The sequence below is a fragment of the Rhodococcus sp. F64268 genome (genome assembly GCF_023015605.1).
In the GTDB taxonomy this organism is placed as follows: Bacteria; Actinomycetota; Actinomycetes; order Mycobacteriales; family Mycobacteriaceae; genus Rhodococcus.
On the sequence record NZ_JALKAI010000006.1, the window covers coordinates 57,672 to 115,342 of the forward strand.

A 57,671-nucleotide genomic window follows, 5' to 3' on the forward strand; every position below is an offset into this window, starting at 1 on the left:
AAAAAGCCCCACCCCGGTATCGTTCCGGAGGTGGGGCTTTTCGCTGTGCGCCATCAGGGACTCGAACCCCGAACCCGCTGATTAAGAGTCAGCTGCTCTGCCAATTGAGCTAATGGCGCTTGGTGTTTCTGTCTCCGGGCCGTTGTCCCGGCGACGAAGAGAAGATTACACACCTCAGAAGATCGCGCCAAATCGCCTGGTCAGGGGCCTTTCGCGGCGCTGGCGCTGTAACGGACGGCGCGGTGGGGGCGATTCGGTATTCGAACGTTATCGACGTCGGGGGGCGTCGTAGAGCCTGCTCGAAATGTGGGCTGGCAAGATTGTTTTCACATGGGTTACCTGCAGTTTTGGTGTCTGTGGGGAGGCGGAGCGGAGAGTGGCAGTGCAACAAGAACAAGTGACGAGTCCGCGTCGGCGGCGGACCGGGGCGGTACTGGGGTTGATGGTCGTCGGGCTTATGGCCTTCGTCACTGCCTGCTCGCCTGGATCGGGTGGCGGGGCCGACGAAGTGCCGATCGACTCGAACCCACTCGCCGCACTCATCAAACCGACCGTGTCGGCCAGCGTGGAAGACGGCGGCGTCGGTTTCTCTCCGATCGACCCGGTCACGGTGTCGGTGGTCAACGGCAAGCTCGAATCGGTGACCCTCCTCACCCCGGAGGGAGAGCCGGTCTCCGGTGCGATCGAGGACGATGCGACCTGGGTGAACACCGAGCCGCTCGGGTACAACCGCCAGTACGTTCTCGAAGCCGTCGCTTACGGGCTCGGAGGTGCGACCACCTCGAGCCTGTCGTTCACGACATCGTCTCCGTCGAATCTCACCCAGCCGTACGTGATGCCCGGTGAAGGTTCTGTCGTCGGTATCGGTCAGCCGGTTGCGGTGCAGTTCGACGAGAACATCCCGAATCGCCTCGCTGCCGAGGAAGCGATCACCGTCACGACGAACCCGCCGGTGGAGGGTGCGTTCTACTGGGTCAACAACCGCGAAGTGCGGTGGCGGCCGGAGCACTACTGGACGCCGGGCACCACCGTTTCGGTCGATGTGAAGGCTTACGGCAAGGATCTGGGCGACGGCCTGTTCGGCCAGTCCGATGTCGCGACCTCGTTCACGATCGGCGACTCGGTGATCATCAGGGTCGACGACAACACCAAACAGGTGGTCGTCAACCGCAACGGTGCCGATGTGATCACGATGCCGACTTCGATGGGGAAGAACGACACACCCACCCCCAACGGCATCTACACGATCGGCGACCGGTTCGATCACATGATCATGGACTCGTCGACGTACGGAGTGGCCGTTGACTCGTCTGAGGGGTACCGCACACCGGTCGACTGGGCCACCCGCATGTCCTACAGCGGTATCTTCTTCCACTCGGCTCCATGGTCACTCGGCGACCAGGGGTACCGCAACACCAGCCACGGGTGCCTGAACCTGAGTCCCGCGAACGCCAAGTGGATCTTCGACAACACCAAACGCGGCGATATCGTCATCGTGAGCAACACCGTTGGTGGGGTGCTGTCCGGCACCGATGGGCTCGGCGACTGGAACATTCCGTGGGCCACCTGGAAAGCCGGCAACGCGAATGCATAGCCGGTGACCGGCATTCGAACGTGGCTCAGCGCTGTTGCGGCGCTGGGCCTCGTTGTTCCTCAGCTGATCGGGTCGCACATTGCGACCGCCGCACCCGCTGGGCCGGAACCCGGCGCACTCGTGTCGGTCGGATCGCTTCCGGCCGAACTTTCCCTTCCCGGCGTCGCCGTCGCCGAGAAGATCGAGTACCGCACCCAATGGCGTTCGGGTGAGCCCACCGTCGCCACGGGCGCGCTGTTCGTGCCGGAAGGCGACGCTCCCGACAGTGGCTGGCCTGTCGTCGCCTGGGCGCACGGGACCACCGGTGTCGGTGACGACTGTTCGCTGACGACCCGTACCCCCCGCTCCGATGTCGAGAAGATGTATCTCGGCCACTGGCTCGACCAGGGTTACGCGGTGGTGGCGGCCGACTATCCAGGGCTCGGTTCGGAGGGCCTCCACCGGTACCTCGATGGCAAGAGTGCCGCGAACAGTGTCGTCGACAGTGTTCGCGCCGCCCGCGCAGCCGATCCGTCCCTGTCCGACAGTTGGGTGGTGATCGGACATTCGCAGGGTGGTCACGCGGCCCTGCACACCGCCCACATCGCGACCTCCCGGGCGCCGGAACTCGACTTCCGGGGCACCGTGGCCACCGGGGCGCCTGCCAATCTCGAGTCGGCGTTCACCCTCGGAGTTCCCGGGTTCCCGGATCCTGGTCTGTGGGGGCTGGTGTCGTTCAGTGGGTACTTGTTCTCGGGAGTGCGCGACGCTTATCCCGATGTCGACATCGACAGCTACTTCACTCCGGCCGGTCAGGAAATCCTCGATCAGGCGGAGGTGCTCTGCTACGACGATCTGGACGCGGTCGCGCAATCGGTGAGCATCGGTGACCTGCCGGCGCGTCCGATGTTCGAAGGAGAGTTGCCCGCAGTCCTCGCCGACTATCTGGCGGTCCCCACCGACGGCTACGACCGCCCGATCTTCCTCGGCCACGGCATACACGATGTGATGGTGCCGATCCCGTTGTCGGCGAAACTGGCCTCGGACATGACGGCGTCGGGTACGGATGTGGATTATCGCGTCTATATGGCGGGGCACTTCACGGCCATCGAACGGTCGATGCCTGATACGACGCCGTTCGTCGCAGGACTCTTCGCGCAGTAGAAAAGAGGGCCGAAGGAAAGAACCCCGACCGGAATCCGGTCGGGGTTCTTCTTGAGGGGTGAGTGACGGGACTCGAACCCGCGACAGCCAGGATCACAACCTGGTGCTCTACCAACTGAACTACACTCACCATCGCAATCGCGAACGGTCTTCGACCGCGTGCGCTTGCGGTACAGATACTAGCGTGACTTTGCCGGAAACACCGAATCGCCTGGTCAGGCGGGTCCGAGATCCTTCACGACGGCGATGAGCTCTGCGGACGTCGGTCCGGGCTCAGGGACGAACGCGGTACGCCGGTAGTAGCGCAGTTCGCGGATCGATTCCTTGATGTCGGCCAGTGCGCGGTGCGAGAGCCCCTTCTCGGGCTGGCCGAAGTAGATCCGCGGGAACCAGCGTCGTGTCAGCTCCTTGATCGAGCTGACATCCACCATCCGGTAGTGGAGGAAGCCGTCCAACTCGGGCATGTCCCGTGCGATGAAGGTGCGATCGGTTCCGATCGAGTTACCTGCCAGCGGTGCGGTGCCCGGCTCCGCGACGTGCTCCCGGATGTAGTCGAGCACAAGTTTCTCTGCCTCGGCAAGACTGACCGTCGAGCGGCGCACCTCCTCCGTGAGTCCGGACTTCGCATGCATCTGCTGCACCACGTCCGGCATGGAGGCGAGCGCGTCGTCGTCGGCGTGGATGACGATGTCCACTCCGTCGCCCAGCACATTGAGGTCGCTATCGGTGACCAGCGCGGCAATCTCGATCAGCTTGTCGCTGCCGATCCGCAGCCCGGTCATCTCACAATCGATCCATACGAGTTTGTCCTGCACGACTCACAGAGTAGCGAGGCGGAGGAACGGCTAAGGTCGTCGGTGGGGTGCGCCGAGGTCTGTCACACATCGATAGGGGATATCGGATGGCCGAAACTTCGCGTCCGAGCACAACGATCGCCGATGGTTATGCCGTCATCGGAGAAGCACTGGAATTGGGTGCTGTAGTGCACGACGGTGCGGTCGATCCGGCAGCCCACGTGCGGATACCGTTGGCAACCTTGAATCGGCACGGTCTGGTTGCCGGCGCCACGGGCACCGGCAAGACGAAGACCCTGCAACTCATTGCCGAACAGCTCTCGTCTGCGGGTGTGCCTGTCGTGATTGCCGACGTCAAGGGCGACCTGTCGGGGCTGTCTGCGGCAGGGGAGACGAGTGATGTGCTCGCCGGCCGTGCGGTGGACACGGGCGACGACGGGTGGAACCCGACCGGTTTTCCGGTGCGGTTCTTTTCACTGGGAACCGAGGGTGTGGGGATCCCGGTTCGCGCGACCGTCACCGCGTTCGGTCCGATCTTGCTGAGCAAGGTGCTCGACCTGAACGCGACCCAGGAATCCACGCTCGGACTGATCTTCTATTGGGCAGACAAGAACGGTCTCGCTCTGCTCGACCTGAAGGATCTGCGCCAGACCATCGCACACCTGACGAGCGACGAGGGGAAGGCGGAACTTCAGGGGATCGGCGGGGTCTCCAAGGCGACTGCCGGCGTGATCCTGCGCGCGATAGTCAACCTGGAGGCTGCTGGCGGCGACACGTTCTTCGGGGAGCCCGAACTCGAAACCGAGGACCTGCTCGATGTCGTCGGTGGGCAGGGGGTACTCAATCTGATCGAGCTCGGTGATCAGGCGATGCGTCCGCGCTTGTTCTCCACTTTCCTGATGTGGCTGCTGGCAGATCTGTTCCAAGCACTGCCGGAAGTCGGCGACCTCGACAAACCGAAACTGGTATTCGTATTGGACGAGGCCCACCTGCTGTTCGCGGATGCCTCCGACGCGTTCCTCCAGCAGGTCGAGCAAACGGTGAAGCTGATCAGGTCGAAGGGTGTCGGCGTGATCTTCTGCACCCAGCTGCCCACCGATATTCCGAACGCGGTGCTCTCGCAACTCGGCGCGCGGGTGCAGCATGCGCTGCGCGCATTCACCCCCGATGACCAGAAAGCACTGGCGAAGACGGCCCGTACGTACCCGATGACGGAGTTCTACGACCTCGAGGAAGTGCTTACGACGTTGGGGACGGGTGAGGCTGTTGTCACGGTGCTGTCCGAGATGGGAGCCCCGACGCCCGTTGCGTGGACGCGTATCCGCCCGCCTCGATCGCTGATGGACACGGTCGGTGAGAACGCCATGCGGGCGGCGGCGCAGGCGAGCCCGATGTACGGGAAGTACGGCCGCACCATCGATCGCGAGTCGGCGTACGAGAAGCTCACCGCGACAGTGGCGGGCGCACCGAACAACGATCCGGATTTCGAGGCGCCACCTGTTCCGGACTACGCCGCAGAGCAGGCACCCGCCGCACCGCCCGACGAGGGACCGTCCATCGTCGAGCAGGTGCTCGGTAGCAGTGCGGTGAAGGGGTTTCTGCGGTCGGCAGCGTCGGCGGCGGGCCGGGAGATCTCACGGAGCATCTTCGGGACCGGCAGGCGCCGCCGACGCTAGACGCTAGACGTTCGCGGTGACGCGCGCCTCGGCAGAGCGGAGCGTGCCCGGGATGCGTAGACGCTCGGTTCGAGGGGCCACGACCTTGTCTTCGGGTTCGTCCTTTTTCTCGGCTTCGAAATCATTGCGCAGGAAGGATTCTCGGGAATCGTCGAGGATCTCCAGCCACGGTGCGGGGAGCGGCGGTGCGGTGGTTCCGGTGAGGGTGGACGTATAGCTACGGTTGCGGTAGCCCATGATGTCGGCCTTCTTGTCCTTCTTCCACTGCTTGAACACCTCACCCTGGCGCTCGACGTGGAACTCGGGATAGTCGGTCGCATCGACGAGATCCCGGATGTACGCGGCCTGGAAGTCGATGTCCTCGATCGGGTTGCTCAGAGCCTCTTCGCGGGTTCGCCACGACTCGATATCTGCGTCGCGACTGTCGAAGTCGGGCAACGCGATCCGGCCGAGCATCACGTCGCGGGCGTACCACGCCTGCGCGTCGAACATGTTGAACGTGAAGTACTGGTCCTGCATGCCGAGGTACATCAGGCGCGGGTTGTTCTGGAAGAAGATGCCCTTGTAGATGTTTCGCGGGTACAGCCGGTTGTTGGTACGCAGTCGCAGCTCGTCGGGCAGGAACGGGAAGTGGTGCTGGTAGCCGGTGCAGAGCACGATGGCGTCGACCTCGCGGGTGCTGCCGTCCTTGAAATGTGCTGTGCTGCCGTCGACATGCGTGAGCAGTGGCACTTCGGAGAACGCATCGGGCCAGTCATGTCCCATCGGCGCGGAGCGGTAACTGAAGGTGACCTGCTTTGCACCGTACTTGTAGCACTGCGTTCCGATGTCCTCGGCCGAGTAACTGCTGCCGACGAGAAGCAGTCGCTTGCCTGCGAACTCGGCGGCGTCACGGAAATCGTGCGCGTGCAGGACGCGCCCGGGGAACCGGTCGAGGCCCTCGAATTCGGGCACGTTCGGAGTGGAGAAGTGCCCGGTGGCGACGACCACGTAGTCGAATTCGTCGGATTCGAGTTCGCCCTTGTCGTGGTCCATCACGGTAACGGTGAACTTCTTGGTCTGTTCGGAGTAGTCGACCCACCGCACCGCTGTGTTGAACCGGACGTACTTGCGCACATCGCTTTTCTCTACCCGACCCATGATGTAGTCGAGGAGGACCGCGCGCGGCGGGTACGAAGGGATGGGTCGTCCGAAATGCTCCTCGAAGGAGTAGTCGGCGAACTCGAGGCATTCCTTGGGGCCGTTGGACCACAGGTACCGGTACATGCTCGCGTGAACCGGTTCGCCGTGTGCATCGAGGCCGGTGCGCCACGTGTAGTTCCACATTCCGCCCCAGTCTGCCTGCTTCTCGAAGCACACGATGTCGGGGACGTCGTCGAGACCGGCTTTCCGTGCTGCCTCGAAGGCGCGCAGCTGCGCGAGCCCACTCGGTCCTGCTCCAAGAATTGCGATCTTCGGCGACAAAGTACTACTCCTGTGTTTGTGAAAATTTTCCGTAACTACTTGTTAACACAGGTATCGATTTGTGGGAATTTGCGCGACTCATGCCAACTGCACCCTGGTCGACAGGGAAACAGCAGATGGGAGTAGGTGAGGCGAAGCGGAAAGAGCACCCTCGGGAAGTGAGGGGGATCACTGTAATGCGCCAGGACCGGCATCCGATGCGAGATGCGCCGGACGCCGGTCGGGGACATGTGCGAGGCGTCAGCCTCCGAGCTTCTTGTAGAACGCGCCGGCGATAGGGGCGGAGATGGACCGGGGAGCAAACTGTCCCGCGGCCGACATCGCCTTCGAGATCACGCCGGGAACGATGCGCATGCGGTTCTGTGCGAGTGCGTCCAACGACACCTTCGCGGTGTGTTCACTCGAAATCCACAGGAAGTCGGGAACGATCCGATCGACGATCGACGCCTCGGACGGATCCGGAACCTCGGTGCGCACAGGTCCGGGAGCCAGCAGCGTGACATGCACGCCGCTGCCCTTGAGTTCCCCGCGAAGCGATTCGGAGAAGGTGTTCACGAACGCCTTGGTCGCGGCGTAGGTCGCGTTGTTGGGGATTGCCATGTTGCCTGCCGCAGACCCGACCATCAGGATCGCGCCCGACTTGCGCTCCACCATCCCGGGAAGAACCGCGAGAGTCAGATCATGCACCGCAACCGCATTGAGTTCGACCTGCGCCCGCTCATAGGACGGATCCAGCTCGGCCACAGCACCGAACGTGGCGATACCCGCGTTGTTGCACAGAATGCTGATCCGTCGCGAGGACAACTCGTCGACGAGATCGGTACGGGCCTCGGGGGCGGACAGGTCGCATGCGCGCACGTCGACTTCGACGCCGTGTGCGGACCTGAGCTCGGTCGCGAGCTCCTCCATGACGTCGCCACGTCGCGCGACGAGGATCAGTGAATGCCCGCGCGCCGCGAGCTCGGTGGCCAGCGCCTCGCCGATACCGGAGGAGGCTCCGGTGACAACGGCACGGGCATCGGGGTGGGGGTTCGGCAGAGTCACGGCGTTCAGCCTAGCCGGGCAGCGGCACTCGTTCGAACGGCCGACCCCCGTGCCGGTCACGCGTTCTTCTTGTCTTTCTTGACCTGACGGCGCGCACCCGCGGCGATCGTCGATGCTTCGTATTTCTTGCGGCCGGACGAATCGCGGGTGGAATCGACGCGTGACTTTCCCTCCGATTTCACCTTGCCTTTGCCCTTGCCACCTGCGCCGTCCGACGACACCGGGGAATCACTCCGGGCGAGCGCCAGCCGCTCTTCTTTGAGCTGCTGGGCAGACTGGCGTGCCACCTTGGCCAGCCGACGGCTGACCCGCGCAAGGGCGTCCTCGAACAACTCGGCCTTACCGGCATTGCGCGTGTTCGCTGCGCGACCCGAGGCGCGGGACTTCTTCTCACCGACCTTGTCTGCGCCGCTTCTGCGGTAGAGCTTGACGTACTTGTTGCGCGCCCGGCGGGTCCGAGTGTGCAGGTCGATGAGGTCGTCTTCGGCGAGTTCGGCAATCTGCGACTTCTTCGTTTCCCGGATGAGGACGAATTCGTCCTCGGACAGCGTGTTCGGAAGCTTTGCCATCTTCGATTCCCATCGTCGCGATAATTCGCTGCTACGCAGCAGACTATCGGAATGGGCAGGTCGGCGACCGGTCTTCTGGTCCGAGAAAGCAGGTCTTGTCCGATCTCGGATTCCGGTCGAACGAGAACGGGGTCGGTCGCCCCCGACGTCGACCGACCCCGCACCCAGAGACCCGATCCGGAGTGACACCTATCCCGTTGCGTACTCGACGACGGGGTCGCCGGGGGTGTCGGTGGTGGTGTACGACGGCCCCATGTACTCCTGGATCCCGCCCCGGACCTGGTTGATACGCGCCCCGCCTGCCCCAGCGTGGTCATCGGCCGAGAAGCGGAACGGGACGAGGTTCGGTCCGTCGAACCCGTTCTCGGTGATCGCGGCGACGATCGATTCGCGGGTCGGGTTCTCACCGGCAGCTTCGAGCGCCTGCACGAACAGATGCGCCATCGACATTCCGTAGACGATGTTGCCGTCGAACTCGGCCCCGCCGTTGTACTTGTCGTTGATCTCCCGGAACAGGGTGGTCCACTCGTCGTCTTCACTGAAGTGCGACGGCAGATAGTTGGTGCTCAGCAGGCCTTCCGCGAGGGGAGCGGCCTCACCGAGCGTCTTGGACAATGTCACGAGGTCACCGCCGACCGACGCGGTGGTCCACTGCGGAGCGAACCCCAGACGACCCGCGGTGCCGATCGCCAGCGCGGTGAATCCGGGGATCGTGGCGAGCATGACCACCTCGCATCCCGCGGCCTGAAGGGCTCCGATCTGGGGTGCGACGTTGGTGTTGCTCGTGGAGTAGGTCTGGCGTTCGACGACGTTCTCGGCACCGACGATCTGCTCGACCCCGTCGAGGTAGTCGGCTCCGAAGTCGTCGTCCTGGCCGAACGTGCAGATCTTCTTGTCGGGAAGGTTCTTGTCGACGTAGTCGGTCATGACCTTCGCTTCGACCGTGTAGTCGGCGTTGTATCCGAAGGTCAGCGGGTACTTGTCGGGCTGGTTCCAGGTCCGCGACCCGGACGCGACGAAAAGGTCGGGCACGCCGTTGGTGTCGAGGAAATCGAGAACGCCCGAGTGTGTGGGTGTGCCCAGTCCGCCCAGGATCGCGAAGACCTGGTCCTGCAGCACCAGTTCGCGCACCACCTGCTGGGTGTTCGCCGGGTTGTAGCCGTCGTCGAGCACCTTGTATTCGATGGTGCGTCCGTGCACACCTCCCTGCTCGTTGACGTGGTCGAAGTACGCCTGGGTTGCGGCCGGGATCTTCGAGTAGCCGGCCGCAGCGGGCCCGGTCATCGGCATGTGGGTGCCGATGAGCACCGACGTGTCGGTGATACCGGTGGTGTCACCCTCGCCTGCGGAGCCGCCCGTCGCGCTGGTGCCGCTGCCGCATCCGGCTGCGGTGAGAGCCGCGGTCGCCGCGAGTGCGACGATCGGGATCAAGTGTCGCCGGGATCTGATCATCGGTGTGCCTCAGCTTTCGGTGTGGTGGAGACGGGAACGGGCGCGGGAACCGAACCCGATCGGTGGCGCGGGGCGCGCCCGCGCGGTGACACGGCGTGCACAGCGCGTGAGAGCAGACCCTGAAGGCCTGCGGGAGCTACGAGAACGACGGCGATCACGGCAAGGCCGAACAGTGCGATCGCGAGATTGCCGTCGAGGCGCTCGGCCAGCGCCGGCGACATGTGCAGAGAATCGGTGACTGCCGCAACGAGTGCGGGCAGCACGACGAGCAGCACCGCACCCCACACCGCGCCGAGCAGGGAACCGAGGCCGCCGATGACCACGCCCATCAGCAGGAACAGGGAGAACGTCACACCGAATGCACCGGGCGACGCGCTCTGCGTCACCATCGCCAGAACGCCGCCGCCGAGTCCCGCGGCTCCGGAGCTCGCCACGAAGGTGGCGATCTTGGTGCGGGTGACGTCGATTCCGGAGAGTCGGGCGGCGATCTCGTCGTCGCGCACAGCCTGCATCCGTCGCCCGAATTCGCCGGAGGTCAGGTTGGACAGCGCGAGGACGGTCACTGCCGCAGCGAGAACCGCGATGGTGGCATGCCACTGTTCGACGGTGAACAAGGCGGCGATCCCACTCGGTGGGCCTTCGACGTACGCCCACAGTCCCTGATCTCCGCCGAGCAGACCCGAGAACGTGGTGGTGATCGACGGGATCGCGACGACGAGGGCGAGGGTGAGACCAGCGAGATACGGGCCGTGCAACCGTGCGGCGGCCGCACCGACGATCACTCCCACGACCGAGGTGAGGACGACCGCGGCGGCCAGGGGGACGAGCAGTACGGCGATCCCGGTGGCGCCCGCATCGCCCATACTGTTGGCGGTGAGTGCGAATGTGTAAGCGCCGCATGCCATCAGCGCTCCGTGGCCGAGGGAGAGCTGACCGTTGCGCCCGATGAGTACCGTCAATCCCGCTGTGGCACACACGTACGCGGCGATCGTGGCCAGTTGGTAGTTGCGGAACGGCGGTAGGACGAAGACCGCGACGATCACCACTGCGGTCGCGCCGACGATCAATGCCGTGCGGGTCACGGATGTGGCGAGTTGTGTCGACGACATGTCAGACCTGCCTTGTCGCTGTGCCGGAGAAGATGCCCTGGGGTCGGATCAGGAGGACTCCGAGCAACGCCAGGAGCACGGCGAGGGGCGCGATGCTCCCGCTGAGGTATCCGCTGACGTAGCCGAGCAGCAGGCCGGTGACCAGGCCACCGATGACTGCGCCGACCGGGCTGTCGAGTCCGCCGATCACCGCTGCCGTGAACGCGAAGATGAACACGAGGTCGACGGCGTGTGGGTTGAGTCCGAGTTCGGTGGGGACGACCAGCAGAGCCGCCAGGGCTCCGACGGCGCCGGCCAGGGCCCAGCCGAGGGTGAGCATCGCCGAGACCTTCACACCCAGCAGCCGCGACACGTCCGGTGCGAACGCGGAGGCGCGCATCTTCAGGCCGGTGTCGGTCCGTGTGAACAGGTACGCCAACGCGAGGACCACGATGCCGACCGTGATGAACACGAACAGGTCGTAGGGGGAGAGCACGGCGACGTCGCCGAACCGGAACGGTTCGCGGCTGAACGGCAGTTGCATCGGACGGAAGTCGTTGCCGTAGATCATGCCGAGCACTGCATGCAGCACCATCACCACACCGAGCGCAACGATGACGGCGGCCAAGGGGCGGTTGGTGTCGAGGCGGCGCATGAGCACCCGTTCGACGAGCCCGCCGAGGACGAATCCGCCTGCGATGGCGGCGATGAGGCCGTACCAATACGACCCCGTCGCGGAGGTGACCGAGTATGCGATGTAGGTCGTGGCTGCTGCCATCGCACCCTGCGCAAAGTTGATCACCCGGGTCCCGCGCCAGATGAGGACGAGCGCGAGGGCGAACGCAGCGAAGACGGCTCCGCGGGCGAGACCATCGACGGTGAGAAACAGGAATCTGTCCATGGTGTCTCCTCAGAAACCCAGGTATGCGGTGCGGAACTCGGGGTCGTGCGCGAGTTCCGCGGCGGATGTGGCGACCGTGACGCGCCCCAGTGACAGCACGATCGCCTGATCGGCGACGGGGAGAGCGCTGTGGACGTTCTGCTCGACGAGTACGACCGTGAGTCCGGTGCGGTCGCGCAGGTCGCGCAGGGTGGTCATGATCAGGTCCACGATGCGCGGGGCGAGGCCGAGTGAGGGTTCGTCGAGCAGGAGCAACGTCGGTCGTGCGACGAGTGCGCGGCCGATCGCGAGCATCTGTCGTTCCCCGCCGGAGAGTTGGTGCCCCGAGCTGTCGCGGCGCCGGGAGAGCGGCTCGAACATCTCGTACATCTCGGCGACTGCGCGGGCGGCGTCGGCGCGGTCCTTTCGCCACAGGCCGCCGAGCCGGAGATTCTCGTCGACGGTGAGTTCGCCGATCACGCCGCGTCCTTCGGGTACGTGGGCTACACCGTGGTGCACGAGCTTCTCGGTGGGTACCCCGACCAGAGACGTGCCTGAGACACTGATCGTGCCTTGGATGGCAGGGAGTGACCCGGAGAGTGCGCGCAGCAGTGTCGTCTTGCCTGCGCCGTTGGGACCCACCACAGCAGCGATCGTGCCTGCGGGTACCTCGAAGCAGACGTCGTGGAGGACTGGCACGGGACCGTAACCTGCCGTGAGGTTTTCGACCTGGAGCAGTGGAGTGCTCATGAAGCCTCCCGGTCGCCGAGGTACGCCTGGGCAACCACGGGATCGGCTTTGATCTCGTCGGGTGTGCCTTGCGAGATCACCCGGCCGAAGTCGAGGACCGCTATGTGGTCGCACACCGACATGATCAGGTCGACGTTGTGCTCGACGAGCATGACGGAGACGACGCTGTCTGCGCGCTGCGGCAGAGCTCTGATGAGTTCACGCAGGTCGTCGATATCGGTCTGGTCGAGTCCGCCGGCGGGTTCGTCCAGAAGTAGGAGGGTGGGGTCGGAGATGAGTGCGCGCGCGATCGCGACCTTCTTTGCGACCGGATAGGGAAGCGCAGGCGGGAGGGTATGTGCGTAGCTGCCGATGCCGAGTTCGTCGAGCAGGTTCGAGGCGTCGGCGACGGCCTGTCGATTGCGGTGGGCTGCGGGGGGTAGTCCGAGCATGCCGGCGACGAACGGCGAACGATGTCGCCCGGAGGCGCCTGCGGCGACGTTCTCGACGGCGGTGAGTCCGGCGAACAGGCCGAGGCCCTGCAGGGTCCGGGAGACGCCTCGGGCGGCGAGTCGGTGTGGGACGGGAGTGAACGGCTTCCCGTCGAGCGACATGGTGCCGTCGCCGGGGCGGATGAACCCGCAGATGACGTTGAACAATGTGGTCTTGCCTGCGCCGTTCGGCCCCATGATCCCGACGACGGATCCGGCGGGGACCTGCAGGGAGACGTCGTCGAGGGCGACGATACCTCCGAAGCGAACTCCGATACCGGCCAGTTCGAGGCGCGCGGTATCGGCACTGTCGGTGCGAGAAAGAGTCTGTAGCTGCACTTGCGATGCACCTTCTGATTTGTGATCCGCGAATGATGGGTGCGAATCATGTTGAAGTTGAGATCGACATCACGTTAGCCGAAAGATTACAACACTGACAGTGTAGATTCCTACTGTCCGACGAAAGTTTGGTATTCAGCGTGGTCCAGCCAGGCGCGAAGTATGCGGCCGTGCGTCCGCTCCGCTGGCAGACTGTGTGGGATCCAGAGGTGTCACGAACGAAACGAGGAAGTGTGGGGATGAACGGCTCCGACGGCCGGACCGCCCGTGCCGAGCGCACCCGCCGGTTGGTCATCGAGGCGCACATCCGGCTCATCGAGGGTGGCGAACTGAAGCCGACCGGCGGTCAGATTGCCGAGGCTGCGGGGGTCTCACTTCGCGCACTGTGGGCCAACTTCAGCGATCTCGAAACATTGTTCGCTGCGACAGGAGAGGAGGTCTTGCGCCGTCAGGATTCCCAGTTCGTTCCGGTGGCTCCGGAGCTGCCTCTTCCTGACCGGATCGAGGCGTTCTGCGCTCAGCGGGCGCGGCTACTCGAATACGTTGCGCCGCAGGCGCGGGCCGCTGGGCTTCGTGAATCGGTCTCGCCACAGCTCCGTGCGAATCGACTGCTGCACATCAATCGTGTGACCGACGAGATCGAGGTCCTGTTTGCGCGCGAGCTCACCCTCTTGACTCGTCACCGCCGCACCCGGACAGTGCAGGCGCTCGGGATTGCCTCCACCTGGGCATCATGGTCGGTGCTGCGCGACGAATACGAGCTCACCGTGGACGAAGCGGTCGCGGTCATGCGCCAGTCGGTCTCCGCGCTCCTGGCAGCAGCTGTTCACGTCGCATTGGGATGATGCGGGTCCGGTCGGGCTCACGAGTTGCGCGGTCCGCCCGTGGTTCTCAGCTTCTTCTGGACACGACGGCCCTGTGCGACCATGAGTGGGACGGCTGCGAGGCCGAATCGGGGCAGCGCGTCGCCCAACCGGGCGACGACTCCACGCCAACGCGGAATCGTGGTGACGAGTCGAGGTTTGTCGAGCACGGAGCGCACCGCATCGACGACGTCGTCGACCCCCAGCAGCTTTCCTGAGAACGACAGCGCCGAGGCCGGATCGTCCAGCTTGTCGTGCAGCATCGGTGTCCAGATGCCGTCCGGGCAGACACAGGAGATGTCGATGTTCGTGATGCCGCGGGACCGGAGATCGGCCATGGTGCTCAGGCTGAATCCGAGAGCTGCGTGTTTGGACGCCGCGTACACCGCTTCGCCGGGCACGGCGGTCAGGCCGGCGAGCGAGACGATGTTGACCACGTGGCCACTGCCGGTGTCTCGCATGGCAGTAATGGCGGCAACGGTCCCGTTGATCGTGCCGAGTGCGTTGACCTCGAGCATCAGCCGGCGGTTCGCTTCGTCCTGTTCCCAGGCCGGGCCGGTGAGCAGGACTCCGGCGTTGTTCACCCACACATCGAGGCGTCCCGCGCGCTCGACGATCGCGTCGCGCGCGGCCTCGACCTGGGTGTGCTCACGGACGTCCACGGCAAGGGCCATGGTGCCGCCGCCGAGTTCGTCGGCCGTGTCCTGTGCAGTGGCAGGGTCGACGTCGGTGACCAGAACCTGGTAGCCGCACTCGACGAGGAGAGCGGCGATCTGCTTGCCCAGACCACGACCCGCACCCGTCACAACCGCGCCCGCATGAATGCGCCTCATCGCCGACCGTTCTCGAGGATCTGGAGCCAGCGTGGGTCTGCTGCGCAGGGGTCGGCCAAGGTCTTCTCCTTGATCGTCGAATCGTACTGATCGAGAGAATATTCCAGGGTGTTGGCATTGGGGCAGATCTCGCGGCTCGATGTAACCGGCGAATGTCACGAATTTCGCCGGGTCCACCCCGGTGAGTCCGCCGTTGACGTACCACGCCCACTGCAGGGGTGCAGCGACTGCAGTGTGGCGAGCTGCCCGATGGGTGGAAGGGGTGAGATCGAAGGCGTCGACCGCAAACTCTGAGCGCGCCGTTTACTACGCAATGTAGTAAAACGCTCTGCCGCGGGAATGGCGTCGGTTAGGTTGGTCGAATGGGAACACAGGGGAGGCCCGATCCGTCCACCGCCGCGGTGGAATCAGGAATACAGACCGACGATCGGACGAATGCGGAAGTGGCTTCGGCGCCGCCGAAGCCACGNNNCCACGACGCAGGCTACTTCGTGTGGTGCGCTGGACCTTCTTCGGGTTGGTCTCGGTAGTTGTTGTTGCCGTGGCTATTTCGACGACGGTTCACTGGTGGCAGACGCCGCGCGACAAGCACGCGATCGAGCAACTGATCGGCCCCGAACATCGGTACGTCGAGGTCGACGGACACCGGATGAGCGTCGCGGTCCAGGGCTCGGGACCACGGACCATCGTCCTGATGCCCGGCCTGGCCACGCCGGAACCGATCCTCGGGTTCGCTCCGCTGGCCGAGCGCCTTGCCGGGCAGAACACGGTCGTCACGGTCGAGCCTTTCGGGCTGGGCCTGAGCGGCGGCACCGACGCCCCACGAACCAGCGAGGCGATCGTCGACGAGACCCGGGCCGCGCTCCGCGAGCTAGGACTCGATGGTCCCTACGTCCTGATGCCCCATTCGATTTCGGGTCTATACGCGATGTGGTGGGTCACCCACCATCCGGACGAGGTCTCCGCAGTGGTGGGCCTGGACGACGAGCGTTTCACCGCCGACGGCGCCCAGAGCTCCCCGGACTGGCCGACTTGGATGGCCGGCGTCAACGCTGTCGGTGGCACCCGGGACCTGATCGCCCTGGACGAGAGCACCGACTACCTGGGACTGGTGGCCGACTACCGGGAGAGCCTCGGTGGCGCGGACGAGTACACCCCGGAGCAGCAGGACCTGTACCTGCGTGCGTACTCGTGGGTGCTGAACCCGACCGTGCTGGACGAGATGGCATGGAACGCGGAGAACGTCCAGGCAGCCGAGAGTTTCGTGTTCCCTCCGACGCTGCCTGCACTGTCGATCCTCGCCGCCTCCACACTCGAGGTGGAACCGGAATGGGAACCCGCGCATCGTGCGGCGGTCAGCAACCCGGCGATCCAGCCGGTCACGATCATGGGCGGCCACCACTACTTGTTCCACGCCCACGCCGCGGCGATTGCCGAGATGACACAGCAGTTCCTCGACGACCATGTCCTGACCCAATGACGATGGGGCAAGATCCAGTTCGAGTGAGTTTCATTCCGGGGGCATCGGCACCTGGTGCATCGGCGGACAGGCGACAGCGGCGGGTGCGGTATCTCGACCGAGTTCTTCGACCAGCGACGTGAAAGCACGGATCATCGGCACAAAAGACTAGTTCTGGAGCGCGCAGTCGCATCGGCGCCCGGTCACTCATAAGCTGCGAGACATGAACACAGACACGGACGTGAGACCCGGCAAGGGTGCTGACGCGACACGGCGGCAGGTCTTCGCGTGGGGCCTGTGGGACTGGGGCTCGGCAGCGTTCAACGCGGTGATCCTCACCTTCGTGTTCTCGGTGTACCTGACCGATGCCGTCGGGGACGATCTTCCCGGGTCGATCTCCGCGAGTACCTGGCTCGGTTGGGCGCTCGGCATCGCAGGGTTCGCCATCGCCGTACTCGCGCCCGTGTCGGGGCAGAAGTACGACGCGACCGGACGGCGGAAGCGCTCACTGGGGGTTCTGACCTTCGTGACGGTGGTGTTGATGGCCGGAATGTTCTTCGTTCGGGACGACCACCACTACCTGTGGCTCGGACTGGTACTCCTCGGTGCCGGCTCGGTGATCTTCGAACTCGCCAATGTTCCGTACAACGCGATGCTCAGCCAGGTCTCTACCAAGAACAACATCGGTCGGGTCTCCGGATTCGGCTGGTCCATGGGCTACTTCGGTGGGATCGTGCTGCTCCTGCTGTGCTATACGGGATTCATTGCAGGCGACGGCGACTCCCGAGGATTTCTGTCGATCACCACCGACGGCGGACTCAACATCCGGCTGGTGGCGTTGCTCGCTGCGGTGTGGTTCGCGGTGTTCGCCCTACCCGTGTTGTTCGCAGTCCCCGAAAAGCCGCATCAACGCGCCGACGACGAACGACGGGTCGGTTTCGCCGAGTCGTACCGTGTGCTGTGGAGCGACCTGAAGGAACTGTGGAACGAGGACCGGCGCACCGTGGGTTTTCTCGGCGCCTCGGCCTTGTTCCGTGACGGGCTCGCCGGGGTGTTCACGTTCGGCGCTGTCCTTGCTGTCACCGTGTACGAGATCAGCGCCGCCGACGTGTTGTTGTTCGGTGTGGCTGCGAACGTGGTGTCGGCGCTCGGTGCGCTCGCGGCAGGCCGCATCGACGATCGAGTCGGACCGAAGGCGGTCATCGTCGCCTCGTTGGTTTCGATGATCGCGGTGGGTGCGGTGCTGTTGGTGGTGTCCGGGCCGTTGATGTTCTGGATATTCGGACTTCTGTTGTGCTTGTTCGTCGGCCCCGCGCAGTCGTCGGCGCGTACGTTCCTCGTCCGCATCACCCCGGTCGGTCGAGAAGGGCAGTTGTTCGGCCTCTACGCCACTACGGGTCGCGCGGTGTCGTTCCTGGCGCCGACACTGTTCGGATTCTTCGCGTGGGCGTTCGGCGCGGACCGGGCGGGCATCGTGGGGCTTCTCCTCGTGCTGGCGTCGGGCCTGGTCGCGCTGCTCGCGGTGCGTGCACCGGAACGCTCAGTCGTTCGCTGAGAGTGCGCCGACCACCTGCTCCGCCGCATTGCGATGGCCCGCTGCATTGGGATGCAGTGGGATACCCGGAGATGTCGGAAGGATCCCTTCCATCCATCGCTGCTCGGGGGTGGCGCACGCGTCGTGCCCGATCGTCGATGTGCGAAGGTCGACGAATCGAGCTCCGGCGCCGACGACCTGCTCGGCCATCACCGTGTTGAGCCGGTCGATCTTGGACTGCAGATATGTGGCGTCCTGCGGCCACATCTGTTGTTCCGGAAAGCAGCCACCGTCACGGATCCCGGTCGGGTAGCCGACGAACAGGATGTCTGCGTGCGGCGACCGCGCCTGGATCTCTTCGACGATCGTGGTGTACGTGGGTGCGAAGGCATCGATCGCGACGTCGTACGAATCGGGCCGGTCGGGATCGCCTTTCGCGCAGGACCGACCTTGCGGGGGCGAGGCGAAGTTGATGCAGGAAATGGCCAGCTGTACGAGGCCGATGTCGTTCCCGCCGATCCCGACCGTCACCAGGTCGGTGTCGGGCCGCAATGCGTCGTATTGCGGTGCAATGTCGGCCCGGGTGATCGCGGCGACCTGAGTGCCCCGGAGATCTTCCGAGACGGCACCGCCGCACGACGCATCGACGAAGTCGCCGACGCCGATCGCTTCCGCAACCAGGCTCGGATAGTTGACGGCGGATCTGCCACACTCGGGGTCCGAGCCCTGCGGTGGGATACCCGGGCCGGCGACGAACGAATCACCCAAGGCGACATACGAATTGTAGGACGGCTGAGCCGACGCCGGTGCCGGCGCCACCGCACTCCCTGCAGTGGCTGCAACCACCGCGACGGTGGCCGCAGCCGCGCGACCCCACATCGATGATCGGCGCATGTGACCCCCTGTTGTCCGATCGTTCCATCATGACGGGGGGCGCCGGGGCTGTCAGGGATTCGTGCGTTATGCCTTGAAATACACCAGTTGGTGGGAGGTTGCGAGCAAGGTATCGTCCGAGCCCCACAGGTGCGCGGTCTGGTCGAAGTAGTTCTTCCCGAATCGATTGCTGCGGGCTGTGGCGAGGATCGGATGATCCGACTGGGCTTCGATCTCGGCGGCGTCCGCGTGGAAGTAGATCGTCAGCGTCACCGTGCCTGCGGGGAGCGCGTGGCCGCGGCGCAGGAACGCGCGGGGATAGAACACGTCGCACAGGGCGGTCAGAGAGGTGAAGTCGAGTGGGCGCGCGGGCTCGTCACGGACCCAGAGGGTGGAGGTGGAATCGGGGTGCGGGGCGGCGTCGGCGCCGGGAATCGGGCCCTCGACGAACCGCATCTCGTAGTTCTTGACCCATGCAACGAAATCGGGGAAGGGGGTGGCCGCCACCTCGTCCGCAGGTGGTGCGGTGGGCGCGGCGAGCTCGGTCGATGCCCAGGTGTCCTTACGATTGCCGAACACCGCGGTAGCGGTGGTCGTGACAGACCCGCCCTGGGTCAGCTCGACCACCCAGTGCTGGCTCGAGCGATTGGTGCGCACCGGCCGGGCGACAACCTCGAACTCCCCGTACGCGATCGCCGCGGCGAAGTTGACCGTCAGTGACAGCGGTGTCCCGAGAACCTCGGGATGAAGCCGGACGGCCTGCAGCATCGTGGCGGCCGTGACACCGCCGAAAGGGCCGACCATGTTCGCGTACGCGGGGTGGGTGTTTCCGGTATAACGACCCGCATCGATGGCGGTGAGCTCTACAGCGGCGTCGAAGACGTGGACGGCGTTCTCGGTTTCGGGCATGACGTCATGAAACCAGAGTCGGCGGTGCTCCTCGATTCCCGCCCGGGTAAGTGGGTCGGCAGGTGTGGCGCATTGGTCACTGCCACGGTGTGGCGCACAGTTCCTGACGTGCTTTGTTCCAGAAGGGGGTGAGCTCGACGGATCCGGCGTCCGGGTGCGTGCGCTGCCCCAGCTCGATGAACTCGAGGACCGTCATTCCCGCCGTGCGTGAGTACACGCATGCTTGCAGGGCCAGCTCGGCCGCGTCCGCGAAGGGCAAGGAGTTACCCCACGGCCCGAGGTCGGTCGAGTCCACGAAGGTGTCGAGATCCGTGCCCCGACGGTTGTATTCGAGCTGGGTTTCGTAATCACATGGCTTGCGGAACAGGGCGGCGCAGGTCGTGGACTGCCCGTCCAGGACGAACGCGCTGTTGTCGAGGGTGCGCAGAGGTGGGTCCTTCGGCCCGTCCCACGCAATGAAGAACGCTGCCACAGCAGCCGCGATCAACACAACCAGCAACAGCGCGCCCCGTTTCATGGTGATCTCCTCACCGGCAGTTCCTCATCGACCTTGTCTCCTCATCGACTTTGTCCCACCTGGTGGCCGATGGCGGCCGTGACGGCACCGGGAGCTTCGTCCGGGATCCAGTGCGATACGCCGTCGAGCACCTCGAACGTGTAGTCGGCGTCGACGTAGTGACCGCAGAGTTCCGCGGCGAACCGGCCGACCGCGGCATCATCGGTACTCCAGATGTAGGTGGTGGGGACCTTCACCGGAGGGAGCGCGCCGGTGTCGGGGGTCATCGCCCGATACCAGTTGAGGGTGGCGGTGAGCGCGCCCGGTCGCCGGAGCACGCGCACGTATTCGTCGACTGCGTCGGCTGCTACTCCTTCGCCGTAGAGGGCGCGCAACCGGTGCGCGTCGTCGGCGAGCAGGACGTGCTCGGCCTTGCCGGCTTCACGGAACAGGGAGAAGTACGTCGAGCGTGCTTTCTGGTCCTCGTCTTCGCGCAACGCCGCTCCGAACGCAGCCAGGTGCGGAATCGACAGTGCGGTCAGTGATCGCACCCGCGCGGGATGATGTGCCGCCACGTGCCATGCGACCGACGAACCCCAGTCGTGTCCGACGATGTGCGCGTCGTGGACATCGAATGCGTCGAGAATTCCGAGAACATCCGCGCGCAGGTGATCGATCCTGTAGTCCGTGACCGCGGTCGGGCGGGCGCCGGGGGAGTAGCCGCGCTGATCAGGTAGCAGTACCCGCATACCGTTGCGGACAAGTTCCTCGGCCACCGCGTTCCAGCACCGCGAGGTCTGGGGGAAACCGTGCAGCAGTACGATCGGTGGTCCGTCGTTCGGGCCCGCGGACCGGACGTCGAAGGTCAGGTCGCCGAGCGTGACGGCAGTCGACTCGAACCCTGCTGAATCGCACGCTACTGTTTCGGGCACCCTTCAACGGTACGTCCCGAAGTCAGTCGTGGAGCGGATTCCACGCGGCCATTCCGAGCATGATCAGGCGCATCTGCTTCTCTGCGCGCGTGAGGACCTCCGCTTCTGCGGCGCGTCCGGGGGAGACGGCGAGCAGGTCCAACACGACTTCGAACATGGAAGTGACGAGCAGGTCGGCGGCCATCTCGAGATCGTCGGATTCCCATCCGGCGAGTTGGGGGATACGGGCGAGGTCGACTGCGAGTTCGCGGGTGAGCAGGCGCAGTTCGACCGTGAAGGCCCGCGCCACTTCCGGGTGACCACCGTGACGTTCGCGCGCGAGAAATCGGAAGGCGAGTTCGTGGTCGCGCACCTGCCCGAGTAGTGCGGCCAGCGATGCTTGGGCGTTGGAAGGGCCCGGATTGCGACGCGCGTCGCGCAGGACGGAGCGCAGCAACCGCATGGTGTCGTCGGCGAGTGCGACGCCGAGCTCCTCCATCGACGCGAAATGGCGATAGAACGCCGTGGGCACGATGCCGACCGATCGGGCCACCTCGCGCAGGCTCACGCTCGCGAAACTGCGGTCCGAGGACAACTCGAGCGCGGCGTCGAGGATCGCCTGGCGGGTGCGCTCCTTGCGTTCGGCCCGGCTGGTCGGTTCAGGGGTGGAGGCTACGGGCACGGTCCCGAGTGTAGGCAGGCGGCGTGTTGCGCGGTCGTGTCGCCCCCTCGTGGGGTGTTACCGCTGTCACAGCAGGGTTGACAGCGTCCGGTCCGCTCCTGGCACACTGAGTTCAGTGTACGAATGTGCACTGAAATAGCGCCTCCGGATCAGGAAGGGTGGACACCATGACCTCGACCCAAGCGCCGAGCCGTGCCCCAATCAGAGGAAAAGCCAGAAAACTCCTGGTCGGAGCGCTTGGTGCACTGTCCTCACCGCACCATCTCGACCGCTACCTGGAACTTGCCGACCCGCTGCTCGCGACCGCGTCGAATCGGGCGAGGATCACCCATATCGATACAAGTGTGCACGGATCGACGACGCTGGCAGTACGGCCAGCACGGCCCTGCCGGTTCGTTCCGGGGCAACACGTCCATTTCGCCATGGTGATCGATGGAGTGCGGCACGTGCGTACGTTCTCACCTGCGATCATGCCTGGATCGCGCGAGATGGTGTTCACCGTCGGTACGCGGCACGGAGGGCTCGTATCGGGTCATCTCGCGGAACACGCGCGGGTCGGAGATATTGTCGAAGTCGGTGACGGCGCGGGGGACTTCGTGCTCCCGAAGTCGCGACCCTCGCGTCTGCTGATGATCAGCGGCGGGTCCGGTATCACTCCCGTGTTGTCGATGTTGGGATCGCTTGCTGAAAGCGGCGCGACCGCGGTCACGTTCGTGCACTACGCGCGTAGTCCGGGGCACGTCCCCCGCCGCGCAGAACTCGATGCACTGTCCTCGCTTCCCAACGTCGAGGTCGTGCTGGTCCATACCCGTGGCGAGGGTGGGCACCTGCGCGGTCGGTTCGAACGCGCGCACCTCGATGCGGTCGCACCGTGGTTCGCCGACACCCCTACCTATGTATGCGGGCCGTCCGGATTGGTCGGGAGAGTGCGCGAGCTGTATGCCGAGACCGGCTCCACGGAGCTGTTGCACACCGAAGAGTTCACGCCGCCCGCATACGTCGTCGACCCTGACGATGTGTCGGGGTCGGTGTCGTTCGCCGAATCCGGAATCGTCGCTGCGAACAGTGGCGCGACTGTTCTGGAGCAGGCCGAGAATGCGGGACTCACACCGGAACACGGCTGCCGCATGGGAATTTGTCACACCTGCACCGCGATCCGGTCGTCCGGATGCACGCGCGATATCAGGACGGGCGAGACCGACTCCGAACCGGGCGCGCGCATCCAGATCTGTGTTAGCGCGCCGATCGGCAACGTCACCGTCGAGCTCTGACGAAAACCACAGTCGAACACAGACGACAATTCATTTGAGAACCGAACACATTGGAGGACAGCATGTTCGGATTGACCATTCCGGCGATCCCGTTTCTGCCGTTCCTGTCGCGCAGCCGTGCGGAACCCGCCGTCGCGGAACCGATCGTGCTCGATCGCGATCAGATCGACGAGATCGGACGCGAACTGGACGCGCTGCGGGAGCGTACCGTTGCCTCGCTCGGCGCCGAGGATCGCGACTACATCTACCGGATCATCAAGGCCCAGAGGGGGTTCGAGGTGGCCGGTCGTGGACTGTTGTTCCTCGGCTTCTTCCCTCCGGCGTGGGTGGCCGGTGTCGCCGCGCTCAGTGTGTCGAAGATTCTCGACAACATGGAGATCGGCCACAACGTGATGCACGGCCAGTACGACTGGATGCGCGAGCCGTCGCTGAACTCTCGCACCTTCGAATGGGACACGGTCTGTCCGTCGGATCAGTGGCGGCACTCGCACAACTACATGCATCACACCTACACCAACATCGTGGGGAAGGATCGGGATATCGGATACGGGATCCTTCGGATGGACCCCGCGCAGAAGTGGCATCCGTACTACCTCGGAAACCCATTGTATGCAACAGCTTTGATGCTCTTGTTCGAATGGGGGGTGATGCTCCACGACGCGGAGGTGGAGCGATTGGTCTCGCGTGAACGGAACTGGCGCGACGTGATCCCACTGGCGAAGGGCTGGTGGCGCAAGGTGCGGCGTCAGGTGGTCAAGGACTACATCGCGTTCCCGTTGTTGAGCGGCCCGATGTTCGTTCCGACACTGGTCGGGAATGCGACCGCCAACCTGGTCCGCAACCTGTGGACCTTCTCGATCATCTTCTGCGGCCACTTCCCGTCGGGAGTGCAGTCCTTCTCGAAGGAAGAGACCGCGAACGAGACACGCGGCGAGTGGTACGTCCGTCAGATGCTGGGGAGCGCGAACATCACCGGCACCCCGTTGTTCCACATCATGTCGGGCAACCTGTCGCATCAGATCGAACACCACCTGTTCCCGGATCTGCCGGCGCACCGGTATCCGGAGCTGGCACCGCAGGTGCAAGCGCTGTGCGAGAAGCACGGATTGCCCTACAACACCGGCGGCCTGTTCGCGCAGGTCTCGTCCGTTTGGCGGAAGATCTTCCGGTTCGCTCTTCCGCCTTCGCTGGTGTCGCCGGAGCCGGAGACGACGGTGTTCCTCGATCGGGCGCCCAGTTCCGAGCGCGGAATCGAGACGGCGGGTACTCTCGCGCGGGACAACGCGTGAGGGGATCCGGCATGGTTGGAAGATTCGAGCGAAACAAGGACGTGATCCAGGAGGTCACCGAATCGACGGCGACACATGTCGGGGCCATCGCCAGCATCATCGCCGGCGCGGTCCGCGACGTGACCCGTGAAATAGGTGACCTGATCACCGAAGGAATCGAGATGCGCGAAGCCTCACGGAAGGCGCGCAGTGATCATCGCAGTGACGAGGTTTTCGGCAAGGACGAGAACCGCGACGAGCAGTAAGCCCCGCAGCCCTGGTGGACGACCACCAGGGCTGCGGGGCTCCACAGCAGGTCTGCGACCTTCGTCAGATGACGCCGAGCGCGAACATCGCGTCGGCCACCTTCACGAAGCCGGCGATGTTGGCGCCGTGCACGTAGTCACCCGGCTTGCCGTACTCGGCGGCGGTCTCGATGCAACGACCGTGGATGTCGGCCATGATGCCTGCGAGACGCTCATCGGTGTAGTCGAAGTGCCACGAATCGCGCGAGGCGTTCTGCTGCATCTCCAGCGCGGAGGTGGCGACGCCGCCTGCGTTGGCTGCCTTGCCGGGAGCGAAACGGACACCCGCCTCACGGAACACAGAGATACCGCCCGGGGTGGTCGGCATGTTCGCGCCCTCGGCGACGACCTTGACGCCATTCTTGACGAGGGTCTTGGCGGCATCCTCGTCGAGTTCGTTCTGGGTGGCGCAGGGGAGTGCGACGTCGCACGGCACGGTCCAGATGTTGCCTTCGGCGAAGAACTCGGCGTCGGTGCGCTCGTCTGCGTACTCGCAGATGCGGCCGCGACGGACTTCCTTGATCTCCCTCAGCAGCGCACAGTCGATGCCGTTCTTGTCGTAGATGTAACCCGACGAGTCCGAGCACGCGACGACCTTGCCGCCGAGCTGATGGATCTTCTCGATCGCGTAGATCGCGACGTTGCCGGAGCCCGACACCACAGCGGTCGATCCCTCGAGCGAGTAGCCACGTGCCTTGGCCATCTCGGCCACGAAGTACGCGACGCCGTAGCCGGTGGCTTCCTTGCGGACCTGCGATCCGCCCCAGGTGAGGCCCTTGCCGGTGAGGACACCCGACTCGTACGAGTTCGTCAGACGCTTGTACTGACCGAACAGGTAGCCGATCTCGCGGCCGCCAACGCCGATGTCGCCTGCGGGAACGTCGGTGTACTCACCGATGTGGCGGTGCAGCTCGGTCATGAACGACTGGCAGAAGCGCATGATCTCCTGCTCGGAGCGACCCTTGGGATCGAAGTCCGAGCCGCCCTTGCCGCCGCCGATGGGCAGGCCGGTGAGCGCGTTCTTGAAGATCTGCTCGAAGCCGAGGAACTTGACGATGCCGAGGTTGACGCTCGGGTGGAAGCGCAGTCCGCCTTTGTAGGGACCGAGCACGCTGTTGTACTGCACGCGGAAGCCGCGGTTGACGTGCACCTGCCCGTTGTCGTCGATCCACGGCACGCGGAAGATGATCTGCCGCTCAGGCTCGCAGAGACGCTCGATGAGCCCGGAATCGAAGTAGGACGGGTGCCGTTCCAGTACGACGTGCAGAGACTCGAACACCTCGGCCGCAGCCTGATGGAACTCGGGTTCACCCGCGTTGCGGGCCTTGACCTGTTCGTAGATCTCTTCGATGCGGTCCGAGGTCGACACGCCCACCTACCTGACTGTGAGAAGACTGTTACACCGTATTTACGTCGTGAACTATAGGGGCCGACCAATACTGTCTGGTAATCCGGTCCGCTTGTGCGAGAAGGAACACAGCTGTCGAGGAACGTGGAAATGAGAGTCTGTGAGGCGCACGGGACGCATGTTCTCGATCGCGTCGGGTGCTCGAGCAGCACGTACGAGTCTACCGGCGCGCGCGAATGAACGTCTCGATACTTCGAAGTGATGCATGGCTGTGACCAGTGCGTACGGTGCGATGCAGGGCGTCTTGCCCGTTCGAGCGAGTCCGGTCTGGTGAGGTTCTTGGGATGTGGGTGCCCCCGGCAGGACTCGAACCTGCGACCTAGAGATTAGAAGGCTCTTGCTCTATCCAGCTGAGCTACGGGGGCGCGGCCAGAATCTTAACGGGACCGCGGTGTCGGGTGCAGGCAGGGTCGACTACAGGGCGCGGGTGGGTCCCGGTTCTCCGGAATCCCCGACGTCGCCGGTCTCGGTGGCGTCGCGAATCGACACGTCGTCGCTCGCATCTGCCTTGTCGCTCTGCAACCTTTGCATCACGTGGTCGACCCCGATGCCCAGCAGTACCGCGACGCAGATCGAGACCACCGCACCGAGTAGCGGTTGCTCGTGGAAGAACCCGCCCACGAGACGCCCCATCATCGACGAGTACACCGCCCAGGTGATCCCTCCGATGATGGTCAGCGGCACGAACTTCTTGCGCGGGTAGCGTGTCGCCCCCGCGGTCATGTTCACCGCGATCCGGCCGATCGGGATGTACCGGGCCGTGATGATGATCGCGGCTCCGCGCTTGTCGAGTCCCCTGCGAGCCCAGGCGAACGCTGCTCGGGCTTTGGGTTTGCGCATCCACGCGAACCGCTCGGTACCGACCTTCTGTCCGATCGTGTAAGCGATGTTGTCGCCGACGATTGCGCCCAGTGCTGCGAGGGGAATGACCGCCCACAGATACGGCTTGCCCGTGGAACCCGAGAGTGACCCGAGGGTGACCAGGATGGTCTCGCTCGGTACCGGAGGGAAGAAACCGTCGAGGATGCAGACGAAGAACAAGAGTGGATAGACCCACAGGGCTGCTGCCTGGCCGATGATGAATTCGTTGATCACGTCCATTGAGGCGGTGATGCTCCTGTCGGGTCACGAGGTTGCTGCTTCCACGGTATTCGTAGTCAAGGGTGAACACATCAGGGTGACCCCCGATCTCGGTCTCTGGTGCAGCCCTCGATCGCACATTGAGATGTGATCATCAGCACTCTCGTCGGGTATCGGAACGAGGTTGGTCGCAAAAGTCCGATTTCGGCGCGGAGCTCGGAGATCGGCACTACCCTGGGCGGCACGGGATATGGGGATGCATCGGCGCGACCGGTGTGGCTTGATTCACCTAGGTCGGGAGTGGGACATGCAGGTTCCGGGCCCTTTCGAATACGAGCGTGCTACCGGCGTGGAGCACGCCATAGCGTTGCTGGACCGCTTGGGGGAGGAAGCCCGAGTCGTTGCCGGCGGGCACAGTCTCCTGCCCATGATGAAGCTCCGGCTCGCCAATCCTGAGTATCTGATCGACATCAACGATCTGGACGAACTCGCGTATCTCGAGATCGAGCCGGAGTCGGTCCGAATCGGAGCGCTCACCCGTCACCGTGTACTGCTCGAATCCGACGACCTCGCCGCCGTGTTCCCGATCTTCCGGGACGCAGAGGAAGTGATCGCGGATCCGGTGGTGCGCAATCGTGGCACGATCGGCGGCTCGCTGTGTCAGGCCGACCCGGCCGAGGATCTCTCGACGGTGTGCTCGGTACTCGACGCCGTATGTGTCGTTCGCGGTCCGTCGGGGGTGCGTGAGCTGCCGTTCGCAGAGTTCCATCTCGGCCCGTATGAAACAGCGGTGGCTCCGAACGAGCTTCTCGTCGAGATCCGCTTGCCACGCAAGGGGCCCTGCTCGAGCGCCTACGCGAAGGTGGAGCGTCGCGCAGGCGACTGGGCCGTCGCTGCGGTAGGCGCCGCGGTGTGGATTGCCGACGGCGTGTTCTCCGACGCCCGCATCGGACTCACGGCAGTCCGCGCCGATGACGATGCCCTCGCTGCGATCGGAGATCTGCTTCACGGCAGCGCCCCGACGGAAGAGCTCTTCCGCGACGCCGGAGCACTTGCATCGGCTGCCTGCTCGCCGGAATCAGACCAGCGTGGCACCGCCGAATACAAGCGTCACCTCGCGTCGGAACTGACCGTACGGACACTGCGCCGCGCGGCCGAACGACTCGACTTGCTCGAAGGGAATCGACATCGATGAGAATCTCGATGACCGTCAATGGTCAAGACGTCGAGGCCGACGTCGAACCACGCACGCTGCTCGTACATTTCCTCCGTGACCACCTGGGGCTGACCGGAACCCACTGGGGGTGCGACACCAGTAACTGCGGAACGTGCGTCGTCGCGATCGACGGCGAACCCGTCAAGTCCTGCACGACACTCGCTGCGATGACCGCAGGCCACGATGTGCGGACCGTCGAGGGCCTCGAGCAGGACGGCGTCCTCGACCCGGTGCAGGAGGGATTCATGCAGTGTCACGGACTCCAATGCGGCTTCTGCACGCCAGGCATGATGATCACGGCCCGTGCGCTGCTCGACCGCGACCCCGACCCGGACGAAGCCACGATCCGCAAGGCGATCTCCGGACAGATATGCCGGTGCACCGGCTACACCACGATCGTCCGCTCGGTGCGCTGGGCGGCCGAGAACGCACATTCGGAGCGGAACGCGGAGGCCACGTCATGACCGCTGTCGACTCGGACTCCGGAGTCCAAGAAACCGAGAATCCGGCAACTGCGGACAACGACCACAAGCCCTGCGGTCACGGTCGCATGCTCCGCAAGGAGGACCCCCGGTTCATCCGGGGCCAGGGACACTACGTCGACGATGTCCAGCTGCCGGGCATGCTGCATCTCGCGGTGCTGCGCTCCCCGGTCGCGCATGCTCGGATCAACGGCATCGACACCTCCGCGGCATTGGCGCACCCGTTGGTCAAGGCCGTCATCACCGGCGCCGATCTCGCAGAGAAGGGCCTGGCGTGGATGCCGACCCTGTCGAACGACGTGCAGGCAGTACTCGCCACCGACAAGGTGCGGTTCCACGGACAGGAAGTCGCGTTCGTCGTCGCGGAGGACCGCTACTCTGCCCGCGATGCGCTCGAACTCATCGATGTCGACTACGACATCCTCGATCCGGTCGTCGATGTCCGCACTGCCCTGTCGCCCGATGTGCCCGTCATCCGGGACGACCTCGACGGCAAGACCGACAACCACTGCTTCGACTGGGAAGCCGGCGATGCCGCCGCGACCGATGCGGTGTTCGCGCGAGCCGACGTCATCACCCGTCAGGAGATCGTCTATCCCCGAGTACACCCAGCACCGATGGAGACGTGCGGTGCCGTAGCCGACTACAACCGGGTCACCGGAAAGCTGACGCTCTGGTCGACATCCCAGGCACCGCACGCCCATCGCACGCTGTATGCGCTGGTCGCCGGCCTGCCCGAACACAAGATCCAAGTGATCTCACCCGACATCGGCGGTGGATTCGGCAACAAGGTGCCGATCTACCCCGGTTACGTGGGTGCGATCGTTGCATCGCTCATTCTGGGCAAGCCGGTCAAATGGATGGAGGATCGCAGCGAGAACCTGATGAGCACAGGTTTCGCGCGTGACTACATCATGGTCGGCGAGATCGCAGCGACCGAGGACGGCAGGATCCTTGCGATCCGATCGCGGGTCCTTGCTGATCACGGCGCCTTCAATGCCACCGCCGCGCCCGTGAAGTATCCGGCCGGGTTCTTCGGCGTGTTCACCGGAAGCTACGACATCGACGCGGCCTACTGTCACATGACGGCCGTCTACACGAACAAGGCGCCCGGCGGCGTCGCGTACGCGTGTTCGTTCCGGATCACCGAGGCCGTGTACTTCGTCGAACGACTCGTCGACTGCCTCGCATTCGACCTCGGGATGGATCCGGCGGAGCTACGGCTGAAGAACCTGCTGCGGCCCGACCAGTTCCCCTACACCAGCAAGACCGGCTGGAAGTACGACTCGGGCGACTACGAGACAACGATGCGCAAGGCCATGGACATGATCGGCTACCAGGACCTGCGCCGCGAACAGGCAGAGCGGCGTTCCCGCGGCGATCTCATGGGTATCGGCATGGCGTTCTTCACCGAAGCAGTCGGCGCCGGCCCCCGCAAGGACATGGACATCCTCGGACTCGGCATGGCCGACGGCTGCGAACTGCGTGTCCACCCCACCGGTAAGGCAGTGGTGCGGCTGTCGGTGCAGAGCCAGGGGCAGGGACACGAGACCACCTTCGCGCAGATCGTCGCTGAGGAGATCGGCATCCCTCCCGAGGACATCGATGTCGTGCACGGCGACACCGACAACACCCCGTTCGGTCTCGGCACCTACGGAAGCCGATCCACCCCGGTATCGGGTGCGGCCGCCGCCCTCGTCGCCCGCAAGGTACGAGACAAGGCGAAGATCATCGCATCGGGCATGCTCGAGGTTTCCGTCGCCGACCTGGAGTGGGAGAAAGGGTCGTTCCACGTCAAGGGCGACCCGTCCGCGGCCGTGACGATCCAGGACATCGCGATGCGTGCGCACGGCGCAGGCGATCTCCCCGAAGGGCTCGAAGGTGGTCTCGAAGCCCAGATCTGTTACAACCCGGAAAATCTCACTTATCCATACGGTGCATACTTCTGCGTCGTCGACATCGACCCCGGCACCGCCGAGGTGACGGTCCGCCGATTCCTCGCCGTCGACGACTGCGGCACCCGCATCAACCCGATGATCATCGAGGGGCAGGTCCACGGCGGAATCGTCGACGGAATCGGCATGGCCCTCATGGAGATGATCGCGTTCGACGAGAACGGCACCTGCCTCGGTGGCTCGTTCATGGACTATCTGATCCCCACCGCGCTCGAGGTCCCGACACTGGAGACCGGACACACCGTCACCCCGTCGCCGCACCATCCGATCGGGGCGAAGGGAATCGGTGAATCCGCGACGGTCGGTTCGCCGCCCGCGATCGTCAATGCAGTCCTGGATGCGTTGAAGCCGCTCGGGGTGAAGCACGCGGACATGCCGCTGACCCCGACACGGGTGTGGGAAGCGATGCAGGGGCGGGCGACACCCCCGATCTGACGAACGTCCGGGCGCGAGAGGAGACGCGGGAATGGATCTGAGCATCCGTGAGACACAGTTGCACGAGAAACGGCTCCCGTTCGTTCGGGCGACCGTGGTGCGCGCGCAGCCACCGACCTCGGCGCACTCCGGTGATTGCGCGCTCGTTCTCGTAGACGGCACGATCGAAGGGTTCGTGGGCGGGCAGTGCACCGAGTCGTCGGTGCGTGCCGCCGCTCAGCAGGTGCTCGACCGAGGCGAAAGCCTGCTTCTGCGGGTAGTGCCCGCCGATTCGAAAGGATTCCCCGAGACGCCGGGTGCGACCATTGCGGTCAACCCCTGCATGTCGGGCGGGGCGATGGAGATCTTCCTCGAGCCGCAGCTGCCGCCCACGCTGGTCGCCGTGTCCGGCACATCTCCGGTAGCGCAGGCGGTCGAGGATTTCGCCCGCCGGGTCGGGTACACGGTCGAAGCGGTACACCGATCCTCCGTTCCGTCGGGCGCGTCGGTCGTGATCCTTGCGATGCACGGCGGCGACGAAGCAGGTGTGATCCGCAGCGCGCTCGATGCCGGCGCCGGGTACATCGGACTCGTCGCAAGCCGGACACGCGGTGCCGCCGTCCTCGACGAACTCGAGCTGACCTCCGATGAACGCGCCCGGATCCATACCCCCGCGGGACTCGATGTCGGGGCGCGGACCGCGGCGGAGATAGGGCTGTCGATCGTCACCGACATCGTGCGGGTGGTGCGTAGCGGCGAACTCGCCCGAGCGCCGCGAACGGTCCGTTCGGCGACACGGACCGCAGTCGACCCGGTGTGCGGGATGACGGTGACGGTGACGGACTCGACGCCACACCTCGTCGTCGCAGACACCGACGTGTGGTTCTGCTGTCCCGGTTGCCGACGCGCCTACCAGAAGGAACACGCAGCGTGACCGACCCTGCTCGACCGTGGGCCTTCGATGACGTCGACGATGTCGTCGCACGGTTCGATGCCCGAGACCATCTCCTCGACGAGGGCACTGCGAGCGCAATGTATCTGGCGGTCGAACTGGGCCGGCCGCTGCTTCTCGAGGGGGAACCCGGTGTCGGCAAGACCACGGCGGCGAAGGTGCTCGCAGAGATCTTGGGGAGTCCACTGATCCGATTGCAGTGCTACGAGGGACTGTCGATCTCGGAAGCGTTGTACGACTGGAACTATCGACGTCAACTACTTGCGATTCGGCTTGCCGAAGCGCACGGGACCACGCCGACGGAAGACGACCTGTACACCGAGGAATACCTGCTCGAGCGTCCGATCCTGCAGTGCGTCAGACATCGGGGTGACGCTCCGGCTGTTCTACTGGTAGACGAGATCGACCGCGCCGACGACGAATTCGAGGCTCTCCTGCTCGAGTTCCTCGGTGAATTCACCGTCACCGTACCGGAACTGGGAACACTCACTGCTGCACAGCGACCGGTGGTCGTGCTGACGTCCAACCGCAGTCGCGATCTGCACGACGCGTTGCGGAGGCGCTGCCTGTATCACTGGATCGACTATCCGGACCGTGAGCGTGCCGTCGCGATTCTGCGGCGCACAGTCCCGGAGGCCAGTGCAGCGCTGATCGAGCGGGCCACCGATTTCGTTGCGACCGTGCGCGCACTCGACCTGGACAAGGCACCCGGCATCGCGGAGACCATCGACTGGGTGTCCGCGCTCTCGGCTCTCGGTGTCTCGGATCTGGCGCGTCCCGGCGCCGGTGTGTCGTTGGCGGCGCTCGCCAAGACCCCCGACGATCGCGACGTCGTGGGGGAGGCGTTCAGCGAGTTCTTGGTGGCCGGCGCACCGTGACCGCTTTTCTCCTCCCGGGTATCGATCTGGCGGCATTCGCGGTGGGGCTCGCAGATCGGCTTCGCCGATCCGGCATTCCCGTCACGGTCGATGGTGCCGCGACTCTCATGCGTGCGCTGCGTCTGCAACCTCCGCGTACTCGTGCGCAGCTGTACTGGACCGCGCGGCTCACTCTCGTCGACCGACGCGAGAACCTCGAGAAGTTCGACGCCGTGTTCTCAGCGGTGTTCGACCACGGTGCGGTGCCGATGGATCCGCATGCTCGCCGCACCGGACCCCATGACGGCGGGCACACTCGGCCCTCGACGAACCCGGCGAATGTGAGCCGCCGTCGAGCCGGGAGGAAGTCCGACGTGCCATGGGTGACCCGCACCGTCACCGGTACGTTCAGCGACGACCGATCCCCGCCTGCGACACGACCCGGCGACCGGATTCCCAGCGCCCTCGAGGCGGTCGCCGATCAGCGGTTCTCCGACCTCGATCCCGCTCGTCTGGCAGAGATCGCCTCATGGCTCGAGCACGCTGCGGTGACGTGGCCGACCCGGGTCGGCCGCCGCCGCGCACCGCATCACAGCGGACACCTCGATCTGCGCGCGAGCATCGCGGCGTCGCGGTACACAGGCTACGAGCCGGCACGACTCGTCCACACCCGCCCTGAGCGGCGTCGCCGGCGACTCGTGTTGTTCTGCGACGTGAGCCGCTCGATGCGTGCCTACGTCGACATCTATCTACACCTGATGCGCGCTGTCGTGCGCACCGGAGATGCCGAGGTCTTCGCATTCTCGACCACGGCGACCCGCCTGACACCGACGTTGAAGAGCAGGTCCGTCGAGCAGGCGATCGACGCCGTCAACGACCACGTCGAGACGCGTTTCGGCGGGACCCGCATCGCAGGATCGCTGTCCTCCGTCCTCCGCTCACATCGTGGCCACGTGCTGCGCGGCGCGATAGTCGTGATCGCGTCGGATGGGTGGGACAGCGACGATCCCGACGACCTGGCACGTGTGATGAGACAGATCCGTCGCCGCGCGCACCGGGTGGTGTGGCTCAACCCGCGTGCGGGTCTGCGCGATTTCGCCCCGGCAACAGGGTCGATGACGGCGGCCCTGCCGCACTGCGACGCCCTGCTACCTGCGGACACTCTCGATGCGCTGCACGACGCGATCGATGTGGTCGCCGGTGCGCAGCTCGCGAGACTCCGCACATCGCCGCTCGAGGGGACAATGGTGTCGTAGGTGTCGCTGCGCTCGGTCTCACCTCCACGCGTAATTACCTGCCCACAGACTTGCCGTGGTCATGGGTGCCGCCGGTGCTTTCACCGCTGCCGCCCGTTCGCGGAGTCTGCGGAGCACGCCATGTGGGCGCGGTGTATCGCGCTCGACCGCCTTGTGGGCCTCGATCATTGCGACCTCACCGCGTCGAACATTTCGCAACGTCGGTGACATGCGAGTGCCTGCGTCGAGAACTGCTCGAACCGCAGGCATCTCGTCCGCCAGACGGACATACGCCGCGTCCAGCGATGTGCCGTCCTCGAGCGCTTGATCGAGGCGGACAGCGAGGTGCGTGGTCCAATGACGCTGCAAGGTGAGCAGGACGTTGTCTCGGGATCCGAAAAGCTCTATCGCGCCGTGGATCTCATCGAACCGGAGCGACGCATCGAGATCTTCTTGTGCTCGGGTGAGCACGTCGTCGAGTACAGCCCGCCGTGCTCGGTATGTTTCCCAGGTCATCCCCGTCAACCCCCTGAATCGGTTCGAGCGCTGCCTTCGAAGGAAACGCTACGGAGATTCGGCCCCTCTTTCGTCGTGCCACCGTCGAGTCTTTCTCTCCTACCGTGGGTGGAGAAGGGATCCGCTCCGGGAACGACGCCGCAGCGGATTTCTCCGCCTACGCTGATCGTGTGGAATTGATGGCGTACCTCCGTCGTCGTATCGCATCGAGCGGCTACGACTATCCGGTCGGTGTGATGCTGTTCGGCCACATCGGGTTGGTTGTCGTCGCCGGTATCGCGGTCGCGCAGCGTGACGGGATCGTGCCGCCTGGGTGGGTGCTCCTGTTCGGGCTGATCGCCGCGACAGCACCGATCCTCGGCGACGCGATCGAACCGGATTCGATGCTCGTGCGACTACTCATGGGATTCGTGGTGCTGGCGGCGACCTCGTTGCTGCTGGTGCAGCCACCGGACTCGGCCTTCGATTTCGCCCCACTCGTGCTCGTGTTGATGGTCGGTGAGATCGCGGCCATGACGCCCTTCTCGATCAGCGTCGGGGCGTTGGCCGCGGCCGCGGCAACGCTCTCGGCGTTCGCCTTCGCCGGTCATCTCGAGGGCGTGCTGTACTACCTCGGCGGCGTCGTGCTCGGGTGGATCGTCGGGCGCCTGCTTCTCACCCAGTTGCGCCTTCTACACCAGGAGCGCGCCTCGCGAGCGATCCAGGCCGAACAGGCCGCGACCTCCGAGCGCCAACGCATCGCCCGCGAGGTCCACGACGTCGTGGCGCATTCGTTGAGTGTCACGCTGCTGCATCTTACGGCTGCTCGTCGCGCGCTGGAGCAGGACCGGGACATCGACGAGGCCGTCGATGCCCTGACCGACGCAGAGAGATTGGGGCGCGAAGCGATGGCCGACATCCGACGCACAGTGGGCCTTCTCGATGCGGGACCCTCGGGTACCAGACCGGAACCGACGATCGGGGACATCCCAGAGTTGATCGACGACTTCCGTCGTGCGGGTCTGCCCGTGACATTCGAGATGTCGGGAGACGTGGACGTGGCCTCCGGCGCCATCGGCCACGGAATCTTCCGCATCTGCCAGGAATCGCTGGCCAACATCGTCAAACATGCCCCCGCAGCGAAGACGGATGTGCGGCTCGAGATCGGAGCGCAGGTGCTGACTCTGCAGATCCACAACGATCTCCGCGCTCCGGCGATGCCCCCGAGTGGTGGGGTGGGCTCGGGGCTGCGCGGCATGCGGCAGCGCGCGGCGCTGCTCGGCGGTCAACTGCGTGCCGGCCCGGACGGCGGAGGGTGGTCCGTACACGCTCGTGTTCCGCTCGCGGCAGACTCGTGCCCGATCGCGGCAGACTCGTGCCCGATCGTGCGCCGCATCCCGGGGCTGACGTGACCGCCCCGGAGATCGGGGTGCTCCTCGTCGACGACCAAGAACTCGTACGGTCCGGTCTGCGACGCATCCTCCGTCGCAAGGACGGGTTCGTGATCGTCGCCGAGTGCGGCGACGGCGCCGAGGTACCTGCGGCCGTGGTCGAACACGACCCCGACGTCGTCGTCATGGACATCAGGATGAAGAACGTCGACGGTATCCAGGCAACTCGTGCGCTTCGACACCTCGAGACCTCACCGCCGGTGCTCGTGCTCACGACGTTCGACGACGACGAACTGCTGTCCGGAGCCCTGCGTGCCGGTGCGGAGGGATTCATTCTGAAGGATTCGCCGGCGGAGGACCTCATCCGCGCGGTGCGGAGGGTCGCGGCGGGGGACGGCTTCCTCGACCCCACGGTGACCGGTCGTGTGCTCTCGACCTATCGCACCGCCGCGCAGCCCACGGGGAACGTCGGTCCTGGGCTCGACGGGCTGACCGCCCGTGAGGTCGATGTGCTCGCGCTCATCGGGCGCGGATTCAGCAACGCGGAGATCGCGCAGGAACTCGGTATCGCCGGTGTGACGGTGAAGAGTCACGTCGGCCACATCTTCGTCAAACTCGATCTCCGCGACCGCGCCGCCGCCATCGTGTATGCCTTCGACCACGGTGTCGTCACCCCAGGGGAATCGCTTCGTGAGTGAGCATCGCCGGGTGACACGAGTCTCCGACGGGGCGTCGTAGCCGGGTTCGGCGGGGTCTTACCCTGGTAGGTATGGCAACACCGGATCTCGAGCGGGAGGCGCCGCAGCCCGCGCCGGCCTCTGCGCGCAGCAGCACCTCGGCGCTGTTCGTTCTCTTCGGCATTGTCGCGGCGATCGTCGCGGCGATCGTCGTGGGTCTGTCGGCAGCGCAGGCGCTGGTCCTGCTCGGTATCCCCGACCCCGGTCCGCTCACCACCTACGGCTTACCGATGGTGCGTGCGGTGTCGGAGATCGTAACGGTTCTGACCATCGGATCGTTGTTCTTCGCCGCGTTCCTCGTGCCGCCGCAGGCGAACGGGGTCCTCGACGTCGGCGGGTATCGCGCGGTGCGGACCGCCGGCGCATCCGCGATGGTGTGGGCCGTCACGGCCGCGCTGATGGTTCCGTTGACACTGTCGGACACCTCGGGCCAGCCGCTGTCCGAGGCGATCCGGCCGGAGAACCTGTTCTCGGCGCTCGGTCAGGTCGAGACGTCCCTCGCATGGGCTTGGACCACGGTGCTTGCGCTGATCACTGCGATCCTGATCCGGCTCGCACTGCGCTGGTCGTGGACTCCGTATCTGCTGTTGCTCTCGATCGTGGCGTTGATGCCGATCGCATTGACGGGACACTCGTCCACCGGCGGCTCCCACGATATGGCCACGAACAGCCTGGTATTGCATCTTGTGGCTGCGTCGGTGTGGGCAGGCGGGTTGTTCGCGGTGCTCGCCCACGCCTGGCGCAGAGGTGACCACTCCGACCTGGCTGCCCGGAGATTCTCGTTCGTGGCGTCGATCGCGTTCGTGGTCATGGCGATCAGCGGTGTCATCAATTCGGCGGTGCGCGTGCCGTTCGAGGACTTGTTCACCACCACGTACGGTCGGCTGGTGGTCGCGAAGACGGTGGCTCTGGTCGTGCTCGGAATCTTCGGCTGGGCGCAGCGACGGCGCGCACTTCCCGACCTCGAAGCCGATCCGACGAACCGCGGCGCGTTCGTGCGGTTCGCCGCGGTCGAGTCCCTCATCCTCGCCGCGACCGTCGGTCTGGCGGTGGGACTCGGGCGCACCCCGCCGCCCCCGCCGGCGGCATCACCCTCGGTACTGGAGGTGGAACTCGGCTACAACCTCGACGCACCGCCCACGTTCATGAACCTGTTCTTCGGCGAGTGGCGATTCGATCTGATCTTCGGCACGGCAGCGCTGGTGCTCGCGGCCGGTTACGCGATCGGGCTGCGGACGCTTCGCAAGCGCGGCGACACGTGGCCGATCGGTCGGTCCATCGCGTGGTTCGCAGGATGCTTCGTCCTGCTCGTGACGACCAGTTCCGGTGTCGGGATGTACTCGCCGGCCATGTTCAGTGTCCATATGGGCGCTCACATGGCGATGTCGATGCTCACTCCGGTGCTGCTTGCCCTCGGTGGTGCGATGACGCTCGCGTTGCGTGCGTTCAAACCTGCAGGGCGCGGTGCGCCTCCCGGGCCGCGCGAATGGATCCTCGAGTTCCTGCACAGCCCCCCGTCACGCTTCTTCACCCACCCGCTCGTCGCTTCCGTGATGTTCGTCGGCGGGTTCTATGCCCTGTACCTGGGCGGGATCTTCACCACGTTTGCCGACAGTCACACCGCGCACGTGCTGATGAACCTGCACTTCCTGTTGAGCGGCTATCTCTTCTACTGGGTGGTGATCGGGGTCGACCCGGCACCGCGCGATGTGCAGCCCGTGACGAAGCTGGCGATGGTGTTCGGGTCGCTGCCGTTCCACGCGTTCTTCGGCGTGACGCTGATGAGCATGGGTTCGGTCATGGCCGAGTCCTACTATCGCGGGCTGGCCCTGCCGTGGAACGCCGATCTGTTCTCGGATCAGAAGGTCGGTGGCAGTATCGCGTGGTCGGCGGGGGAAATTCCGCTCGTCCTCGTGATGATCGCGCTCCTGGTGCAGTGGTCGAAGAGTGACGAACGCACGGCACGTCGGGTGGATCGCGCCGCCGATCGCGACGATGATGCAGATCTGGCCGCGCACAATGCGATGTTCGCCGAACTGGCGCGGCGGGACCGGGAGAACAGTTAGCGGTCAGCGAAGCGGACGAACCGGCGTGCGTTGCACGTAAGGTGCTCGGTGTGTCGAGCCGAAATGGGATCAGCGCACCTGCTGCGCGCTGGCGGGTGGCACCGACCGTCACCGGCGTCGTGATGTGTCTTCTACTTGCCGCCGCTGTGATGGTTGCACCACCGGCTCACGCACAGGAAGCGCCCGGCGCCGTCGTCTCGGTCGAATCGCTGCCCGGCGAACTGTCGGTGCCAGGTGCCTCGACCATCCGGAAGATCACCTACCGGACGCAATGGCGTTCCGGGGCGGACACCGTCGGTACCGGTGTGCTGTTCTTACCGCCCGGCGAGGCACCCGAGGGTGGGTGGCCGATACTCGCGTGGGCGCATGGCACGACCGGACTGTCGGATTCCTGCGCCCCATCGCGTAACCCGCGCAGTGCCCGCGACACTGCTTACCTCGACCACTGGCTTGGGCAGGGCTACGCGGTGGTGGCAGCGGATTACCCCGGGCTGGGCAGTGAGGGGCTGCACCGTTATCTGGACGGACAGAGCGCCGCGAACAGCATCGTCGACCTCGTTCGCGCCGCCCGCACAGCCGAACCGACCCTGTCTGCCGAGTGGGTCGTGGTCGGACAGTCGCAGGGTGGCCACGCCGCGCTCCACACCGCGCACCTCGCGACCACCCGTGCGCCCGAACTCGACTTCCGCGGCACGGTGACCACCGGTGCACCGTCCAATCTCGAACTGGTCTTCCCTCTCGGTTTCCCCGGATTCCCCGATCTCGGTCTCGACGGCCTCACCACGTTCAGTGCCTACATCTTCGCCGGGCTCCGTGACGCGGATCCGGGCCTGGGCCTCGACAGCTATCTCAGCGATACCGGCCGTGAGGTGCTCGCCGCGGCCGAGGACCTCTGCTATGACGAGTTGACCGAGCGCTACGCTGGCGTGGACATCGGCGACCTGCTGACGAGACCGCTCTCCGACGACCGCTTCCGTTCCGCGTTCACCGACTACCTCGGAGTTCCCGTCACGGGATTCGACCGGCCGATGTTCCTCGCCCAGGGGCTACGCGACACGATGGTGCCGGCTCCGTTGTCGTTCAAGCTCGCCGCCGACCTGACCGCCGGGGGTGCAGCACCGCTGTTCCGGACCTACCCGACGGGGCATTCGGAGACGATGGCTGCGTCGCTGCCCGACACCACACCTTTCGTCGCGGACCTGTTCTCCGCACCCTGACCCCAGGCTTCGTGGCCCGATGTCACCTCGGGTGCGTTGAACTGTATGAATGTCACCTTCGGCCATGGCGGTGCGACGTCAGAGCCGCAGGATATGGGATCTGCGCGCGGGGCGGATACGCTGGTCGTCATGGCGGAGTTCATATACACGATGAAGAAGGTGCGCAAGGCGCACGGTGACAAGGTGATTCTCGATGACGTCACCATGAGCTTCTACCCGGGCGCGAAGATCGGTGTCGTCGGGCCCAACGGCGCGGGTAAGTCGTCGATCCTCAAGATCATGGCGGGTCTGGACCAGCCCAGCAACGGCGAGGCATTCCTCGATCCGGAGGCGACCGTCGGCATCCTGCTGCAGGAGCCCCCGCTCAACGAGGAGAAGACGGTCAAGCAGAACGTCGAGGAGGGCCTCGGCGAGATCAAGGTCAAGCTCGACCGGTTCAACGAGATCGCCGAGCTCATGGCCACCGACTACTCGGACGAGCTCATGGACGAGATGGGCAAGCTGCAGGAGGAGCTCGACCACGCCAACGCATGGGACATCGACTCGCAGCTCGAACAGGCCATGGATGCGCTGCGCTGCCCGCCGCCGGACGAGCCTGTCACCCACCTTTCCGGTGGTGAGCGCCGCCGTGTCGCGCTGTGCAAGCTGCTGCTGAGCAAGCCCGACCTGCTGCTCCTCGACGAGCCCACCAACCACCTCGACGCCGAGTCGGTGCTGTGGCTCGAGCAGTTCCTCGCGACGTACCCCGGCGCAGTCCTGGCCGTGACTCACGACCGGTACTTCCTCGACCACGTCGCCCAGTGGATCTGTGAGGTCGACCGCGGCAAGCTGCACCCCTACGAGGGCAACTACTCGACCTACCTCGAGAAGAAGGCCGAGCGCCTCGAGGTCCAGGGAAAGAAGGACCAGAAGCTGCAGAAGCGCCTCAAGGAGGAGCTCGAGTGGGTCCGCTCCGGTGCGAAGGCAAGGCAGACGAAGAACAAGGCGCGTCTCGCTCGTTACGAGGAGATGGCGACCGAAGCCGAGAAGCATCGCAAGCTCGACTTCGAGGAGATTCAGATCCCGACGCCTCCGCGTCTGGGCAACGTCGTCGTCGAGGTCGAGCACCTGGACAAGGGCTTCGACGGCCGCGTCCTGATCAAGGACCTGTCGTTCACGCTCCCGCGTAACGGCATCGTCGGCGTCATCGGTCCCAACGGTGTCGGTAAGACCACGCTGTTCAAGACCATCGTCGGTCTCGAAGAGCCCGACAGCGGCACCGTCAAGGTCGGTGAGACGGTCAAACTCAGCTACGTCGACCAGTCCCGCGCGAACATCGACCCGAAGAAGACCGTGTTCGAGGTGGTCTCCGACGGACTCGACTTCATCGAGGTCGGCCAGAACGAGATGCCGTCCCGCGCGTACGTCTCCGCCTTCGGGTTCAAGGGGCCGGACCAGCAGAAGAAAGCCGAGGTGCTCTCCGGTGGTGAGCGCAACCGCCTGAACCTGGCGTTGACCCTCAAAGAGGGTGGCAACCTGATCCTGCTCGACGAGCCGACCAACGACCTCGACGTCGAGACCCTCAGTTCGCTCGAGAACGCGCTCCAGCAGTTCCCGGGTTGTGCTGTCGTGATCTCCCACGACCGTTGGTTCCTCGACCGCACCTGTACCCACATCCTGGCGTGGGAAGGGAATGTCGAAGAGGGCAAATGGTTCTGGTTCGAAGGAAACTTCGAAGCGTACGAGGCGAACAAGGTCGAGCGTCTCGGTGCCGAGGCGGCACGTCCGCACCGGGTCACCCACCGGAAGCTGACGCGTGACTGAGCGGTCCGTGCCCGGCGACTCGGTCGAGCCCTACCGGGCGCAGATCGAGGTCCGTTGGGCGGATTCGGACCGGCTCGGACATGTCAACAACACCAAGGTCGGCGAGTACATGCAGGAAGGGCGGATCAAGTTCCTGCAGTCCGGTGAGCTGAGGCGGGGCGCGATCGCCGTGAGGAAAATGGACGTTGAGTTCCTGAGACCCATCAAGGACGAGTCGGGCCCGCTCACGATCGAGATCGTCGCCCTGCATGTGGGAAACACCTCCTACACACTCAGGCATACGGTGCTCGACCGCGACGGTGGCGTGTGTGCTCGCGGCGACGCGGTCCTGGTCGGGTTCGACGTGGCGACCGAGCGTCCGCGACCCATCACCGACGGTGAACGCGAGGTCCTCGCCCGGCATCGGGTTGTCGCGACGAGCTGACCACAGGATCGGATCGGTGACTGCGCGCGCTTTCACCTCCTGGCATCGGACGCCGCGGATAGGCTCGACAACGGGCCCGTCCGCGGCGTCTGTGGTTTCGGCGGCAAGCGAGGGGAGTGATGTTGATGTCGGAATCTGCGGATTCGCGAGATCTTTCGTCGACGGTGCGAGTTCTGAAGCGCGCGTATCTGCAGTCCCCTGACGGTATAGGCGACCTCGAGGCTGCTGTAGCGGCGCATCTGGCTCTCGGACTCGACCGTCCTGCGGGCGCGACCGCGACGCGCGTGTACCGGGCGGACGAGGCGGCCGGTGCAGCAGTCCAGATCGTCACCGACGACATGCCGCTGCTCGTGGAGTCCACCACTGCATTGCTCTCGCGTCTCGGCGCGACCATTGTCGCGCTCGTCCACCCGGTCTTCGCGGTGGACCGCGACTCGGACGGGGCGCTTCTCGCAATGACACCGGATGGTGCGCTGCAGAGCGACGCGCCCGCCGAATCGTGGATTCATATCCAGCTGCAACCGTCCACACCGCCGGACGTCCTCGCCGGAATCGAAGGCGAGATCGACGGTGTACTCGACGATGTGCGACAGGTCGTCATCGACAGCGACGCCATGAGTACCGTGCAGAACCGGCTCGCCGAGGAACTCGACGTACTCGTTGCAGACCCGCCGGCGACCCAGTCCGCGGACGACCTCACCGAAACAGCGGAGTTGCTGCGATGGCTCGCTCGCGGGAACTACGCGATGCTCGGGTATCGCTGCTACGAATTCGACGAACCCGACACTTCCGGCGTGTGCCGTTCCCGCGCTGTCCCGGACAGCGGCCTCGGTGTGCTGCGCACACTCTCCGACACGGACGACCCGATCGACCTGCCCTCCGAGGTGAATCCGGACCGTCGGCCACTGCTGGTGCTCACTCAAGGTGCTCGTCCGGCGACTGTGCACCGCTCGGTGTATCCGTACTTCGTCGGAGTCGGGATCCTCGATGACGAGGGCCGAACCGTCGGCGAGCACCGCTTCCTCGGCATCCTCACTGTGACGGCGATGCACGAGAACATCCTCGATATCCCGCTGCTCCGACGGCGTGCACGCGGCGTGATCGCACGCGCAGGTGTCGAGTTGTCGTCGTACGGCGGGCAGTCGATGCTCGAGATCATGCAGACCCTGCCGCGTGCAGAGTTGCTGTCCATGGACCCGGACACCCTCTACGAGACGGTGACCTCCGTCGTGGAGATCCGCCGACAGGTGCGGCTCTTCGTTCGGGTGGACACGTACGGACGATATGTATCGTGCCTGGTGTACCTTCCCCGCGATCGATACACGACGAAGGTCCGGGTCCGGATGCAGAACGTACTGCTCCACGAATTCGGCGGTGGCACTCTCGATTACACCGCGCGGGTGTCCGAAGGCGACTTGGCGCTGTTACACGTGACCGTCCGGTTCCCCGAGCATGTACGTCCTCAGGTCGACACCTCCGAGAGCAACAGGCAACGAATACAGTCACTCCTCGCGGAGGCCAGTCGCAGCTGGGAAGATCGGATCACGGAGGTCGCAGGGTCCCGTCCGATGGTGGACCCCGCACTGGTCCAGCGGTACGTCGATGCCGCTCCCGAGGCATACAAAGAGGACTTCAGTTCCGAACGCGCACTCGCCGACCTGATGCGCCTCGAAGCGCTCGGTCCCGGCGACTTCGACACCTTCGTCTACCGCTCCGACACCGACGACCACCGCAGCTGGCGTTTCACCCTGTACGTCGGAGCGGAACCGGTGACGCTCGGCCGTGTGCTCCCGGTGTTGCAAAGCCTCGGTGTGGAAGTCGTCGACGAGCGGCCCTACTTGTTGCCGCGATCCGATGGCGTCGACTGCTGGATCTACGACTTCGGCCTGCACCTTCCGGGCGATGTCGATCCCGGCCTGTTCGACACCGACCACACACTCGCCGCCCGGATCACCGATATGTTCGCTGCGGTGTGGCGTGGCCACGCCGAGACGGACCGTTTCAACGAACTCGTACTTCGCGCCGGTCTCACCTGGCGGCAGGTCACGATGCTCCGCGCGTACGCGAAATTCCTTCGGCAGACGGGGTTTCCGTACAGCCAATACAACATCGAAGGTGTCCTGCTCGGCACACCCGATACGACGGCGCTACTCGTAGAACTGTTCGCTGCCCGCTTCGATCCCGATCACGCATCCGAGGTACGCGAGCAGGCCATCACCGATGAACTGCTCGAGAAGATCGACGCGGTCACCGCACTCGTGGCCGATCGCATCCTGCGGGCGGTGCTGTCGTTGATCCGATCCACTTTGCGAACCAACTTCTTCGTGCCGGAGATTGACGACGAGGCGCGCGGCCGGACCCTGGCGTTCAAGTTCGACCCCAGCGGCATCTCGGAGCTCCCGGAGCCGCGGCCGAAGTTCGAGGTATTCGTGTACTCACCGGATGTCGAGGGTGTGCACATGCGCTTCGGCGCCGTCGCGCGCGGCGGCCTCCGCTGGTCGGATCGCCACGAAGATTTTCGCACCGAGATCCTCGGCCTGGTGAAGGCGCAGGCGGTGAAGAACGCGGTGATCGTCCCGGTCGGAGCGAAAGGCGGGTTCGTCGTCAAGCGTCCACCGGCACCCACCGGCGATGCGACCACGGACCGGCAGGCAGCACGCGCTTCCGGCGAAGCCTGTTACCGGCGATTCATCGCCGCCCTGCTCGACCTCACCGACAACCTCGACCGCACGAGTGGCACCGCGGCTCCGCCGCGGCGAGTGGTGCGACACGACGACGACGACACCTATCTGGTGGTTGCTGCGGACAAGGGCACCGCGACCTTCTCGGATCTCGCCAACTCGGTTGCCGCCGAATACGGGTACTGGCTCGGTGATGCATTCGCATCGGGAGGGTCGGCCGGGTACGACCACAAGGAGATGGGGATCACCGCGCGCGGTGCATGGGAGAGCGTCAAGCGGCACTTCCGTGAACTCGGAGTGGACACCCAGAGCCAGGACTTCACCGCGGTCGGAGTCGGCGACATGAGCGGCGATGTGTTCGGCAACGGGATGCTGCTCAGCAAACACATCCGGTTGGTCGCCGCGTTCGATCATCGCCACATCTTCCTCGACCCGAACCCTCGGGCGGAACCCTCGTTCGCGGAACGCAGCAGGCTTTTCGAGATGCCGCGCTCGTCCTGGGCGGATTACAACCCGGCCCTGATCGGAACCGGAGGGGGAGTGTGGGAGCGCACCCGCAAATCGATTCCGATCAGCGAACAGGGTCGCGCGGCGCTGGGGTTGCCCGGTCACGTCACTGAACTCACCCCCTCCGAACTGATCCGCGCGATCCTGCGTTCACCCGTCGATCTGTTGTGGAACGGGGGTATCGGTACCTACGTCAAGGCGCGAACCGAATCGCACGCCGACGTCGGTGACAAGGGCAACGACACGGTTCGCGTGGACGGCGCGGATCTGCGTGTCCGGGTGATCGGAGAGGGAGGAAACCTCGGGGTCACCCAGCTCGGGCGGATCGAGTACGCGCGCAACGGCGGGAAGATCAACACCGATGCCATCGACAACTCCGCCGGTGTCGACTGCTCCGACCACGAGGTCAACATCAAGATCCTGCTCGACTCGATGGTCACCTCCGACGACCTCGACCTCGCGGAACGCAACCCACTGCTCGCCTCGATGACAGACGATGTCGCCGAACTCGTGCTCGCGGACAACATCGGCCAGAACGGTGTCCTCGGCCTGGAACGAGCATCGGCACCCGCGTTGCTCGGCGTCCACCAACGGCTCATCGCCGAACTGGAGAAAGAGAGGCGAGTCGACCGTGTCCTCGACGCACTCCCGGACGACACCGAGATCGAACAGCGTCACGGCGACGGAGAAGGACTGAGCTCGCCGGAACTCTCGCAACTGCTCGCCCACGTCAAGCTCGCCCTCGTCGATGACCTGCTCGACACCGACCTGCCCGACAGCGACACATTCGCGACCCGGTTACCCGCCTACTTTCCGCCCGCACTCCGCACGAAGTTCCGTACGGGTATCAAGGCACATCCACTCCGCAGACAGATCGTCGCGACGATTCTCGCCAACGACACTGTCGACAACGGCGGTGTGTCCTTCGTCTTCCGCCTCTGCGAGGAGACAGGGGCCTCGCGTACCGACGCCGTCCGAGCGTTCGCCGCGGTCACCGAGATCTTCGGCCTGCGCGGGATCTGGGACCGGATCCGCGCGGCCGACCTGCCCACCGACCTCGCGGACGAGTTGCTGCTCGAATCCCGTCGTGTCCTCGACCGTGCGTCGCGGTGGCTCTTGTCGAATCGGCCCCAGCCACTGGCCGTGGGCGCGGAGATCAGCCGTTACCGGCAGTTGTTCGCGAATCTTGCTCCGCTGGTGGGGGGGTGGATGCGCGGTCACCACGTACTGGATCTGGAGGAACGGACGCGGCACATCCTGTCGCACGAGGCGCCTCCGGAACTGGTCGCGATGGTGTACCGCCTACTCGATCAGTTCCCGATTCTCGACGTCATCGACATCGCGGACATCGTCGAACGGAAGGAGGACGAGGTCGCGGAGCTGTACTACGCGATGGATGCGCACCTCGGCATCGACCGGCTGCTGTCCGCGGTCACGGAACTCGAACGCGGCGACCGGTGGCATTCCCTTGCACGACTCGCACTGCGCGACGAACTGTACGGATCGTTGCGCACGCTCGTCCTCGATGTCCTCACCGGGGCGGAGCTGGGGGAGACCTGCCCGGAGATGATCGAGGACTGGGAGATGTCGAACGGCTCGCGGCTCGTGCGCGCGAGGTCGGCACTCGACGAGATCTTCGCATCTGGGAGTCTGGACTTGGCCACCCTGTCAGTGGCCGCACGGCAGATCAGGAGCATGGTGCGCACTGGCGCACCCGATCGGAGGTAGACGCGTGAGTGATGCGCGCCAGCAGTTCGGATTCCATACGGAAGTGACCGTGCGATGGTCCGACATGGACGTCTTCCAGCACATCAACCACGCGCGGATGGTGACTCTGCTCGAAGAAGCCCGCATACCGTGGCTCTTCGCCGACGGGCGACCCACCCAGAGTCTCCGCGAGGGCGCCGTGATCGCCGACCTCCACGTCCGCTATCGCAGACAGCTGCGACACGACGACGGCCCCCTCGACGTCATGATGTGGACCGAAAAGGTGCGCGCCGTCGACTTCACGATCGGTTACGAGGTTCGGCCCGGAGGTGCGCCCGCCGACGCGGCACCCTCGATCGTCGCGTCCACCCAGATCGCCGCATTCGACATCGACGCGCAGAAACTCCGTCGGCTCACCGACGAGGAACGCGCCTACCTGCTGCGGTGGCAGCGTGACTGACCTCACGCCGAGTTTCGGGGAGCGGGCGGTCGCACTGGCCGGAGAGAGCGACCGCACCGATCTCGCCGCCTTCCTCACCCGCGCACTGCGTCTCGACGAGGCCGCGGTCGTGAGGCTGCGGCGTCGCGGTGATGACGTGCTCAGCGCGTGGATCATGACGGGATTCGATGTGCTCGCGGCTCGGATCGTGCGAGGAACCGTCCACCCCGCAGACCTCTGCGTCGCCGCCGATTCGCTGCGCACCGCGCTCACCGAGTCGCTGGGAACTGCGAAGGCGATCGATCCGGGATGGGCGATGGACTCGGCATGGCGCGGGGCGCTGCCGCCGGACGAGGGATTTGCACACGTCGATGATGTTCCGGCCAGGGTTCTCGTCGAACTGGCCCAGCAAGGCGTCGCACTGACACGCGACGCGGGAGCGCAGGGGCCGCCCGCGTCGCTGCTCGCACAGGAGGTGCTCGAGGTCAGCGGCGGCGAGACCGTCGTCGGCGTGCCCATGCGGATGGTGTTCGCGCTCGGTGCGATGGGGTTCGTGCCCACCACCGGCCGTGACTCGATGGCCGCTGACGACATTGCCGCCGACGAGGTCGTACGGGTGCGGGCGTCGAACACCTGGATCCGCCTCGACGCCCGATACGGATCCGTCTACCTGCGCAGAAGTGGAGGTCTCGGTCTGACCGTTCTCTGACGAACGTCCGGATCGAGACCTGGACCGATCACACCGGCGAGTTCATCAATGAATCCGCCGCCATATCGATGTAGTCGACAAGTTGACGACGATGCGCGGAGTCGAGTGTCCGATCGTCGATCGATGCGATCGCGGTGTGCATGCATCGCAACCAGGCGTCGCGCTCGAGGGGGCCGATCTTGAACGGATGATGGCGCATCCGCAGTCGCGGGTGACCGCGCTCGTCCGAATAAGTGCGTGGACCACCCCAGTACTGTTCGAGGAACATCCGCATGCGGCGCTCCGCCGGGCCGAGATCCTCCTCGGGGTAGAGGGGCCGGACGATCTCGTCCTTAGCCACCTCTTCGTAGAAGCGCGCGACGATCCTGCGGAACGTGTCGGCGCCGCCGATTTCGTCGTAGAAGGTCTGCTGGTCGGTCATCGTCTTCTGCTTACCTCCCTCTCACCGGCCATTGTGCCCGTACGGGCACGAGCGCGCCCGTACGGGGTCGCGTACCTCGCCGTATCCATGACACAGGATGTTCATCGGACAGTTCTTGATTCGTCCGCGGAAATCAGGTGCGATTCGGAGGTATCCGTGGTGCACTGTTTCCAGTCTTCCGGAGGTCGTATGAAGCACGGCAGCACAGCACATCGACAACTCCCGCCCGCGGACGTCCCGATCGGGGCGCCGGGGGCCACCACCTTGCGCGTGGTACGCGATGACGTCGGTCTTCCCGATTGGGTGAAACTTCGGGTGTTGCTGCTCAATGCCACCTACGAGCCGCTCACCGCACTGCCCGCACGACGCGCTGTTGTTCTCATGGCCGGCGGTAAGGCCGACACCGTGCACGACGACCCGCTTGCACCGATGGTCCGATCGGCCGAATGGTCGGTGCAGTTGCCGTCGGTGATCCGGTTGCGCACCTACGTCCGGGTTCCCTATCACGCTCGGGTACCTATGACCCGGGCCGCTCTCATGCACCGCGACGGCAATCGCTGCGCGTACTGCGGATCCAAGGCCGAGACCATCGATCATGTCGTTCCCCGCAGTCGCGGTGGTGCGCACGCCTGGGAGAACTGCGTGGCATGCTGTGCGCCCTGCAACCACAAGAAGGCCGACAAACTACTCAGCGAACTCGGATGGACGTTGCGTGCGTCGCTGGTTCCGCCGAAAGGCAGGCACTGGCGACTGCTGGCCACGCTGCAGGACCTGCATCCGACCTGGCTTCCATACCTGGGCGAGGGTGCCGCCTGACCGGCGAGTCCTGGCAATTGCGCTCTCGTCGGGACCAAATCCGGGGCATGTGAGGTCTTTCGCAGCCACCTGGGATACCTTCTCCGTGTGAGCATTCTCGAGACAACGCTGATATTCGTCGGCATCCCGCTGCTGATCGTTCTGGTCTTCGGGGCTATCTCCTGGACCGCGCCTCGCAAGCCCGGCCCGGCCGCGTCCGACCACCCCTACAAGCTCGGCGACGAATGGAACCACAGTGCACTGCTGTGGACCGCCGCCGACGAGGTGACCGAGCACGGTCGTCACGCGCATCACGGACACGTGGCCGGTGCACCGGCAGAGCTGATCGGAGGTACCGCAAGTGGCAAGTGGTGACGTGATTCATGCCCCGGCGCGCAGCGACGCGCCGCTGCCGCACGCTGCGGCTCTGACCTCGAGCGGCCGAATCTCCGAAGCTCGTGCCGACGGCATCGAGTTCGCAGGCCCGCCGTTCGCGGACGACGAGATGGTCGCTCTCGACGACACGCTCACGTCTGCGATCCGCGCCACCGGTGTGCGCTTCAACGTATACGTTGCCGATGCCTCGGACCCGGCTGCGGCGACCGACACGATCTTCCCGTCGACGCCCGAAGCCGAGAACTCGGTGCTCATCGCGGTGTACCCGAATCAGAAGGCTGTCGAGGTCCGTAGCGGACGCGATGCCGCTCAGGTCACCGACCGGATCGCTCAGCTCGGCGTAACCGCAGCGGTCGGGCCGTTCGGTCAGGGACAGCTCATCGACGGCATCATCAGCGCCGTTCGCGTGATCGCCAACGCGATCATCGCCCCGTAGGACCCGCTTCGGCCCGATGTCACCTTCGGTCACTTCGAGTGACCGAAGGTGACATCGGGCCGTATGCGTTCTACGTCAGGACGCGTCGAACGCCTGTGCCCGCAGCGACCGCACGATCCCGGCGCGCCCCTCGGTGATCAATCGGCGCAGCGCAGGAGGACGATCACCGGCAAGGAATTCGTCGGCCGCAGCGACCGAGGCCTCACTGATCGACCAGGACGGATACAGGCCCACGACGACGGTCTGCGCGACCTCACTGGACCGGCGCTCCCACACATCGGGCACCTCCGCGAAATACCGCTCCACGTAGGCCTCGAGCAGCTCCGACTGACCGGCAGGCGCGAAACCGCCGATGATCGAACGAGCAGTGATGTTCGGAACGGTGTCGTCGCCGACCACCGTCCGCCAAACCTGGGCTTTGACCTCTTCCTGCGGACGAGCCGCGCGTGCCGCCGCTGCCTGCCGGGCACCGGCCGCAGTCGGGTCGCGCTCGGCTTCCGCATCGATGAACGGCGACTCCACTCCCTCTGCGTCGACTTCACCTGCGGCTGCGAGCGCCTGCACGAGACGCCACCGCAAATCGGTGTCGACAACCAGGCCGGGCAGTCCGACCTTCGCCGGATCACCGCCGAGCAACTCTTCGAAGACTTCGGTGTGCCACGGTGAGAGCCGAGCTGTGGACAGTGCGTTGACGAAGGCGAGCTGATGGTCCGACCCCGGCTCCGCTTCACGTGCCAGCTCGAGTAGCCGGTTCGCGTAGTCGCTCCAACCCGAGGCGTCGGCCCATGTGGGGTCGGCGTAGCTGCCGACCGCCGTGTGCGCCTGCATCAACAGACGTTGCACGACGCCCACCTCGGTCTCCGCGGCGATACCGCGCTGCACCAGTGCAACGAAATCGCGCGCTTTGAGTTCGGCCTGCCGGGTCATCTCCCACGCCGCCGACCACACCAGCGTGCGTGGCAGCGGCTCGGCGATGTCGCCGACGCGGTCGATCACCGTAGCGAGCGACTCGTCGTCGAGCCGGACCGAGCAGTAGGTCAGATCGTCGTCGTTGACGAGCACGAATTTGCCGCGACCTACGCCGACGAGCTCGGGGATGTCGGTGCTTGCGGCGGCGTCGACATCGACCTCGACGCGGTGCGTGCGCACGAGAGCGCCCGAACCGTCGTCGTCGTAGACACCGATGGCGAGCCGATGCACGCGGAACTCACCGGCTCCTGGCTGCGCGCCCTCCTGCACGACGGCGAAACGCGAGAACTTGCCGTCGGCGTCGAGCTCGAAGTCGGGGCGCAGAATGTTCAGACCTGTCGTCTTGAGCCACTGGGCACCCCATCCCGACAGGTCCCGGCCGGAAGACTTCTCCAGCGCGGCCAGCAGATCGTCGAAGGTTGCGTTGCCGAAGGCGTGGTCGCGGAAGTATGCGCGCAGGCCTTCGAGGAACGGTTCCTGCCCGACGTAGGCGACGAGCTGCTTGAGCACCGAGGCGCCCTTCGCGTAGGTGATGCCGTCGAAGTTGACCTCGACGGCGGCGAGGTCGGGGATGTCCGCGGCGATCGGGTGGGTGGACGGCAGCTGATCCTGCCGATACGCCCATGACTTCTCGACGTTGGCGAACGTCGTCCACGCGTTGGTGTACTCGGTGGCCGAGGCCTGCGAGAGGACGGATGCGAACGTCGCGAAGGACTCGTTGAGCCACAGGTCGTCCCACCAGCGCATGGTGACCAGATCGCCGAACCACATGTGTGCCATCTCGTGCAGGATGGTTTCGGCGCGTCGCTCGTAGGAATAGCGGGTGACCTTGGAACGGAAGACGTAGTCCTCGAGGAACGTCACAGCGCCGGCGTTCTCCATTGCGCCGGCATTGAACTCCGGCACGAACAGCTGGTCGTACTTGCCGAAGGCGTACGGCATGCCGAAGTTCTCGTGATAGAAGCCGAAGCCCTGTTTGGTTTCCGTGAACAGGCGCTCAGCGTCCATGAACTCGGCCAGGGACGCGCGGCAGTAGAGGCCGAGAGGGATCGTGCCGTGCTCGTCGGTGTAGGTGTCGGTCCACTCGGCGTACGGGCCCGCGATGAGCGCGACGAGGTAGGTGCTCATCCGCGGCGTGGTGCGGAAGTGGTGCTGACCGGGCGTCGCCGCGGTGGTCTGCACGGTCTCCGAGTTCGAGATCACCTTCCAGTCGACGGGCGCGGTCACGGACAGAGTGAAGGTGGCCTTCAGATCGGGCTGGTCGAAACACGCGAACATCCGCTTGGCGTCGGCCGTCTCGAACTGCGAGTACAGGTACACCGCGTCGTCGGTCGGGTCGACGAACCGATGTAGACCCTCGCCGGTGTTCGTGTACAGGCAGTCTGCGTCGACCACGAGTTCGTTGCGCGCGGCGAGTCCGGACAGCGCGATGCCGGTGTCCTCGCTGTATCCGGACACGTCCACGGGGGAGCCGTTGAGTGTTGCCGAATGCACGGTCTGCGCGATCAGATCGATGAAGGTGGACGCACCCTCGGTCGCATCGAACGTCACCGTGGTGACGGAGCGGAATGTGGTGGCTCCCGGCCCTCCGGACCCATCGGTGAGGTCGAGGACGACGGTGTAGTTGTCGACGCGCAGGACCGCTGCCCGCTCGGCGGCCTGCTCACGGGTCAGGTTCGGTGGTGCCACAGAAGAACTCCTTCTCACGACGGGATGTCGGTCGGGATCCATCCCATCATGGTGGGGCCGTGTTCAGGTGGCGACGTCCGCCAACGGCACGTTCGCGTCGGCAAGTCGAACGGCGTCGACGCGCGAACCCGACGAGATGAGTGTGCGGATGTCGTCGCCCGCGTCCCAGATGTTCACGTTCATGCCTGCCCGCACCGTGTTGTCGTCGTCGAGCCAGAACGCGAGGAATTCGTGTTTCGCTACGTCCCCTCGGGTGACCACGTGTGCATCGGGCGGGGCGAGCCCGACGTACTCCATCCCGAGGTCGTACTGGTCGGTGAAGAAGTAGGGCAGCCTGTCGTAGGAGGCGTCGATTCCGAGCATCGTGGCCGCGGCCACCGCAGGCTGATTGAGAGCGTTGGCCCAGTGCTCTACCCGGACACGGCACCCGAGTTCGGGATGTTCGGCCTCCGCGATGTCGCCGACCGCAACGATGTCGGGATCGCTGGTGGCCAGTGATGCGTCGACGAGCACTCCGGTGTCGACGTCGAGACCGGCGTTCCGGGCGAGTTCGACATTCGGTGCGGCGCCGACAGCGACGAGCACCGCGTCGGCGTGCACCGAAGTGCCGTCAGCGAGAACGACGCCGGCAGCGCGCCCGCCCGCGACGGCGATCTCGGATACGGACGTCCCGAGCCGCAGGTCCACACCGTGCGACCGGTGCAACTCGGCGAACACCGCGCCCATCTCGGGGCCGAGCGCCGCATGCAGGGGAGTCTGTGCCGATTCGATGACCGTTACTTCGGCGCCGCGGCCCCGCGAGCCCGCCGCGATCTCGAGACCGATCCAACCGGCCCCGATGATCGCCAGGTGAGCGGCAGGGCCGTTGTCGCGGCGGATCGCGGCGAGAAGCTCGTCGGCTTCCCCGACGGTGCGTAGGACGTGAACTCCCGGCGCATCGGCGCCGGGCAGGGGGAGACGCCGGGATCGTGATCCGGTCGCGAGTGCCAGCTTGTCGTAGTGGACGGTCGAGCCGTCCGGCAACGAAACCGTGTGCGCGGCGGGATCGATCGCGGTGACCGTCGTCCCGAGACGAAGGTCGACACGATGGTCCCGGTACCAGTCGCCGCGCTGCACAGTGAAGTCGAGAAGTCGCTTGGCGCCGGCGAAATACTCCTTCGACAGCGGCGGTCGCTCGTACGGCAGATGCTCTTCGGCGCCGATCAGTACGACCTGCCCCGGAAAATCGCGTGCACGCAGTTCCTCCGCCACCTTTGCACCGGCGAGTCCGGCACCGACGATCACGAAGGTCTTCTCACCAGACATCGCATGACCTCTCGTTCGCTTGTCCGTACGCGATGGCGCTTACTCGCCCGATGCGCTACGTCCCGGTCTTCGTGTCCGACGGTACGGGGACCGCGCGTTGCTGCGGCGAAGATCGGGAAGAATGCCCCGCTGGACTGTGTTGCACTCCGTGCAACCCGACCCGTGTGAGGAGACCGTCTTGAGCAACCAGACAACCGGTGCCGCCGGTAAGGACACCGCCGACTTCTGGTTCGACCCGCTTTGCCCGTGGTGCTGGATCACCTCGCGGTGGATTCTCGAAGTAACCAAGGTCCGCGATATCGAAGCACGCTTCCATGTCATGAGCCTCGCCGTCCTCAACGAAGGCCGTGAGCTGCCCGACGCCTACGCCGAGATGATGAAGACGGCGTGGGGGCCGGTGCGTGTGGCGATCGCCGCATCCCAGAAGTATGGCGACGAGATTCTCGAGAGTCTCTACACCGCGATGGGCACCCGCATCCACAATGAGGGAAACAAGGACTTCACCGACGTCATCGCCGGTGCCCTTGCAGAGCTCGACCTCGACCCCGTCCTCGCCCAGGCCGCCGACAGTCAGGACTATGACGAGGCGCTACGCGCAAGTCACGCGGCGGGGATGGACGCAGTGGGCCCGGACGTGGGCACCCCCACGATCCACGTCAACGGTGTTGCGTTCTTCGGGCCGGTGCTGTCGAAGATCCCGCGTGGTGAAGACGCGGGCAAGGTGTGGGATGGGGTCGTTGCGCTCGCTTCGTACCCGCACTTCTTCGAACTCAAGCGCAGCCGCGACGAGGATCCGGCCTTCGACTGACGGGCCTTCGACTGACGAGGCGCGCTCGAAAAGGTGTCCTCCAGCTCAGGCGGAGGTGGAGGACACCTTTCTGCGGAGGTTTGTCAGCCCAGGGTCTTCTCGAGGTCGTCGAGGATGGTGTTCGCACCGACAACGCCGATGCCGACCATCCAGGTCTCGTCCTCGAACTCGTGGACGTTTCCTGCTGCGACACCGGGCTGTGCGCCCCACAGCCCGGTCACCGCTGCCATCGTGGTTGCTGCCGGATCGCCTCCGGGGTTGGTGAAGAAGACCACCTCGCCGTCGATCTCGGTGTAGTTCTCGGGGCTGAGTTCGAGCATCGAGTACTCGTTCCAGGCGCGGTCCGCGCCGAGATCGTAGCCGACCTGGGTGAGGATCGTGCCGGAGAAGGTGTCGGGACCGTACAGACGGAAGTTGTCCGGCCGGAACCGCACCATCGAGGCGGTCTGTCCTTCGGCACCGATCTCGTCACCGATCTGTGCGGCGCGTTCCTCGACCCCGGTGAGCAACGTTTCCATCTGATCCGTCTCGCCCACTGCGGCGGCGGTGATGCGCGCCTGCTCCTCCCAGTCGGTTCCCGAGTTCACGGAGAAGACCGTCGGCGCGATCGCCGAGAGCTGCTCGTAGAGCGCCTCGTGTCGTACCTGCGCGCCGATGATGAGATCGGGGTTCAGGCTTGCGATGGCCTCGAGGTCGGGCTCCATCGTCGGGCCGACGATCTCGGTGTCCTCGAGATCTTCGGCGAGGTACGCGGGGACACCGGTCGCGGCACCGGATTCGGTGGCACCGACCGGCGTGATCCCCAGCGCAACGAGGGCGTCGAGGTGCGGAGAGTCGATGACGACGATCCGTTCCGGCGTGCCCTCGATCGTGGTCTCGCCCATGGCGTGCTCGACGGTGTAGGACTCGGCAGAGGCAGTCGTGTCGTCGGACGAACTCGTGCCACACGCCGACAGGAGAAGTGCGGTGACGGCGGCGGCCGCGCCGAGGATGAGGCGTGCCGATCGGCTTTGTGTTGTGAACATTCGCTCAATCCAGCGGGTTAGGTGAGGTAACCCTATGTGAGGGGGTGGCGTGATTCCGTGCTCCTCGCAGTGCTTGTCTAGACTCTGTTCATGCGCGTTTACCTGGGAGCCGACCATGCCGGTTTCGAACGGAAGAATCAGATCATCGAGCACCTGACGGCGAACGGTCACGAAGCCGTCGATTGCGGTGCCTTCGAATACGACGCACTCGACGACTACCCGGCGTTCTGCATCGAGGCCGCGCGCCGCACGGTTGCGGACCCGGGCAGCCTCGGCCTCGTCCTCGGCGGCAGCGGCAACGGCGAGCAGATCGCCGCGAACAAGGTCCCTGGTGCGCGCTGCGCGCTGGCCTGGAGCGTCGAGACGGCCAAACTTGCCCGTGAGCACAACAATGCCCAGCTGATCGGTATCGGCGGCCGGATGCACTCGCTCGAGGAGACACTCGCGATCGTCGATGCTTTCCTGTCGACGGAGTGGTCGAACGAGGAACGCCACCAGCGGCGCATCGATATTCTCGCGGCATACGAGAAGTCCGGCGACGCACCCGCAGTGCCGGGCGCGAACTGACCGGTGCCCGAAGGACACATCCTGCACCGGCTCGCCCGGTTGCACCACGAGTGGTACGCGGGTGCGCCGGTGCGGGTGTCCAGCCCCCAGGGGCGCTTCGCCGACGGCGCAGCCGCGGTGACCGGACGGGTCCTCACGCACGCCGACGCGTGGGGTAAGCACCTGTTCCATCACTACGAGGGCGCGCTGACCGTGCATGTGCACCTCGGAATCTATGGCGCGTTCACCGATTCCGAGCTCCCACTCGGCGAACCCACCGGGCAGGTCCGCATGCGGATGACCGGTTCGGGACACGGCAGTGATCTGCGCGGACCGGCCGCATGCGAGGTCCTCACCGAGGGCGAGGTCGACGCCATCGAAGCGCGCCTCGGCCCGGACCCGTTGCGTGCCGACGCCGATCCGGAGCAGGCGTGGGCGAGGATCAGCCGCTCCCGCAGCCCGATCGGGGGTCTGCTCATGGACCAAACGGTCATCGCCGGAATCGGCAATGTGTACCGCGCCGAAGTGTTGTTCCGGCACGGAATCCACCCCGAACGACCCGGTAGGAATCTCTCACGTGCCGAATTCGATGAGATCTGGGCCGATCTCGTCGAGTTGATGCAGGTGGGGATGGCGCGGGGCCGCATGCACGTCGTGCGTTCCGAACACGACCACGGCGCACCCGCATATGCGAAGGACCGGCCCCGCACCTATGTGTACCGGCGAGCGGGGGAGCAGTGCCGGGTGTGCAGCACGCCGGTGCTCCACAAGGTGATGGGAGCGCGGAACCTGTTCTGGTGCGAGGTCTGCCAACCGAAGTGAACGTGTGATCGGTAGGT

53 protein-coding genes and 3 tRNA genes (1 of these 56 only partly in view) are annotated in these 57,671 nt (G+C 65.2%); 30 read left to right on the top strand and 26 right to left on the bottom strand.

The window, feature by feature from the left end; translation table 11 throughout:
• Positions 1–46 precede the first annotated feature (46 nt).
• Positions 47–119: transfer RNA gene (locus MWU77_RS16255), tRNA-Lys, on the bottom strand.
• Positions 120–457: 338 nt separating this feature from the next.
• On the opposite strand from MWU77_RS16255, the gene MWU77_RS16260 reads away from it, so the two are divergent.
• Positions 458–1,594: an Ig-like domain-containing protein gene (locus tag MWU77_RS16260; protein WP_240959348.1), complete on the top strand. Its 1,137-nt coding sequence runs from the start codon at positions 458–460 to the stop codon at positions 1,592–1,594.
• Positions 1,595–1,597: 3 nt separating this feature from the next.
• A complete protein-coding gene (locus tag MWU77_RS16265) occupies positions 1,598–2,737 on the top strand; it encodes a lipase family protein (protein WP_169688524.1) in 1,140 nt (379 codons plus the stop codon).
• 57 nt (positions 2,738–2,794) lie between these two features.
• Here MWU77_RS16265 and MWU77_RS16270 read toward each other — a convergent pair.
• Positions 2,795–2,867 (bottom strand) — tRNA-His (locus tag MWU77_RS16270).
• 85 nt (positions 2,868–2,952) lie between these two features.
• Positions 2,953–3,552: an oligoribonuclease gene (gene orn / locus MWU77_RS16275; RefSeq protein WP_169688525.1), complete on the bottom strand. Its 600-nt coding sequence runs from the start codon at positions 3,550–3,552 to the stop codon at positions 2,953–2,955.
• Between the two features lie 86 nt (positions 3,553–3,638).
• Between orn and MWU77_RS16280 the strand changes: the two genes are divergently transcribed.
• Complete coding sequence (locus MWU77_RS16280; RefSeq protein WP_169688526.1) at positions 3,639–5,207, top strand: helicase HerA-like domain-containing protein; 1,569 nt, start codon at positions 3,639–3,641, stop codon at positions 5,205–5,207.
• Between the two features lie 3 nt (positions 5,208–5,210).
• Here MWU77_RS16280 and MWU77_RS16285 read toward each other — a convergent pair whose 3' ends face one another.
• The 8 genes from MWU77_RS16285 to MWU77_RS16320 form a co-directional block, all read right to left on the bottom strand.
• Complete coding sequence (locus MWU77_RS16285; RefSeq protein ID WP_169688527.1) at positions 5,211–6,671, bottom strand: NAD(P)/FAD-dependent oxidoreductase; 1,461 nt, start codon at positions 6,669–6,671, stop codon at positions 5,211–5,213.
• A gap of 240 nt (positions 6,672–6,911) precedes the next feature.
• Positions 6,912–7,715: a mycolate reductase gene (cmrA, locus tag MWU77_RS16290; RefSeq protein ID WP_169688528.1), complete on the bottom strand. Its 804-nt coding sequence runs from the start codon at positions 7,713–7,715 to the stop codon at positions 6,912–6,914.
• 56 nt (positions 7,716–7,771) lie between these two features.
• Positions 7,772–8,284 carry a hypothetical protein gene (locus tag MWU77_RS16295; RefSeq protein ID WP_247274238.1) on the bottom strand — a complete coding sequence of 171 codons (513 nt, stop codon included), beginning with the start codon at positions 8,282–8,284 and terminating at the stop codon, positions 7,772–7,774.
• Between the two features lie 189 nt (positions 8,285–8,473).
• Positions 8,474–9,736 carry an ABC transporter substrate-binding protein gene (locus MWU77_RS16300; protein ID WP_169688530.1) on the bottom strand — a complete coding sequence of 421 codons (1,263 nt, stop codon included), beginning with the start codon at positions 9,734–9,736 and terminating at the stop codon, positions 8,474–8,476.
• Positions 9,733–10,845 carry a branched-chain amino acid ABC transporter permease gene (locus MWU77_RS16305; RefSeq protein ID WP_247274239.1) on the bottom strand — a complete coding sequence of 371 codons (1,113 nt, stop codon included), beginning with the start codon at positions 10,843–10,845 and terminating at the stop codon, positions 9,733–9,735. Before MWU77_RS16305 ends, MWU77_RS16300 begins: the two co-directional genes overlap by 4 nt.
• A gap of 1 nt (position 10,846) precedes the next feature.
• On the bottom strand, positions 10,847–11,725 hold the full coding sequence (locus MWU77_RS16310) for a branched-chain amino acid ABC transporter permease (protein ID WP_169688532.1): 879 nt from the start codon (positions 11,723–11,725) through the stop codon (positions 10,847–10,849).
• Between the two features lie 9 nt (positions 11,726–11,734).
• On the bottom strand, positions 11,735–12,454 hold the full coding sequence (locus MWU77_RS16315) for an ABC transporter ATP-binding protein (RefSeq protein ID WP_169688533.1): 720 nt from the start codon (positions 12,452–12,454) through the stop codon (positions 11,735–11,737).
• Complete coding sequence (locus MWU77_RS16320; RefSeq protein WP_169688534.1) at positions 12,451–13,263, bottom strand: ABC transporter ATP-binding protein; 813 nt, start codon at positions 13,261–13,263, stop codon at positions 12,451–12,453. The genes MWU77_RS16315 and MWU77_RS16320 overlap by 4 nt, the downstream gene beginning before the upstream one ends.
• A 239-nt stretch (positions 13,264–13,502) precedes the next feature.
• On the opposite strand from MWU77_RS16320, the gene MWU77_RS16325 reads away from it, so the two are divergent.
• The gene (locus MWU77_RS16325; protein WP_169688535.1) at positions 13,503–14,108 is read left to right on the top strand and encodes a TetR/AcrR family transcriptional regulator; all 606 of its coding nucleotides are present in this window, start codon (positions 13,503–13,505) and stop codon (positions 14,106–14,108) included.
• A gap of 17 nt (positions 14,109–14,125) precedes the next feature.
• Here MWU77_RS16325 and MWU77_RS16330 read toward each other — a convergent pair whose 3' ends face one another.
• A complete protein-coding gene (locus MWU77_RS16330) occupies positions 14,126–14,959 on the bottom strand; it encodes an SDR family oxidoreductase (RefSeq protein WP_247274240.1) in 834 nt (277 codons plus the stop codon).
• A gap of 493 nt (positions 14,960–15,452) precedes the next feature.
• Between MWU77_RS16330 and MWU77_RS16335 the strand changes: the two genes are divergently transcribed.
• Positions 15,453–16,439 carry an alpha/beta fold hydrolase gene (locus MWU77_RS16335; protein WP_247274241.1) on the top strand — a complete coding sequence of 329 codons (987 nt, stop codon included), beginning with the start codon at positions 15,453–15,455 and terminating at the stop codon, positions 16,437–16,439.
• A gap of 202 nt (positions 16,440–16,641) precedes the next feature.
• Positions 16,642–17,973 carry an MFS transporter gene (locus MWU77_RS16340; protein ID WP_247274242.1) on the top strand — a complete coding sequence of 444 codons (1,332 nt, stop codon included), beginning with the start codon at positions 16,642–16,644 and terminating at the stop codon, positions 17,971–17,973.
• Here the strand turns inward: MWU77_RS16340 and MWU77_RS16345 are convergent.
• The 5 genes from MWU77_RS16345 to MWU77_RS16365 all read right to left on the bottom strand — a co-directional run bounded on the left by MWU77_RS16345 (position 17,959) and on the right by MWU77_RS16365 (position 21,823).
• Positions 17,959–18,846 carry an SGNH/GDSL hydrolase family protein gene (locus tag MWU77_RS16345; RefSeq protein WP_247274243.1) on the bottom strand — a complete coding sequence of 296 codons (888 nt, stop codon included), beginning with the start codon at positions 18,844–18,846 and terminating at the stop codon, positions 17,959–17,961. The two genes, MWU77_RS16340 and MWU77_RS16345, sit on opposite strands and share 15 nt — an antisense overlap.
• Positions 18,847–18,912: 66 nt before the next feature.
• Positions 18,913–19,734 (bottom strand): acyl-CoA thioesterase II, encoded by an 822-nt coding sequence (locus MWU77_RS16350; protein ID WP_247274244.1) that lies wholly within the window; start codon positions 19,732–19,734, stop codon positions 18,913–18,915.
• A 76-nt stretch (positions 19,735–19,810) separates the two neighbouring features.
• The gene (locus MWU77_RS16355) at positions 19,811–20,251 is read right to left on the bottom strand and encodes a hypothetical protein (RefSeq protein WP_247274245.1); all 441 of its coding nucleotides are present in this window, start codon (positions 20,249–20,251) and stop codon (positions 19,811–19,813) included.
• A 41-nt stretch (positions 20,252–20,292) separates the two neighbouring features.
• Positions 20,293–21,162, bottom strand: a complete 870-nt coding sequence (locus tag MWU77_RS16360) for an alpha/beta fold hydrolase (RefSeq protein WP_247274246.1) — start codon at positions 21,160–21,162, stop codon at positions 20,293–20,295.
• Between the two features lie 22 nt (positions 21,163–21,184).
• Entirely contained in the window at positions 21,185–21,823 is a 639-nt protein-coding gene (locus MWU77_RS16365) for a TetR family transcriptional regulator (protein ID WP_247274247.1), read from the bottom strand.
• A gap of 167 nt (positions 21,824–21,990) precedes the next feature.
• On the opposite strand from MWU77_RS16365, the gene MWU77_RS16370 reads away from it, so the two are divergent.
• From MWU77_RS16370 to MWU77_RS16380, 3 genes are all read left to right on the top strand, one after another.
• Positions 21,991–23,094: a flavin reductase family protein gene (locus MWU77_RS16370; RefSeq protein ID WP_247274248.1), complete on the top strand. Its 1,104-nt coding sequence runs from the start codon at positions 21,991–21,993 to the stop codon at positions 23,092–23,094.
• A 62-nt stretch (positions 23,095–23,156) separates the two neighbouring features.
• The gene (locus MWU77_RS16375; protein ID WP_169688546.1) at positions 23,157–24,383 is read left to right on the top strand and encodes an acyl-CoA desaturase; all 1,227 of its coding nucleotides are present in this window, start codon (positions 23,157–23,159) and stop codon (positions 24,381–24,383) included.
• Positions 24,384–24,394: 11 nt separating this feature from the next.
• Positions 24,395–24,628: a hypothetical protein gene (locus tag MWU77_RS16380; protein ID WP_169688547.1), complete on the top strand. Its 234-nt coding sequence runs from the start codon at positions 24,395–24,397 to the stop codon at positions 24,626–24,628.
• 64 nt (positions 24,629–24,692) lie between these two features.
• On the opposite strand, the gene gdhA is transcribed toward MWU77_RS16380, so the two are convergent.
• From gdhA to MWU77_RS16395, 3 genes are all read right to left on the bottom strand, one after another.
• Positions 24,693–26,036, bottom strand: a complete 1,344-nt coding sequence (gdhA, locus tag MWU77_RS16385; RefSeq protein ID WP_169688548.1) for an NADP-specific glutamate dehydrogenase — start codon at positions 26,034–26,036, stop codon at positions 24,693–24,695.
• A gap of 330 nt (positions 26,037–26,366) precedes the next feature.
• Positions 26,367–26,440 (bottom strand) — tRNA-Arg (locus tag MWU77_RS16390).
• A 49-nt stretch (positions 26,441–26,489) separates the two neighbouring features.
• Positions 26,490–27,176: a DedA family protein gene (locus MWU77_RS16395; protein ID WP_247274249.1), complete on the bottom strand. Its 687-nt coding sequence runs from the start codon at positions 27,174–27,176 to the stop codon at positions 26,490–26,492.
• A 286-nt stretch (positions 27,177–27,462) separates the two neighbouring features.
• Between MWU77_RS16395 and MWU77_RS16400 the strand changes: the two genes are divergently transcribed.
• The 6 genes from MWU77_RS16400 to MWU77_RS16425 are packed head-to-tail and all read left to right on the top strand — an operon-like array spanning position 27,463 to position 34,287.
• A complete protein-coding gene (locus tag MWU77_RS16400; protein ID WP_169688550.1) occupies positions 27,463–28,350 on the top strand; it encodes a xanthine dehydrogenase family protein subunit M in 888 nt (295 codons plus the stop codon).
• Complete coding sequence (locus tag MWU77_RS16405; RefSeq protein WP_247274250.1) at positions 28,347–28,835, top strand: (2Fe-2S)-binding protein; 489 nt, start codon at positions 28,347–28,349, stop codon at positions 28,833–28,835. The genes MWU77_RS16400 and MWU77_RS16405 overlap by 4 nt, the downstream gene beginning before the upstream one ends.
• Complete coding sequence (locus MWU77_RS16410; protein ID WP_247274251.1) at positions 28,832–31,243, top strand: aerobic carbon-monoxide dehydrogenase large subunit; 2,412 nt, start codon at positions 28,832–28,834, stop codon at positions 31,241–31,243. Before MWU77_RS16405 ends, MWU77_RS16410 begins: the two co-directional genes overlap by 4 nt.
• Before the next feature lie 31 nt (positions 31,244–31,274).
• Positions 31,275–32,156, top strand: coding sequence for an XdhC family protein (locus MWU77_RS16415; RefSeq protein ID WP_169688553.1), 882 nt, complete (start codon positions 31,275–31,277; stop codon positions 32,154–32,156).
• On the top strand, positions 32,153–33,052 hold the full coding sequence (locus tag MWU77_RS16420) for a MoxR family ATPase (RefSeq protein ID WP_169688554.1): 900 nt from the start codon (positions 32,153–32,155) through the stop codon (positions 33,050–33,052). The genes MWU77_RS16415 and MWU77_RS16420 overlap by 4 nt, the downstream gene beginning before the upstream one ends.
• Positions 33,049–34,287 carry a VWA domain-containing protein gene (locus MWU77_RS16425; protein WP_247274252.1) on the top strand — a complete coding sequence of 413 codons (1,239 nt, stop codon included), beginning with the start codon at positions 33,049–33,051 and terminating at the stop codon, positions 34,285–34,287. Before MWU77_RS16420 ends, MWU77_RS16425 begins: the two co-directional genes overlap by 4 nt.
• A gap of 18 nt (positions 34,288–34,305) precedes the next feature.
• Here MWU77_RS16425 and MWU77_RS16430 read toward each other — a convergent pair whose 3' ends face one another.
• Positions 34,306–34,782, bottom strand: a complete 477-nt coding sequence (locus tag MWU77_RS16430; protein WP_247274253.1) for a hypothetical protein — start codon at positions 34,780–34,782, stop codon at positions 34,306–34,308.
• Positions 34,783–34,886: 104 nt separating this feature from the next.
• Here MWU77_RS16430 and MWU77_RS16435 point away from each other — a divergent pair, with 104 nt between their 5' ends.
• The 9 genes from MWU77_RS16435 to MWU77_RS16475 all read left to right on the top strand — a co-directional run bounded on the left by MWU77_RS16435 (position 34,887) and on the right by MWU77_RS16475 (position 48,442).
• Positions 34,887–36,173: a sensor histidine kinase gene (locus MWU77_RS16435; protein ID WP_247274254.1), complete on the top strand. Its 1,287-nt coding sequence runs from the start codon at positions 34,887–34,889 to the stop codon at positions 36,171–36,173.
• Positions 36,170–36,850: a response regulator transcription factor gene (locus tag MWU77_RS16440; RefSeq protein WP_247274255.1), complete on the top strand. Its 681-nt coding sequence runs from the start codon at positions 36,170–36,172 to the stop codon at positions 36,848–36,850. The genes MWU77_RS16435 and MWU77_RS16440 overlap by 4 nt, the downstream gene beginning before the upstream one ends.
• A 71-nt stretch (positions 36,851–36,921) precedes the next feature.
• Positions 36,922–38,955, top strand: a complete 2,034-nt coding sequence (locus MWU77_RS16445) for a cytochrome c oxidase assembly protein (RefSeq protein ID WP_247274256.1) — start codon at positions 36,922–36,924, stop codon at positions 38,953–38,955.
• A 122-nt stretch (positions 38,956–39,077) separates the two neighbouring features.
• Entirely contained in the window at positions 39,078–40,172 is a 1,095-nt protein-coding gene (locus tag MWU77_RS16450) for a lipase family protein (protein WP_169688890.1), read from the top strand.
• A 129-nt stretch (positions 40,173–40,301) separates the two neighbouring features.
• Positions 40,302–41,975, top strand: coding sequence for an energy-dependent translational throttle protein EttA (gene ettA / locus MWU77_RS16455; protein WP_169688557.1), 1,674 nt, complete (start codon positions 40,302–40,304; stop codon positions 41,973–41,975).
• Entirely contained in the window at positions 41,968–42,399 is a 432-nt protein-coding gene (locus MWU77_RS16460; protein ID WP_247274257.1) for a thioesterase family protein, read from the top strand. Before ettA ends, MWU77_RS16460 begins: the two co-directional genes overlap by 8 nt.
• A gap of 125 nt (positions 42,400–42,524) precedes the next feature.
• Entirely contained in the window at positions 42,525–47,315 is a 4,791-nt protein-coding gene (locus MWU77_RS16465) for an NAD-glutamate dehydrogenase (protein ID WP_247274258.1), read from the top strand.
• 4 nt (positions 47,316–47,319) lie between these two features.
• Positions 47,320–47,754 (top strand): thioesterase family protein, encoded by a 435-nt coding sequence (locus MWU77_RS16470; RefSeq protein ID WP_247274259.1) that lies wholly within the window; start codon positions 47,320–47,322, stop codon positions 47,752–47,754.
• A complete protein-coding gene (locus tag MWU77_RS16475; protein WP_247274260.1) occupies positions 47,747–48,442 on the top strand; it encodes a hypothetical protein in 696 nt (231 codons plus the stop codon). The genes MWU77_RS16470 and MWU77_RS16475 overlap by 8 nt, the downstream gene beginning before the upstream one ends.
• 28 nt (positions 48,443–48,470) lie before the next feature.
• Here MWU77_RS16475 and MWU77_RS16480 read toward each other — a convergent pair whose 3' ends face one another.
• Positions 48,471–48,863: a globin gene (locus MWU77_RS16480; protein ID WP_169688560.1), complete on the bottom strand. Its 393-nt coding sequence runs from the start codon at positions 48,861–48,863 to the stop codon at positions 48,471–48,473.
• Positions 48,864–49,052: 189 nt separating this feature from the next.
• Between MWU77_RS16480 and MWU77_RS16485 the strand changes: the two genes are divergently transcribed.
• From MWU77_RS16485 to MWU77_RS16495, 3 genes are all read left to right on the top strand, one after another.
• On the top strand, positions 49,053–49,679 hold the full coding sequence (locus MWU77_RS16485; RefSeq protein ID WP_169688561.1) for an HNH endonuclease: 627 nt from the start codon (positions 49,053–49,055) through the stop codon (positions 49,677–49,679).
• Between the two features lie 87 nt (positions 49,680–49,766).
• The gene (locus MWU77_RS16490; RefSeq protein WP_169688562.1) at positions 49,767–50,033 is read left to right on the top strand and encodes a hypothetical protein; all 267 of its coding nucleotides are present in this window, start codon (positions 49,767–49,769) and stop codon (positions 50,031–50,033) included.
• On the top strand, positions 50,020–50,490 hold the full coding sequence (locus MWU77_RS16495; RefSeq protein WP_169688563.1) for a DUF5130 family protein: 471 nt from the start codon (positions 50,020–50,022) through the stop codon (positions 50,488–50,490). Before MWU77_RS16490 ends, MWU77_RS16495 begins: the two co-directional genes overlap by 14 nt.
• Positions 50,491–50,565: 75 nt before the next feature.
• Here the strand turns inward: MWU77_RS16495 and pepN are convergent, their stop codons facing one another.
• Both pepN and MWU77_RS16505 read right to left on the bottom strand, forming a co-directional pair.
• Positions 50,566–53,148 carry an aminopeptidase N gene (gene pepN / locus MWU77_RS16500; RefSeq protein WP_247274261.1) on the bottom strand — a complete coding sequence of 861 codons (2,583 nt, stop codon included), beginning with the start codon at positions 53,146–53,148 and terminating at the stop codon, positions 50,566–50,568.
• Positions 53,149–53,211: 63 nt separating this feature from the next.
• The gene (locus tag MWU77_RS16505) at positions 53,212–54,453 is read right to left on the bottom strand and encodes an NAD(P)/FAD-dependent oxidoreductase (protein WP_247274262.1); all 1,242 of its coding nucleotides are present in this window, start codon (positions 54,451–54,453) and stop codon (positions 53,212–53,214) included.
• Positions 54,454–54,631: 178 nt separating this feature from the next.
• Between MWU77_RS16505 and MWU77_RS16510 the strand changes: the two genes are divergently transcribed.
• Positions 54,632–55,261: a DsbA family protein gene (locus MWU77_RS16510; RefSeq protein ID WP_240959250.1), complete on the top strand. Its 630-nt coding sequence runs from the start codon at positions 54,632–54,634 to the stop codon at positions 55,259–55,261.
• 83 nt (positions 55,262–55,344) lie between these two features.
• On the opposite strand, the gene MWU77_RS16515 is transcribed toward MWU77_RS16510, so the two are convergent.
• A complete protein-coding gene (locus MWU77_RS16515; protein ID WP_206040016.1) occupies positions 55,345–56,286 on the bottom strand; it encodes an ABC transporter substrate-binding protein in 942 nt (313 codons plus the stop codon).
• 90 nt (positions 56,287–56,376) lie between these two features.
• Between MWU77_RS16515 and MWU77_RS16520 the strand changes: the two genes are divergently transcribed.
• Positions 56,377–56,853 carry a ribose-5-phosphate isomerase gene (locus MWU77_RS16520; protein ID WP_169688567.1) on the top strand — a complete coding sequence of 159 codons (477 nt, stop codon included), beginning with the start codon at positions 56,377–56,379 and terminating at the stop codon, positions 56,851–56,853.
• Positions 56,854–56,856: 3 nt separating this feature from the next.
• Positions 56,857–57,654 (top strand): Fpg/Nei family DNA glycosylase, encoded by a 798-nt coding sequence (locus MWU77_RS16525; protein ID WP_247274263.1) that lies wholly within the window; start codon positions 56,857–56,859, stop codon positions 57,652–57,654.
• A gap of 16 nt (positions 57,655–57,670) precedes the next feature.
• On the opposite strand, the gene MWU77_RS16530 is transcribed toward MWU77_RS16525, so the two are convergent.
• Position 57,671 carries a 1-nt sliver of a DUF1542 domain-containing protein gene (locus MWU77_RS16530; protein ID WP_247274264.1) on the bottom strand. The gene runs 779 nt beyond the window's last position, so only 1 of the gene's 780 nt is visible here; its start codon lies beyond the right edge, outside the window — the gene reads right to left on this strand; the stop codon is cut by the window's right edge — 1 of its three bases falls inside, at position 57,671.

Coding starts and splice junctions, on each gene's coding strand:
- MWU77_RS16370 (WP_247274248.1), top strand. CDS start 21,991: ATGACCTCGACCCAAGCGCCGAGCCGTGCCCCAATCAGAGGAAAAGCC.
- MWU77_RS16355 (WP_247274245.1), bottom strand. CDS start 20,251: ATGAAACGGGGCGCGCTGTTGCTGGTTGTGTTGATCGCGGCTGCTGTG.
- MWU77_RS16450 (WP_169688890.1), top strand. CDS start 39,078: ATGTGTCTTCTACTTGCCGCCGCTGTGATGGTTGCACCACCGGCTCAC.
- MWU77_RS16520 (WP_169688567.1), top strand. CDS start 56,377: ATGCGCGTTTACCTGGGAGCCGACCATGCCGGTTTCGAACGGAAGAAT.
- MWU77_RS16400 (WP_169688550.1), top strand. CDS start 27,463: ATGCAGGTTCCGGGCCCTTTCGAATACGAGCGTGCTACCGGCGTGGAG.
- MWU77_RS16280 (WP_169688526.1), top strand. CDS start 3,639: ATGGCCGAAACTTCGCGTCCGAGCACAACGATCGCCGATGGTTATGCC.
- MWU77_RS16375 (WP_169688546.1), top strand. CDS start 23,157: ATGTTCGGATTGACCATTCCGGCGATCCCGTTTCTGCCGTTCCTGTCG.
- MWU77_RS16305 (WP_247274239.1), bottom strand. CDS start 10,845: ATGTCGTCGACACAACTCGCCACATCCGTGACCCGCACGGCATTGATC.
- MWU77_RS16445 (WP_247274256.1), top strand. CDS start 36,922: ATGGCAACACCGGATCTCGAGCGGGAGGCGCCGCAGCCCGCGCCGGCC.
- MWU77_RS16260 (WP_240959348.1), top strand. CDS start 458: ATGGCCTTCGTCACTGCCTGCTCGCCTGGATCGGGTGGCGGGGCCGAC.
- MWU77_RS16330 (WP_247274240.1), bottom strand. CDS start 14,959: ATGAGGCGCATTCATGCGGGCGCGGTTGTGACGGGTGCGGGTCGTGGT.
- MWU77_RS16380 (WP_169688547.1), top strand. CDS start 24,395: ATGGTTGGAAGATTCGAGCGAAACAAGGACGTGATCCAGGAGGTCACC.
- MWU77_RS16395 (WP_247274249.1), bottom strand. CDS start 27,176: ATGGACGTGATCAACGAATTCATCATCGGCCAGGCAGCAGCCCTGTGG.
- MWU77_RS16505 (WP_247274262.1), bottom strand. CDS start 54,453: ATGTCTGGTGAGAAGACCTTCGTGATCGTCGGTGCCGGACTCGCCGGT.
- MWU77_RS16345 (WP_247274243.1), bottom strand. CDS start 18,846: ATGCGCCGATCATCGATGTGGGGTCGCGCGGCTGCGGCCACCGTCGCG.
- MWU77_RS16410 (WP_247274251.1), top strand. CDS start 28,832: ATGACCGCTGTCGACTCGGACTCCGGAGTCCAAGAAACCGAGAATCCG.
- MWU77_RS16430 (WP_247274253.1), bottom strand. CDS start 34,782: ATGACCTGGGAAACATACCGAGCACGGCGGGCTGTACTCGACGACGTG.
- MWU77_RS16325 (WP_169688535.1), top strand. CDS start 13,503: ATGAACGGCTCCGACGGCCGGACCGCCCGTGCCGAGCGCACCCGCCGG.
- MWU77_RS16465 (WP_247274258.1), top strand. CDS start 42,525: ATGTCGGAATCTGCGGATTCGCGAGATCTTTCGTCGACGGTGCGAGTT.
- MWU77_RS16310 (WP_169688532.1), bottom strand. CDS start 11,725: ATGGACAGATTCCTGTTTCTCACCGTCGATGGTCTCGCCCGCGGAGCC.
- MWU77_RS16350 (WP_247274244.1), bottom strand. CDS start 19,734: ATGCCCGAAACCGAGAACGCCGTCCACGTCTTCGACGCCGCTGTAGAG.
- MWU77_RS16340 (WP_247274242.1), top strand. CDS start 16,642: ATGAACACAGACACGGACGTGAGACCCGGCAAGGGTGCTGACGCGACA.
- MWU77_RS16485 (WP_169688561.1), top strand. CDS start 49,053: ATGAAGCACGGCAGCACAGCACATCGACAACTCCCGCCCGCGGACGTC.
- MWU77_RS16315 (WP_169688533.1), bottom strand. CDS start 12,454: ATGAGCACTCCACTGCTCCAGGTCGAAAACCTCACGGCAGGTTACGGT.
- MWU77_RS16295 (WP_247274238.1), bottom strand. CDS start 8,284: ATGGCAAAGCTTCCGAACACGCTGTCCGAGGACGAATTCGTCCTCATC.
- MWU77_RS16300 (WP_169688530.1), bottom strand. CDS start 9,736: ATGATCAGATCCCGGCGACACTTGATCCCGATCGTCGCACTCGCGGCG.
- ettA (WP_169688557.1), top strand. CDS start 40,302: ATGGCGGAGTTCATATACACGATGAAGAAGGTGCGCAAGGCGCACGGT.
- MWU77_RS16415 (WP_169688553.1), top strand. CDS start 31,275: ATGGATCTGAGCATCCGTGAGACACAGTTGCACGAGAAACGGCTCCCG.
- MWU77_RS16405 (WP_247274250.1), top strand. CDS start 28,347: ATGAGAATCTCGATGACCGTCAATGGTCAAGACGTCGAGGCCGACGTC.
- MWU77_RS16515 (WP_206040016.1), bottom strand. CDS start 56,286: ATGTTCACAACACAAAGCCGATCGGCACGCCTCATCCTCGGCGCGGCC.
- MWU77_RS16480 (WP_169688560.1), bottom strand. CDS start 48,863: ATGACCGACCAGCAGACCTTCTACGACGAAATCGGCGGCGCCGACACG.